Source organism: Nonomuraea sp. NPDC050404, assembly GCF_040655495.1.
GTDB lineage: Bacteria > Actinomycetota > Actinomycetes > Streptosporangiales > Streptosporangiaceae > Nonomuraea.
On the sequence record NZ_JBFAKB010000001.1, the window covers coordinates 341,579 to 399,249 of the forward strand.

The 57,671-nt window shown below is 72.5% G+C and carries 40 protein-coding genes (2 of these 40 running past the window's edge); 15 read left to right on the forward strand and 25 right to left on the reverse strand.

What is annotated here, in order from left to right:
• From AB0I81_RS01565 to AB0I81_RS01580, 4 genes are all read left to right on the forward strand, one after another.
• Window positions 1-679, forward strand: partial view of an ABC transporter ATP-binding protein gene (locus AB0I81_RS01565; protein WP_360648060.1) — the 3' portion only. It extends 1,064 nt beyond the left edge of the window; the window shows 679 of its 1,743 coding nt (coding positions 1,065-1,743); the start codon falls outside the window, past its left edge; its stop codon occupies window positions 677-679.
• A gap of 18 nt (window positions 680-697) precedes the next feature.
• On the forward strand, window positions 698-1,501 hold the full coding sequence (locus AB0I81_RS01570; RefSeq protein WP_360648063.1) for a class I SAM-dependent methyltransferase: 804 nt from the start codon (window positions 698-700) through the stop codon (window positions 1,499-1,501).
• A gap of 76 nt (window positions 1,502-1,577) precedes the next feature.
• Window positions 1,578-2,303, forward strand: coding sequence for a class I SAM-dependent methyltransferase (locus AB0I81_RS01575; RefSeq protein ID WP_360648066.1), 726 nt, complete (start codon window positions 1,578-1,580; stop codon window positions 2,301-2,303).
• Window positions 2,303-3,226: an NAD(P)/FAD-dependent oxidoreductase gene (locus AB0I81_RS01580; protein WP_360648069.1), complete on the forward strand. Its 924-nt coding sequence runs from the start codon at window positions 2,303-2,305 to the stop codon at window positions 3,224-3,226. The genes AB0I81_RS01575 and AB0I81_RS01580 overlap by 1 nt, the downstream gene beginning before the upstream one ends.
• 119 nt (window positions 3,227-3,345) lie before the next feature.
• On the opposite strand, the gene AB0I81_RS01585 is transcribed toward AB0I81_RS01580, so the two are convergent.
• The 7 genes from AB0I81_RS01585 to AB0I81_RS01615 form a co-directional block, all read right to left on the reverse strand.
• Window positions 3,346-5,913 carry a class I SAM-dependent methyltransferase gene (locus AB0I81_RS01585; RefSeq protein ID WP_360648072.1) on the reverse strand — a complete coding sequence of 856 codons (2,568 nt, stop codon included), beginning with the start codon at window positions 5,911-5,913 and terminating at the stop codon, window positions 3,346-3,348.
• On the reverse strand, window positions 5,900-7,417 hold the full coding sequence (locus tag AB0I81_RS01590; protein WP_360648075.1) for an ATP-binding cassette domain-containing protein: 1,518 nt from the start codon (window positions 7,415-7,417) through the stop codon (window positions 5,900-5,902). Before AB0I81_RS01590 ends, AB0I81_RS01585 begins: the two co-directional genes overlap by 14 nt.
• A gap of 122 nt (window positions 7,418-7,539) precedes the next feature.
• Window positions 7,540-8,580 (reverse strand): ABC transporter permease subunit, encoded by a 1,041-nt coding sequence (locus AB0I81_RS01595; RefSeq protein WP_360648078.1) that lies wholly within the window; start codon window positions 8,578-8,580, stop codon window positions 7,540-7,542.
• Window positions 8,577-9,593, reverse strand: coding sequence for an ABC transporter permease (locus AB0I81_RS01600; RefSeq protein ID WP_360648081.1), 1,017 nt, complete (start codon window positions 9,591-9,593; stop codon window positions 8,577-8,579). The genes AB0I81_RS01595 and AB0I81_RS01600 overlap by 4 nt, the downstream gene beginning before the upstream one ends.
• Window positions 9,594-9,603: 10 nt before the next feature.
• Window positions 9,604-11,136, reverse strand: coding sequence for an ABC transporter substrate-binding protein (locus AB0I81_RS01605; RefSeq protein WP_360648084.1), 1,533 nt, complete (start codon window positions 11,134-11,136; stop codon window positions 9,604-9,606).
• A gap of 2 nt (window positions 11,137-11,138) precedes the next feature.
• Window positions 11,139-17,750, reverse strand: coding sequence for an SDR family NAD(P)-dependent oxidoreductase (locus tag AB0I81_RS01610; RefSeq protein WP_360648087.1), 6,612 nt, complete (start codon window positions 17,748-17,750; stop codon window positions 11,139-11,141).
• On the reverse strand, window positions 17,747-21,712 hold the full coding sequence (locus tag AB0I81_RS01615) for an amino acid adenylation domain-containing protein (RefSeq protein WP_360648089.1): 3,966 nt from the start codon (window positions 21,710-21,712) through the stop codon (window positions 17,747-17,749). Before AB0I81_RS01615 ends, AB0I81_RS01610 begins: the two co-directional genes overlap by 4 nt.
• A gap of 112 nt (window positions 21,713-21,824) precedes the next feature.
• Here AB0I81_RS01615 and AB0I81_RS01620 point away from each other — a divergent pair, with 112 nt between their 5' ends.
• The 4 genes from AB0I81_RS01620 to AB0I81_RS01635 all read left to right on the forward strand — a co-directional run bounded on the left by AB0I81_RS01620 (window position 21,825) and on the right by AB0I81_RS01635 (window position 27,743).
• Window positions 21,825-22,952 (forward strand): class I SAM-dependent methyltransferase, encoded by a 1,128-nt coding sequence (locus AB0I81_RS01620; protein ID WP_360648091.1) that lies wholly within the window; start codon window positions 21,825-21,827, stop codon window positions 22,950-22,952.
• A 25-nt stretch (window positions 22,953-22,977) separates the two neighbouring features.
• Window positions 22,978-25,056: a phosphopantetheine-binding protein gene (locus AB0I81_RS01625; RefSeq protein ID WP_360648094.1), complete on the forward strand. Its 2,079-nt coding sequence runs from the start codon at window positions 22,978-22,980 to the stop codon at window positions 25,054-25,056.
• Window positions 25,053-26,126 carry a saccharopine dehydrogenase NADP-binding domain-containing protein gene (locus AB0I81_RS01630; RefSeq protein WP_360648097.1) on the forward strand — a complete coding sequence of 358 codons (1,074 nt, stop codon included), beginning with the start codon at window positions 25,053-25,055 and terminating at the stop codon, window positions 26,124-26,126. The genes AB0I81_RS01625 and AB0I81_RS01630 overlap by 4 nt, the downstream gene beginning before the upstream one ends.
• Window positions 26,127-26,294: 168 nt before the next feature.
• Entirely contained in the window at window positions 26,295-27,743 is a 1,449-nt protein-coding gene (locus AB0I81_RS01635; RefSeq protein WP_360648100.1) for a glycoside hydrolase family 43 protein, read from the forward strand.
• 210 nt (window positions 27,744-27,953) lie between these two features.
• Here AB0I81_RS01635 and AB0I81_RS01640 read toward each other — a convergent pair whose 3' ends face one another.
• Together AB0I81_RS01640 and AB0I81_RS01645 are read right to left on the reverse strand one after the other, a co-directional pair.
• Window positions 27,954-28,847, reverse strand: coding sequence for a hypothetical protein (locus AB0I81_RS01640; protein WP_360648103.1), 894 nt, complete (start codon window positions 28,845-28,847; stop codon window positions 27,954-27,956).
• Between the two features lie 125 nt (window positions 28,848-28,972).
• On the reverse strand, window positions 28,973-29,725 hold the full coding sequence (locus tag AB0I81_RS01645) for a TetR/AcrR family transcriptional regulator (protein ID WP_360648105.1): 753 nt from the start codon (window positions 29,723-29,725) through the stop codon (window positions 28,973-28,975).
• Window positions 29,726-29,847: 122 nt separating this feature from the next.
• Here AB0I81_RS01645 and AB0I81_RS01650 point away from each other — a divergent pair, with 122 nt between their 5' ends.
• From AB0I81_RS01650 to AB0I81_RS01660, 3 genes are all read left to right on the forward strand, one after another.
• Window positions 29,848-30,582 carry an SDR family oxidoreductase gene (locus tag AB0I81_RS01650; RefSeq protein ID WP_360648107.1) on the forward strand — a complete coding sequence of 245 codons (735 nt, stop codon included), beginning with the start codon at window positions 29,848-29,850 and terminating at the stop codon, window positions 30,580-30,582.
• A gap of 79 nt (window positions 30,583-30,661) precedes the next feature.
• Window positions 30,662-31,162: a DUF1097 domain-containing protein gene (locus AB0I81_RS01655; protein WP_360648110.1), complete on the forward strand. Its 501-nt coding sequence runs from the start codon at window positions 30,662-30,664 to the stop codon at window positions 31,160-31,162.
• A 77-nt stretch (window positions 31,163-31,239) separates the two neighbouring features.
• Window positions 31,240-32,172: an SDR family NAD(P)-dependent oxidoreductase gene (locus AB0I81_RS01660; protein WP_360648113.1), complete on the forward strand. Its 933-nt coding sequence runs from the start codon at window positions 31,240-31,242 to the stop codon at window positions 32,170-32,172.
• On the opposite strand, the gene AB0I81_RS01665 is transcribed toward AB0I81_RS01660, so the two are convergent.
• Window positions 32,153-33,337 (reverse strand): M20/M25/M40 family metallo-hydrolase, encoded by a 1,185-nt coding sequence (locus AB0I81_RS01665; RefSeq protein WP_360648116.1) that lies wholly within the window; start codon window positions 33,335-33,337, stop codon window positions 32,153-32,155. The two genes, AB0I81_RS01660 and AB0I81_RS01665, sit on opposite strands and share 20 nt — an antisense overlap.
• Before the next feature lie 36 nt (window positions 33,338-33,373).
• On the opposite strand from AB0I81_RS01665, the gene AB0I81_RS01670 reads away from it, so the two are divergent.
• A complete protein-coding gene (locus AB0I81_RS01670; protein WP_360648119.1) occupies window positions 33,374-33,523 on the forward strand; it encodes a hypothetical protein in 150 nt (49 codons plus the stop codon).
• Between the two features lie 25 nt (window positions 33,524-33,548).
• Here AB0I81_RS01670 and AB0I81_RS01675 read toward each other — a convergent pair whose 3' ends face one another.
• The 4 genes from AB0I81_RS01675 to AB0I81_RS01690 form a co-directional block, all read right to left on the reverse strand.
• The gene (locus tag AB0I81_RS01675) at window positions 33,549-33,791 is read right to left on the reverse strand and encodes a hypothetical protein (protein WP_360648122.1); all 243 of its coding nucleotides are present in this window, start codon (window positions 33,789-33,791) and stop codon (window positions 33,549-33,551) included.
• 120 nt (window positions 33,792-33,911) lie between these two features.
• Window positions 33,912-36,038 carry a hypothetical protein gene (locus AB0I81_RS01680; protein ID WP_360648125.1) on the reverse strand — a complete coding sequence of 709 codons (2,127 nt, stop codon included), beginning with the start codon at window positions 36,036-36,038 and terminating at the stop codon, window positions 33,912-33,914.
• A complete protein-coding gene (locus tag AB0I81_RS01685) occupies window positions 36,035-37,603 on the reverse strand; it encodes a peroxidase family protein (RefSeq protein WP_360648128.1) in 1,569 nt (522 codons plus the stop codon). Before AB0I81_RS01685 ends, AB0I81_RS01680 begins: the two co-directional genes overlap by 4 nt.
• 2 nt (window positions 37,604-37,605) lie before the next feature.
• On the reverse strand, window positions 37,606-38,886 hold the full coding sequence (locus AB0I81_RS01690) for a cytochrome P450 (protein WP_360648130.1): 1,281 nt from the start codon (window positions 38,884-38,886) through the stop codon (window positions 37,606-37,608).
• A 198-nt stretch (window positions 38,887-39,084) separates the two neighbouring features.
• On the opposite strand from AB0I81_RS01690, the gene AB0I81_RS01695 reads away from it, so the two are divergent.
• Both AB0I81_RS01695 and AB0I81_RS01700 read left to right on the forward strand, forming a co-directional pair.
• Entirely contained in the window at window positions 39,085-40,014 is a 930-nt protein-coding gene (locus AB0I81_RS01695; RefSeq protein WP_360648133.1) for an acyl-CoA desaturase, read from the forward strand.
• Window positions 40,015-40,046: 32 nt separating this feature from the next.
• Window positions 40,047-42,272, forward strand: coding sequence for an Orn/Lys/Arg decarboxylase N-terminal domain-containing protein (locus AB0I81_RS01700; RefSeq protein ID WP_360648137.1), 2,226 nt, complete (start codon window positions 40,047-40,049; stop codon window positions 42,270-42,272).
• 95 nt (window positions 42,273-42,367) lie between these two features.
• Here the strand turns inward: AB0I81_RS01700 and AB0I81_RS01705 are convergent, their stop codons facing one another.
• The 5 genes from AB0I81_RS01705 to AB0I81_RS01725 form a co-directional block, all read right to left on the reverse strand.
• Window positions 42,368-43,552: a hypothetical protein gene (locus tag AB0I81_RS01705; RefSeq protein WP_360648140.1), complete on the reverse strand. Its 1,185-nt coding sequence runs from the start codon at window positions 43,550-43,552 to the stop codon at window positions 42,368-42,370.
• Window positions 43,553-43,861: 309 nt separating this feature from the next.
• On the reverse strand, window positions 43,862-45,136 hold the full coding sequence (locus AB0I81_RS01710; protein ID WP_360648143.1) for an MFS transporter: 1,275 nt from the start codon (window positions 45,134-45,136) through the stop codon (window positions 43,862-43,864).
• 31 nt (window positions 45,137-45,167) lie between these two features.
• A complete protein-coding gene (locus tag AB0I81_RS01715) occupies window positions 45,168-46,283 on the reverse strand; it encodes a mandelate racemase/muconate lactonizing enzyme family protein (RefSeq protein ID WP_360648146.1) in 1,116 nt (371 codons plus the stop codon).
• A gap of 155 nt (window positions 46,284-46,438) precedes the next feature.
• Complete coding sequence (locus AB0I81_RS01720) at window positions 46,439-47,449, reverse strand: LacI family DNA-binding transcriptional regulator (RefSeq protein ID WP_360648149.1); 1,011 nt, start codon at window positions 47,447-47,449, stop codon at window positions 46,439-46,441.
• A gap of 224 nt (window positions 47,450-47,673) precedes the next feature.
• Complete coding sequence (locus AB0I81_RS01725) at window positions 47,674-48,417, reverse strand: SDR family oxidoreductase (protein WP_360648152.1); 744 nt, start codon at window positions 48,415-48,417, stop codon at window positions 47,674-47,676.
• Between the two features lie 92 nt (window positions 48,418-48,509).
• Between AB0I81_RS01725 and AB0I81_RS01730 the strand changes: the two genes are divergently transcribed.
• Window positions 48,510-49,118: a TetR/AcrR family transcriptional regulator gene (locus AB0I81_RS01730; RefSeq protein ID WP_360648155.1), complete on the forward strand. Its 609-nt coding sequence runs from the start codon at window positions 48,510-48,512 to the stop codon at window positions 49,116-49,118.
• Between the two features lie 36 nt (window positions 49,119-49,154).
• Here the strand turns inward: AB0I81_RS01730 and AB0I81_RS01735 are convergent, their stop codons facing one another.
• The 6 genes from AB0I81_RS01735 to AB0I81_RS01760 form a co-directional block, all read right to left on the reverse strand.
• Window positions 49,155-50,327: an MFS transporter gene (locus AB0I81_RS01735; protein ID WP_360648158.1), complete on the reverse strand. Its 1,173-nt coding sequence runs from the start codon at window positions 50,325-50,327 to the stop codon at window positions 49,155-49,157.
• Window positions 50,328-50,394: 67 nt separating this feature from the next.
• The gene (locus AB0I81_RS01740) at window positions 50,395-51,690 is read right to left on the reverse strand and encodes a TfuA domain-containing protein (RefSeq protein WP_360648161.1); all 1,296 of its coding nucleotides are present in this window, start codon (window positions 51,688-51,690) and stop codon (window positions 50,395-50,397) included.
• Entirely contained in the window at window positions 51,690-52,817 is a 1,128-nt protein-coding gene (locus tag AB0I81_RS01745; protein WP_360648164.1) for a YcaO-like family protein, read from the reverse strand. Before AB0I81_RS01745 ends, AB0I81_RS01740 begins: the two co-directional genes overlap by 1 nt.
• Complete coding sequence (locus AB0I81_RS01750) at window positions 52,814-53,875, reverse strand: SagB/ThcOx family dehydrogenase (protein ID WP_360648167.1); 1,062 nt, start codon at window positions 53,873-53,875, stop codon at window positions 52,814-52,816. The genes AB0I81_RS01745 and AB0I81_RS01750 overlap by 4 nt, the downstream gene beginning before the upstream one ends.
• Window positions 53,876-53,939: 64 nt before the next feature.
• Window positions 53,940-54,068, reverse strand: a complete 129-nt coding sequence (locus AB0I81_RS01755) for a hypothetical protein (protein ID WP_360648170.1) — start codon at window positions 54,066-54,068, stop codon at window positions 53,940-53,942.
• Window positions 54,069-54,167: 99 nt separating this feature from the next.
• On the reverse strand, window positions 54,168-57,671 hold the 3' portion of the coding sequence (locus AB0I81_RS01760; protein ID WP_360648173.1) for a helix-turn-helix domain-containing protein. Its footprint extends 597 nt past the window's final position; 3,504 of the gene's 4,101 nt are visible here — the last part of the coding sequence; its start codon lies beyond the right edge, outside the window — the gene reads right to left on this strand; its stop codon occupies window positions 54,168-54,170.

Here is a 57,671-nt window from a genome sequence, read left to right on the forward strand (position 1 = left end):
CGACGCGACGATCCCCTCTGGCAGCTTCACCGCCGTCGTGGGCCCGTCGGGCGCGGGCAAGAGCACCCTGCTCAAGCTCATCGGCCGCTTCTTCGACGCCGACGAGGGCTCCGTCCGCATCGGCGGCCAGGACGTACGCGACCTCGGAAGCGCCGGCGTGTCGCGGCTGACCGCGCAGGTCTTCCAGGACGTGTACCTGTTCGAGGGCACCATCGCCGGCAACCTGCGCATGGCCGCCCCCGACGCCACCGAGGCCGACCTCGAACGGGTGGCCCGCATCGCCCGCCTCGACGAGGTCGTCGAACGCCTGCCCGACGGCTGGCACACCCGCGTCGGCGAGGCCGGATCCACACTGTCCGGCGGCGAGAAGCAGCGCGTCTCGATCGCCCGCGCCCTGCTCAAGGACGCCCCCATCGTGCTGCTGGACGAGGCCACCGCCGCCCTCGACCCGGCCAACGAGGCGGCCGTCGCCGACGCCATCGCCGAACTCGCCCGCGACCGCACCGTCATCGTCGTCGCCCACCGCCTGTCCACGGTGACCGCCGCCGACCGCATCCTCGTCCTGGACCACGGCCGCATCACCGAACACGGCGACCACGACACCCTGCTCGCGGCCGGCGGCACGTACGCCCGTTTCTGGGACGAACGGGTCCGCGCCCGCGGCTGGCAGCTCCGCTGATCCCCCGAGGAGAATCCCATGACATCCACCGGCGTCGGAACCGTCTTCGACAGCGCCGCCACCGAGTACGCCGAGGTCTCACCGCAGCTGTGGGACCGCATCGGCGAGGCGACGGTCGCGACCGCGGGCGTACAGGCGGGCGAACGGGTCCTGGACGTGTGCTGCGGCGCGGGCGCCTCCGCCGTCCCGGCCGCGAAGGCGGCCGGGCCGCGGGGGCACGTGGACGCCATCGACCTGGCGGGAGAGCTCCTCGCCCACGGCCGGCGGCGCGCAGCCTCCCAAGGGCTGGCAAACGTGCGCTTCGTCCAAGCCGACGCCACCACCTGGGAGGACGAACCATACGACGTGGTGCAATGCGTGCACGGCGTCTTCTTCCTGCCGGACATGGACGCCGCCGTCTCCCGCCTGGCCGGGCTGCTCAGGCCCGGCGGACGGCTGGCCGTCACCACGTGGGCGCGGGGCGCGATGGAGGGCTTCGGCCGGCTGTTCGCCGAGGCGGCCGCGCGGGTGCGTGGGACACCGACGGCTCCGCCCTCCAGCAGGCGGTCGGCCTCCCGGATCGACACGGAAGAGGAGCTGGGCGCCTGGCTGACCGGACTCGGACTGCGGCGGGCCACCGTGGCCCGAGCCCCGCTGCACATTCCCCTGGACGCCGGGCTCGCCTGGCGGGTGGCGCTCGGCAGCGGTTTTCGCGGCATGCTCACCGGCCTGGACGAGCCCTCCGTCGAACGCGTGCGCACGACCTTCGCACATCTCCTCGGCGAACGCGGAATGACCGAGTTGGACGCCACCTCCCTCATCGCCGTGGGAATGCGTCCATGACCCTCTTGACGATCGTCCGGCGCCCTCCATAGTCTCGCAAAATGGTAATCATTATCAAATTCAATGAGAGATACGGATGACCGACGAATACGAGCGATCCGCGGAGTTCGTCGATGTCATGCTCGCGCCGCCCTGGGCGGCACTGGGCCCGCCACTGTCGGCGGCGCTGCGCGGAATCACCGGCCCCGTCGTGGACGTGGGCGCCGGCGGAGGACACGGCACGCGGGTGATCGCCGAAGCGCTGCCCGAGGCGGAGATCGTGGCGGTGGAGCCTTCGCCGGCGTTGCGATCCGTCCTGCTGAGCCGGGTGAGCGAGTCGGCCCGGCTGCGTGACCGGGTAACGGTCCTGCCGGAGCACCTCCTGGAGGCGACGCTGCCGGACCGGCTGGGCGCCGTGGTCGCGATGAACGTCCTGGGCCACTTCGACGCTGCCGGACGGCAGGCGATCTGGGCGATGCTCGCCGACCGGCTCCTCCCTGGCGGCCGGGCGGTGCTGAACCTGCAGCCACCCGCCGAGCCGGTGGCCGTGCCCGAGACCAGGTTCGCCGACGTGCGGATCGGACGGCGCAGGTACGAAGGCTGGGGCCGCGCGGAACCGGCCGGCCCCGATTCGATCATCTGGGACATGACCTACCGCACCTACGACGGTGACCGGCCCGCCGGCGAGGTGGCGGCGCACTACCGGTGGTGGGTGCTGGACGAGCGGCGGCTCAAGGAGGAGCTCGGCGAGCACGGTCTGGCGCTCTCGCCCACCGGTCCCGCGGAAGCAGGCATGTACGTCATCGAAAGAGGAGGCGCGTGATGTACGAGGTGATCGTGGTCGGCGGCGGGCCCGCGGGGCTCAGCGCGGCACTGGTGCTGGGACGGCAGCGGCGCCGCGTGCTGGTGGTGGACGCCGGCCGGCCGCGCAACGCGCCGGCCGCGGAGATGCACATGTTCCTCGGCCGGGACGGCGGCTCCCCCGCCACGTTGTTGTCGGACGGCCGCGCCGAGGTGAGCGCCTATCCGACGGCCGAGCTCAGGCAGGGGCGGGTGACCTCGGCGCAGGGCGAGTCCGGCGGCTTCACGCTGACCCTGGAGGACGGTTCACGCGTGGAGTCGTCCCGGCTGGTGCTGGCCAGCGGGCTGACCGACGAACCCGTGGCGATTCCCGGGCTGGCGGAGCGGTGGGGCAAGAGCGTGTTCCACTGCCCGTTCTGCCACGGCTACGAGACGAACGGGAAGGTGCTGGCCGTCATCGGGAACGGCTTCGAGGCGATGCTGGCCGCCTACGTCGCCGATCGTTACAGCGATGACGTGGTGCTGTGCACGAACGGCCCCGGCGCCCTGCCGGAACCGGTGGCCGCCGCCGTCAAGGCGCGCGGCGTCGAGGTGATCGAGACCCCACTGGCGGGCATCGAGGGCGAGCTGGACGCGCTGACCCTGCGTTTCACCGACGGGACGCTGCTGGCACGCGAGGCCGTCTTCCACCGCGCGCCCACCCGGCCCAACACCGATCTCGCCGTCCAGCTCGGCTGCACGTTGCTGCCCGACGGCTGCGTCGAGGTGGACGAGTACGGGAAGACCAGCGTGCCCGGCGTCTACGCGGCCGGGGACGCGGCCCACCTGAAGGCGGTGCCGGATCCGGTGACGCTGGTGGGGCCGAGCGCGGCCGACGGGGTGCGGGCGGCCGTCTGGCTGGAGCAGGAGCTGTTCCGCGCCGGGTTGCCGGTGGCACTGGGCTGACCCCGCTGGGCTGACCCCACTGGGCTGACCCCACTGGGCTGACTCACTGGGCTGACTCACTGGGCTGGCCCGCCCGGCCGGTACGGCGGGCCCGCGCCCGCCGTACCGGAGCTGGAGTGTCAGATCCGGGCCGCGACGAACAGGTGCTGGGCGGGCGAGGCCAGCGGGGAGCCGGCCCCGGGAAGCTCCAGGATCGGGCGCAGCCCGGCCGCCGCCAGCTCGGCCGGAAGCTGCCTGCCGGTGAAGAACACCCGGCCCTTTCCGCCGCGGCGGTCGCCGGCGCCGAGATCCGGCTGCCCTTCCCGCGGGGACAGCAGGAACTGCATGGTGGCCAGGACGAGGTAGTGCTCGCGGATCGCCTCGGTGACCACCACCAGCCCGCCGGGGGCCAGCAGTTCCCTGATCCAGCGCAGGGATCGTCCGGCGTCGCGGGCGCAGTGCAGCACGTTGGCGGCGATCACCACGTCGGCGCCGCCTCCTACGGCTCCCTGCGCCACGAGGTCGGCGTTGATGTCCAGCAGGGCATAGCGGAGCCGGTCGCCGAACCGCTCTTCGGCCGCCATCGTGAAAAATCTGGACACGTCGGTGAAGAGGTAATCCGTCTTCGCCTCGCCCAGCCCGCCCAGCCCGCCCAGCCCGTTCAGTGCGTCCAGCCCGTCCAGTGCGTCCAGCCCGTCCAGTGCGGCGGACGTGCTGCCGCCCGCGCCCCCACCGAGCTCCACCACGCGCAGCGGTGCGGCCCGGGTGGCCGCCGCCCGCGCCACGAGGTGTCCCATGGCGGCGTTCAGGTAAGTGTTGCTGACGTTGTGCTGGTCCTTGCTGAGCGAGGTGAGCAGGTCTCCGTCGGGGAACAGCAGCGCCTGAGCCATGATCTCGTCCCGGAGCAGCTCGGGCAGGCGGGCGAGGGCGGTGCGGAAGAAGGTCGCCATCTGTTCGGGATAGCCCAGTTCGGCGCAGGCACGATCCAGGCCCGCCGCGTCCTCCCCGGCCCCCGTGGTGCCGTCCGTGACCTCGAATCGGGCGGCGGGATCGCGCTGCACGAGCCCTTCGGCCGTCAGGACCTCCAGCCAGCGCCTGACGATCCATTCGTGCCGGGGGGCCACGCTGAGCGCCGTCATGATCTGCTCGGCCGTCCGGGGTCTGCCGGGAGCGGCGACGCCGGCGATCAGCCTGGTCAGGGCCCGCAGCGCGATCTCGTCAAAGCGCCGGACGGCGTGCGGGAGGTGTTCCAGCGCGGAGTCGGGCACCGGCCGCGGCCCTCGGTCCCCCGCGGCAGGAGTCATGCCGGGTGCCGGCCGCGGCGTTCGTTCTTTTGCGGCGGGCATCATGCGGGCCAGGGCGAGTCGTCCGGCCCGGTCGGCGTCGGCCGCTTCGCGGGTGAGGCCGACGGCGTCACGACCGGGGCCGACGGCGATCTGGGCGGTCAGTTCCCGTGGGATGGGCAGCCCCGCGCGCCTGAGCTCGCGGCGGGCCACCTCGGTCAGCCGTGCCCGGGCGAACGCGCCGAGCGGCTCATGCGGCCGGCCCACCTGCGCCAGCGCGTCGGGCGAGTCGGCGGCGGCCGCGGCCGGGATCGCGACCTGGAGCCGCATGGGGTCGTCCGGGTCGAGCAGCACCGCCCCGTCCGTACCTGCCAGCGCGGCCCGCAGGCTCGCCCCCGTCGGCGCCGGCGTTCCGGGGATGAAGAGGCCGTTGGGGATGCCGACCACCCGGACAGGTTCGCCCCGGCTCGCCAGCCCGGCCAGCGGGTCGGGCCCGAGGCCTTCCCACTGGAGGATCTCGGCGGGCGGGTTCTGCCGCGGCTCGACGTGCAGCACGGCGTCGAACCGGTAGCGGGTCAGCTCGGTGTCGGCCGTGAGGGTCTTGGCGAAGAGGCTGATGGTGACCGGCCGGTTCGCGCTCGCGGCCACCGCGGCGAGGGTGGCGGGGTCGAGCAGCAGTTCGGTGTCCGCAGCTGCGCGCTGCGCGGCCCGGTCCGCCGATCCGGGTTCGAGCAGGCGGCAGTGCTCGTCGAGCAGGCCCGAGTGGCGTACGTCGCCGACGACCACGCTCCCTCCCGGGGCCACGAGGTCGATGGCGTCGTGCAGCACCGCCGCCAGGTACTGCACGCTGGGGAAGCACTGGGTGACGGAGTTGAGCAGCACGCAGTCGGGCCGTTCGCCGAGCCGGGCCAGGGCGGCGCGCACCTGGTCGCCGTTGACCTCGTGCGCGGCCGCCCGTACGACGGTGACGCCGTCCAGGCCGAGCCCGTTCAGCCGGGTCACGACGTGCTGGGCGAGGTCGGTGCCCACGTAGCCCTTGAGGTGAGGGTGCAGGCGGTGCAGCAGCATGCCGGTTCCGCAGCCGAGTTCGAGCAGGTGGGAGGGCTGTTGCCGCAGTACGAGCTCGGCGGTGCGGTCGGCCCATTCGGCCATGTGCCCGGCGGGCAGCGGCCGGCCGGTGTCGGTGGCGTGCCAGCCGGACAGGTCGAGGTCGGGACGGTGTGCGCCCTGACCGGTGCGGTAGGTCCAGTCGTAGACCTCGCCCCAGTGTTCGAGGTGCTCGGCCACCAGGTCACCGAGCGCGGGCGGTTGTCCGGGCTCGGCCCGTACCGCCAGTGCCGTGGGATCGGCCGTGACGACCAGTTCGTCCGTGCCGTCCACGCGGGCGATCCATGGATGGGCGAGCAGAGCTTCATCGGGCTTCAAGGCTGGGCCTCCGGTGGTCGTGGTGGGAACGGGGATCGGGGTGCAGCCGGCCTCCTTCGACCCGCAGCACGCGGTCGGCGCGGGCGGCGACGGCCGGGTCGTGGGTCACGGCCAGGACGGCGAGGCCGCTCTCGTGACGCAGCGTGTCGATCAGGTCGAGGACCAGACCGGCGGTACGGGTGTCCAGGGCGGCGGTGATCTCGTCGGCCAGCAGCACGGCCGGGCCGCCGGCGAGCGCCCTGGCCAGCGCGACCCGCTGGCGTTGCCCGCCGGACAGCGCGGCCGGATACCGGTGTGCCACCTCCTCGGGCAGCCCGACGGTGGCCAGCAGCCGGAGGGCCTCCGCACGGGCGGCCCGACGGTGGAGCCCGCGCAGGGTGCGCAGCGTCCGGACGATCGCCGCCCCGGCAGGGCGGGCCGGGTTGAGCGCATCGAGGGGGTTCTGACCGACCAGCGCCACCGCCCGCAGCGCGGCCGGACTCCGCGCGGTCACGGGCCAGAGCAGCGGTTCGCCAACCCCGACGCCGCGCCCTTGCCCGGTGGCGCATCCTTGCCCGCCGGTCGCGGTGGCGCATCCTTTTTCGGCGGCCACGGTGGCGTGGCCTTGTTCGGCGGGATGCAGTCCGGCGAGCACGCGCAACAACGTGCTCTTGCCCGAGCCGGACGGCCCGAGCACGGCCACGGACTCGCCTGCCGACAACGTGAGATCGACGTCCGACAGCAGTGGCGGCCCACCGGGCGGCTGCGCGACGGTCAGGCCGTGCACTTCCAGCACCGGTCCGCCGCCCGCCCCCGGCTTTCCTGTCGCTGCCAGGCGATGGATCGGCGTCGCGGCGTCGTCTCCTTCGCCCGGGTCAAGCCGTACGACGTGGTCGGCCAGTTCGTTCACCACGCCCATGTCGTGCGAGACGATGAGCGTCACCGAGCGGCCGTCGCCGCGACGCCGCCGCAGGTGCCGCAGCACGAGTGCGAGCGCGTCCTGGTCCAGGGCGCTGGTGGGTTCGTCCAGCACGAGCAGTTCGGGGTCGGCCGCCAGGGCGCGGGCAAGCGCCACCCGCTGCGCCTGCCCGCCCGAGAGCTGGTGCGGGCGACGCCTGCCGATGGCGGCGGGGTCCAGGCCGGCCGCGGCGAGTGCGCGTTCCACCTCTTCGTCCGTACGCGCTGACCTGGGCAGCGCCTCGCGCACGGCCGATCGCGCGTCCAGCAGGGGATGCAGCGCCGAGGCCGGATCCTGCCCGAGGAAGCCGGCGGTGCGGCGGCGCCAGCGGCGCGGAGCCCGTACGGGAGCGCCGTGCCACTCGATCCGGCCGCCTGCCTGCGTCAACCCGGCGGGCAGCGCACCCAGCACGACCCGCAGGACGGTGGTCTTGCCCACCCCGGACGGCCCGACCAGGGCGAGCACCTCACCGGGCGCGATCCGCAGGCTCAGGCGGTCAACAATCACCGCCCCCGCCCTGTCGGAGACGGTGATCTCCCGAACGGTCAGCCCGCTCCGGCCGCTCATATCTGGCCGTCCCCGCGAACCATCGGCCCGCTCCGGCCGCTCATGTGAGCCTCCCGCGAACCATCGGCCCGTTCCAGCTGCTCATGTGAGGCCCCCGCGAACCGGCAGCCCGTGCCGGCCGCTCATGAGAGGCCGTCCCGGGTGGCGAGGGAGTGTGAGAGTGCGGCCACGCTGCCGGCCAGGAGTGCCAGGGCGGTTGCCGGGGCGATCGCCGCCGCGGCGTTGAGCCCCAGGCCCTGGAGGTTCTCGCGGAGCATGGCGGCCCAGTCCGGTGCGGGTGGGGCCGGTCCGAAGCCGAGGACGTTCAGCGCGGCGGCGAGTTGCACGGCCAGCACCAGCCGCTGGCCGAAGTCCGCGCCGACGAGTCCGGCGTGTGCGGGAAGGACCTCGCGCAGCAGGACGGCGCCGCCTGATTCGCCGCGCGACAGCGCCGCCTCGACGTAGCCCGCGTGCCTGGCGGTGGCCGTGGCGTCGGCGACCACCCGCAGCGTCAGCGGCGTGCCGCCGAGCACGGTGCCGGCCACCACCGCCAAAGGGGCCGGCAACGCCACCACCGCGAGCAGCGCGAGCAGCAACAAGGGCAGGGCCAGCAGCAGGTCCGCGGCCGTGGCGATGGTACGCCCGAGCCGTCCGCGGCTCCATCCCGCCCAGAGCCCGGCCGCCACCCCCAGGGCCGAGGCCGCCAGCGCGGCGGCCAGCGCGGTCAGGGTCAGATCCCGGCCGCCGGCCAGGACTCTGGCGAGCACGTCCCTGCCCAGGGCGTCCCCGCCGAGCGGCAGACCGGGTGTGGACTCTGCCCATGGGTGCGTGACGATCGCGAGCGGGTCGTGCCCGGCCAACACCTCACCGCCGAGCGCCACCACGAGCACGATCCCGGCCACGCAGCCGGAAACGAGCACGGCCCAGGACATACGGCCGGAAACGAGCGCTGACCGTGAGCTAGCACTGGAAACGAGTGCGGCCCGGGACGCACGGTCGGAGGCGGGCGCGGTGCGGGGCATGCGGCCGGTGGCGGGCGCGGTGCGGGGCATGCGGTCGGAGGCGGGCGCGGTGCGGGGCATGCGGTCGGAGGCGGGCGCGGGGCGGGAACGGTGCTCGGTCTTCGGGGTGCGGGCGGCCTGTTCGGCAGGGTCTTCGAGCGGGTCGCCGTTCGCGTGCTTCATGAGAGCCGTACCTCCGAGAACCGGTGGGAGGCGTCGGCGGCGAGGAGGCCGGCCACCACGACGCCCGCGGCGAGCAGGGCGACGCTCTGGACGACCGGCACGTCCCTCGTCGAGATGGCCGTGACCAGCAACTCTCCCAGTCCGGCCAGCCCGAACAGGGTCTCGGCCACGGCCGCGCCCGTGATCAGCCCGCCGAGTGTGACGGCGAGCAGGCGGGTGGCGGGCGCGGCGATCATCGGCAGCACGTACCGGAGCGCGATGACGGCGGGTGGCAGGCCGCGCAGTTCGGCGTCACGCACGTAGGGGCGGGCCAGCACGTCCGCGATCGCCCCGCGCAGCAGGGCGGCCCCGTACGCGGTGGTCGGGAGCGCGAGGGTGAGCACGGGAAGGACCAGCAGGCCGGGCCGGCTCCAGGCGGGCTGCCCGGCGGGCAACATCGAGACCGGCGGGAACAGTCCCCAGGCCGCCGACAGCCAGGCCACCAGCGCGGCGGCCACCACGGCCTGCGGGAGTGCCGCGCCCGCCACGATCGAGGCGTTGGCCGCGGGCCGCAACCACCGGGGGCCGCGTACGGCGGCCCAGGCCAGGGCGGCCGTGAGGGGGACGCTGACCACCAGCGCGGCCACGGCGAGAGTGAGCGTCACGCCGGCCCGCTCCGCGATCAGCTCGCCGATCGGCCGCCCGGTGATGAGCGAGACTCCGGGATCGCCGGTCAGCACCCCCGACAGCCAGTCCAGGTAGCGGACGTGCACGGGCCGGTCCAGCCCCTGCTCCGCCCGCAACCTGGCCAGTTCGCCGGGAGCGGCGGCACCGCCGGCGAGAACGTCCGCCGCGTCACCCGGCAGCGCCGCCGTGCACAGGAAGATCATCGCTGAGGCGGCGGCCATCAGCAGCACGCTCCTGACCAGCACGCGAGCAGGCCACACCACCGCCCACCCACGAGCCGACCCCGCCACCACCGGCCCACGAGCCAGCCCCGTCACCGCCGCCAGCGCGCGAGCCGACCACGCCACCCGGTTCACCTCAGCCGTCCAGGCTCACCTGGTCGATGAACGCCGAGGCGAAGCCGATGCCCTCCGGCACGCCGCTCAGCCCGGTCCTGGCCAGGTCGAGCCGGTCGCTGAGCGCCCAGATCGCGTACCCGCCCTCGTCCCTGAGCCTGGCCTGAAGCTCGCTCAGCAGCTCGCGCCGCTCGGCGTCGCCGGGCTCGGCCAGGGCCTTGTCCAGGTCGGCCGACCAGCCGCGGTCCTGCCACGCCGTCTCGTTGGTGGCGGACCCGGGCGTGAGCGCCACCCGTACCACGTCGAGGAACGGGATGCCGCCCAGGTAGCTGAGGTAGAAGGGTTCGCGGGCGTAGATCGTGGAGAAGTAGGTGTCGGCCGGCTCCACGGCCACCTTCACCCGCATCCCGATCCCGGCGAGCTGCTGGGCGATCAGCGTGGCGGCGCTGTCCATGCCCGGGTAGGCGGTGGTGGTGTGCAGCGTGAGGTCCACGCCGCCGGCCAGGCCGGCGTCCGCCATCAGTTTCCTGGCCTTGGCCAGGTCGCGGGTGCGCGGTGCCAGGTTCGCCGGGCTGGTCGGGTCCTTGGGGGTGATGAGGTCGTTGCCGACCTCGCCGTAGCCGAGGAAGACGGTGTCGAGGAGTTGCCGCCGGTCGAGGGCGAGCCGGACGGCCCGGCGTACGCGCAGGTCGTCGAAAGGTTCGCGGTCCATGCGCATGACCAGCGGGTACAGGGTGGCGCCGGGCCGGCGCAGCAGGCGTACCGCGTTGTTGCCCTCCTGCTGCTTGGCCAGCGTGGCGGGCACTCCCCCGGCCAGGTCGACCTGGCCGGACAGCAGCGCCTGGGCGCGCGCCTGCGGATCGGGCACGGCGCGCACCTCGATGGCCTTGGCCGGCGGCTTGGGGCCCCACCAGCCGTCGTTCCGCTCGTACACGACCGCCTGGGCCCCGCCCTTGCCGGTCGGGCGGAACGGGCCGGAGCCCGGCACCGGTTCGCCGAAGTCGTCGCTCCCCTCGGGCACCACGAACGTCGCGCCCTCCAGCGCCTTGCCGACCTCGGCATAGGGCTTCCTGGTCACCAGCTCGAAGGTGGTGTCGTCGATCACTCGGGAGGCGTCGAGGTCGAACATGGCCATGCGGCCGAAGTTCTCCGCCGCCTTCTTGCCCATCCGGCGCAGCGAGAACAGCGCGTCGGCCGCCTTGACCTGGCGGCCGTCGGCGAAGGTGGCGTCGCCGCGGATGGTGATGCGCCACTTGGTCAGGGTGTCGTCGGGCCGCCACTCGGTCGCCAGGCGCGGCCTGGTGACGCCGTCGGGGCCGGGAACGGTGAGTACGTCGTAGGTCAGGGCCATCCTGACCACGTCGCTCTCGCCGGGCAGCAGACCGTGCGGGTCGGTGACGGCGTTGGACGGCGAGCCGGGCGCGGCGTAGCGCACCGTCCCCGTGGCCGCCGGTGCGGACCCGGTCGTGGATGTGGGCGCGGTCGTGGAACAGCCAGTCAGGAGGGCGACCGCGGTGATGACCGCCGCCGACCGGCGGCGGAATGGGGTGTGCATGATCACCTTTCTCGAAGTCTGGTCAGCGCCCTGTCGAGCGCGGCGTTGAGCGAACGGGCCACGGCGGGCAGCGCGGGAGGGTGCAGCAGGCCGTAGTGGTGGGCGTCGGCCCCGGCGACCTCGACGGGCCCGGCCAGGTAGGACCCCCAGCCGAGATCGGGGCGGCCCGGCGGGGTGTCGTCGACGCCCATCCCGATGCCGGAATTGCGGGGTGAGGGCCGCTCGGCCCGGATCAGCAATGTGAGCGTGTCCGGGTCGGTCAGCCGCCCCGGGGTGTGGGCGGCCAGCGCCCGCAGGTGCCTGGCGAACACGGCCACCCGGCCCGTCAGATTCTCGCCGCGGCCCAGCAGCCGGTGCTCGCGCAGCCGGTCGGCGACGGCGGTCATGCGCTCCTGCTCGGGTACGTCGCCGATGCTCAGGTCGATGCCGAGGTAGGCCTCCAGCGCGTGCAGGTGCCGGACCGTCACCGCCCATTCGACCTCGCCGGCGTCGCGGCCCGGGACCTCGCGGATGAGCGCGGGATCGTTGGAGTCGAGCAGTGCCAGCAGCGCGGTGTGCCGGCCGCCGGCGTGCAGCAGCCTGGCCATCTCCTGGGCCACGGTTCCGCCCATCGACCAGCCGCCCAGCAGCCAGGGGCCCGTTCCAGGGCCGCCGGAGGCGTCGATCGCCCGTACGTACTGCCCGGCGATGCCTTCGACCGTCTCGGGTCCCGGCCCGAACGCGCCCGCCAGCTCGGGGTCGGCCAGCGCCACGACGTCCACGCGCGGGTCCAGCAGCCGGGACAACTCGGCGTAGCACAACACGTCGCCGCCCGACGGGTGAGCGAGGTACAGGGTGGGCCGGGCCGCTCCGCCGTGCTCGGCACGCAGCGGCAACACGATGTCCCGGGCCGGCACCGCCTCGCTCACCACCGCCCGCGCGGGTGGGGCTGCGTCCACGGACCGGGTCCAGGCGTCGGGTGAGCCGGCCAGCTCGCGCACCCGGGCCACGTGGTCGGCGAGCGCCGTCTCCAGTTCGTCGGCGGGCAGGACACCGTCCAGCGCGTCCCATTGCAGCCGCAGTTCGCCGTCGTGTTCGAGCACCTGGTGGTCGAGCCAGGTCTGCGGGGTCTGCGAGAGCGCGTACACCTGCTCGCCCGCCCACTCCAGCCGGCCGCCGCCGTCCACCACGTCCGAGACGCCGAGCGCGCTGGTGAACACCACGGGCACCGGCCGTACCTCTCCTGTCCCGGCCGCCTGTTCCGCGAGCACGTCCAGCGCGGAGAAGCCGCGGTGGTCGAGGTCGTCGAACATCCTGGCCTGGGTGGCGGCGGCCCGGACGGCGAAGACGGCGGCGGGTTCGGCGGGGACCTCGTGCAGGAGCAGCGAGGTGAAGTCGCCGACCACCCGGTTGACCTGCGGGTGGATGGCCGGACGGTCGAAGAGGGTCAGCGTCACGCAGAAGCCGGCCGACCCCGACCACCGGGCCAGGACGTCGGCGTAGACGGTCAGCAGCGCCGCCGCCGGTGTGACCCGGTGCCGGGCGGCGGCCCGCACGAAGGCCGCCCATTCCGTACGGTCCAGCCGGGCGGAGCGCCGTACGAAACGAGGAGGCGTCCCGTCCGGGTCGCGGATCGGCAGGCGCGGCGGGCCGGGAAGCGTGTCGAGGCGATCGCGCCAGTAGCGCGCGGCGCGGTCGTCGCGCCGGCCCTCCAGGGCTGCCGCGCAGGCCGCCGGATGCAGGTCCAGCGGCGGCAGCGGAGCGTCCGGGGCGGTGTAGAGGGCGTGCAGCTCCGACTCGATGATCCACCAGCTGGCGGCGTCGCAGATGAGCACGTCCACCCCGATGAACAGCCTGGTCACGCCGCCGGGCAGCCGGGCCGCCTGGATCTGCGCGAGCGGCCAGCGGTCGGGCGGGCCGGGCTTGGTGGACAACCTTTCCCGCAGTACGGCCAGCCGTTCCGCCCTGCGTTCCGGGGTCGTCGTGGTCAGGTCGTGTGCCCGGATCCGGTATCGGGGCAGGTCGTCCAGCACGCGCAGCCGTCCCTCGGCGGTGGCCACGGCGCGGAGCATGGGGTGGCGGGCCACGACCCGGTTCCACGCCTCCTCGAACCGGCCGAGGTCGAGGCCGTGGCAGTCGTACTCCAGGTAGAAGTGGCAGGGCAGGTCTCCCCATCGGTAGCCGCCGTCCCGCCCGATCCAGTAGGCGTGCTGCACGCGGGTCATCGCGAAGGTGCCGTCACCGTCGAGGACGTCCTCCGCCGGCGCGACCCGCGGGTACGGCCGGGTGCCCGCCGACTCGATGAGCTTGGCGAGCCCCGCCACGGTGGGAGCCGCCAGCAGGTCGCGCAGGCCCGGCTGGACGCCGAAGCGTTGCCCCAGCGCGGCCAGCATGCGCACGCCCAGCAGGGAGTGGCCGCCGAGCGCGAAGAAGTCGGCGTCCGGATCGGTGACCGGCACGCCGAACAGCTCCGACCACAGCTCGGTCACCGCCCGCTCGGCCGGGGACAGGCCCGTCGTGTCGCCGCCGGTGGTCATGATCTTCCTGGGCTTCCCGGCCGCGGCGATGCGCGGGTTGAGGTCGGTCGCGGCGACCGCCACGATCGGGGGCGACGTGCCAGGCTCGCGCGCGGTCAGCAGCCGGTCGAGGGCATCGGTCCCGGTGGGGGCGTCGAGCGCGCCGTCGAGGACGACGGCGCTCTCGCCTTCCCGCCAGCCGTCCCAGACCGCGCTGACCCATCGGGTGGGGCCGGGGCCGGCGAGGCCGAGCGCGTCCATCGCGGCGTTGGCGGCCGCGTAGGGGCCCATTCCGACGCCGCCGACCAGCGTGGTGACGGAGGACATGAGGAGTACCGTGCCGGGACGGCGCTCCGCCGACAGCGCGGCGATCGCGTTCCTGAGTGCGAGCGCTCCCCCGGCCTTGGCCCGTACGTGCTCGGCGACCTGCTCGGAGCCGAGCTTTCGCAGGGGGTCCAGCCGCGCCCCCGCGACCACGCCCGCCGCGTGGACGATCAGCTCGATCGGCCCGCCTGCGGACAACTCCTCGATCAGGGCCAAGGTCGCGGCGTGGTCCGTGGCGTCGCAAATCCGCACGTCCACGCCGGCCTCGGCGAGCGCGGTTCCCCGGCGGTCCGCCGTGCGCGAGGTGAGGACGACCCGGTGTCCCCGCGTGGCCAGATGCCGCGCGAACAGCTGCCCGACCGCTCCGAGCCCGCCCGTGATCAGCACGGTGCCGGGCGTCCCGGTGCTCACGCCGGTGCGGGCCGGCCGCCACGGGGCCAGGCGGCGCCGCCACCGGGTCGCGCCTCGCAGGGCGGTTACGGATCCTGCCCCTTCCCCGCTCGCGAGGGCGCCGAGCTCACGGAGCACCTCATTCGCCTCGGTGGCGGGGGCGGCCGGCGCGCCCAGGTCGAGCGCGGCCCACCGCAGGCCGGGCTGCTCCTGCCCGAGCACGCGCGGAAGCACCCGCACGGCCGCCCGCGCCGGGTCGGGCGGCGCGTCGCCGGCCACCTGCTCGCCGTTCCGGGTGATCAGGAGCAGGTACGGCGGCTCGGCCTGAGCTGCGGTCACGGCCGCCACCCCGCCGAATTCGAGCACGGCGGCGCAGGCGGCCCCGACGGCGCGCGGGGCACCCTCGCGAACCACGACCGCCGGTTCGGTCACCTGGCCGTCGCCGGGCTCCTGTCCGGTCACCTGGCCGTCGCCGGGCTCCTGTCCGGTCACCTGGACATCGCCGGGCTCCTGTCCGGTCACTTGGACATCGCCGGGCTCCGTCATCACCGCGATCACTCCGGCCGGGGAGGCCGTGGGATCGACCGTTTCCAGCCGGGTGCGCAGCTCGTCCGCCAGCGCGCCCGTCCCGATGACGGCCCAGGGGCCCGTCGCGGCCGGGGCCGATCCGGTGGGCAGCACCTGCTCCCAGACCGGGACCTGCAGCGGCTCGCCGGCATCGACGTCCGATGGCGTGCCGGACGGAGGAGGGTCGATCCACAGGCGGCGGCGCTGGAAGGCGTACCCGGGCGCGTGCACTCGCCGCCGCCCGGCGGCGGACAAAGCGGCCAGGTCAACGGGCCGGCCGCCCGCCCACAACGTGCCGGCCGCCTGCCGCACGCTGGCCGGCTCCGGCTCGTCGGGCAGCAGCGTGGCCAGCACCGACCGCAGGCCGGGCAGGGTGTTCCTGCGGGCCAGCGCGGACAGGGCCGTCCCCGGGCCGACCTCCACGAGCAGGGTGTCCTCCTCGGGGTCGAGTGCCGCCCGCAACGCCTGCGCGAACCGGACGGGCTCGCGCAGTTGCCGCGTCCAGTGACCGGCGTGCGCCAGCTCGGCGCCGATCGACATACCGGTGACCGTGCTGAACACCGGCACGGCGGGCGCCGCGCCGGTCAGCCCGGCCAGTGCCGCTGCCAGGCCGGGCAGCTCCGGCTCCATCAGCCGGGAGTGCATCGCGGCGTCCACCCGCAACCGGGTGCCCGTGATGCCACGTTCGCGCAGGTCGTCCATCAGCCGGGCGACGGCCTCCGTGGGACCGGAGACGACGCACGCGGACGGGGCGTTGACGGCGGCCAGGTCGAGTTCTGGGTGCCGGGACAGCAGCTCGCCCACCTCGTCCTCGCCGAGCGGCACGGCGAGCATCGCACCGCCGCCGGCGGCCCTGGCGGCGACGGCGCACCGGGCGGCGACCAGCTCGGCGGTCTCGGTGAGCGGCAGCGCGCCGCTCACCGCCGCCGCCGTGCACTCGCCCAGGCTGTGCCCGACGAGGGCGTCGGGTGTGATGCCCCATGATTCGAGCAACCGCGCCACCCCGTACGAGACCGCGAAGACGGCCGGCAGCCCGAAGGCGGCGTCGCGGACGCGGTCCTCGGCGATCGCCGGGTCCATGGCGTCGCGCACGTCCGCGCCCAGCAGCGGGAGCAGGAGCCGCGCGCACTCGTCAACGGCCTGGGCGAAGACCGGCTCGTCGCGGTAGAGCCCGCCGCCCATTCCGGGATACGCGCTGCCCGCGCCGGGGAAGGCGAACACCAGGCGCGACGTGGCCGCCTTGACCGGACTCGCCGCGGCCAGCCCGGCCCGGCCCACACCCGCCATCCGGTAGGGCAGCTCGGAACGTCCCGTCGCCAGGGTGTAGGCGAGGTCGGCCTCGTCGGACCCGGCTTCGGACGCCAGAGCACGGGCAGTCGCGAGGTCGGCTCCGGACGCAAGAGCACGGGCGGTGGCGCGGTCGGCTTCGTGCCCGGCTTCGGACGCCAGGGCACGGGCGGTGGCGAGGGCCGCCTCAGGGGTGGCGGCCGAGACGGCCAGCAGCTGGGGCCGCCGATCGGCCGGTACCGATGCGCGGTGCGGGGCCGGTCCGAGCACCACGTGGCAGTTGGTGCCGCCGATGCCGAACGAGCTGACCCCCGCCAGGGAGGGCGTGTCCCAGTCCCGGGTCCCGGTGATGACCTCGAACGGCGACCCTTCCAGGCCGAGCAGCGGGTTGAGCGGGTGGGCGTGCAACGAGGCGGGCAGCACCCGGTGCCGTACGGCCAGGACGGCCTTGATGAAGGAGGCGATGCCCGCGGCCGAGTTGGCGTGGCCGATGTTGCCCTTCACCGAGCCGAGCCCGCACCAGGCGGGCCCGCTCTCGCCGAACACCCGCCGCAACGCGGCCACCTCGATGGGGTCGCCCAGCGCGGTGGCGGTGCCGTGCGCCTCGATGAGCCCGATCTCACGCGGCGACGCACCGGCCACCGCGAGCGCCTCGGCCACCGCCCTGGCCTGGCCGCGCGGCGACGGCGCGGTGAACCCGGCCTTGTCGGCCCCGTCGTTGTTCACCGCCGAGCCGTGCAGCACGGCGATCACCGGGTCGCCGTCGGCCAGGGCGTCCTCCAGGCGGCGCAGCACCACGACGCCCACCCCCTGGGTGTAGACGATGCCGGTGCCGTCCGCGCCGAACGGCCTGACCGTCCCGTCGGCCGCGAACACGCCGCCGGCGACGTGCACGTACCCCTGACCCTGCGGCACGATCAGGGACACGCCGCCGGCGAGCGCGGTGTCGCATTCGCCGGACAGCAGCGACTGCGCGGCCAGGTGCACGGCGACCAGCGAGGTCGAGCAGCTCGTGGCCACCGCCACCGCGGGGCCCGTCAGGTTCAGCCGGTAGGCCGTCTGCAGCGGCAGGTAGTCGGCCTGGGTGGAGATCGCCGTTTGCAGGCTGCCGAGCGGGTCCCGTCCCGCGCCGGTCGGGTCCCACCGGCCGGCGAGGTTGCTCGCCAGGTAGGCGCTCTGCGTGGCGCCCGCGAAGACGCCGACCGCGCCGGCTCCGCGTCCGCCGCCGTGGCCGGCGTGCTCCAGCGCGTGCCAGGCGCATTCGAGGAACAGCCGGTGCTGGGGGTCGAGCAGGGCCGCCTCGGCGTCGCCGAACCCGAACGGCTCGGGGTCGAAGTCGGCCTGGCCCTCGATCAGCCCGCCGACCGGGACGAAGCCCGGGTGCGCGCGCAGCCTGTCCGGCACGCCGCGGGCGGCCAGCTCCTCGTCGCTGAACCTGGTCAGCCCCTCGCGGCCGTCCCTGAGCAGTTCCCAGTACGCCTCGGCGTCGGGCGCGCCGGGGAAGCGGCAGGCCAGCCCGACGACGGCGATACGGCTCTGTGCGGCGGTCATCCCGCGAGCTCCGCGGCACGCATCCGGGCCGCACGACGATCGGCGGCCTGGTCACGGGCGGGTTCGGTGACCTGGTCACGGGCGGGCCCGGCAGCCTGGTCACCGGCGGGCCCGGCAGCCTGGTCACGGGTAGGCCCGGCGGCCGCTGGCGGGTTCTCCCGTGCCGGGGGCTGTCTGCGGGCGGTGATGAAGGTGGCGAGTTCCCTGACCGTGGGCCGGGCGAAGATGTCCACCACCGTCAGGCTCTCGTCGAGCTCGGTCTTCAGGGCGCGGTGGGCCAGGACCAGGGTCAGGGACGACGCGCCCAGCCGGAAGAAGGGTGTGGTGACGTCGACCGGTGTCTTGAGCAGGTCGCTGAAGATCCTGGCCACGGCCCGCTCCACCTGCGGATCCGGTCCCGCTTCCGTCGGGGCGGCCACGGGGAGGGACGGCTCTTGGGCGGGCGGCTCCGCGGGGCTCGGCAACGTGGAAGTAGCGAGCTCGAGTTGCCCGTCGCCATCGACGAGCAGCCGGATGACCCCGTCGGGCGACACGGTGAGGCTGAGCCGCAGGCCGCGCGTGACGGTGGTGCGAAGCGTCTGAGCATCCGGCGCGGGCACACCCTGAGGTTCGCTGAGCGTCTGAGCACCCGAAGCGAGCACGCGCGGAGATTCTCCGCCGGACGACACAGGCTCGGCCGGAACTCGGCCCGTCTGGTACGGATTGCCGAGCGCCCTGTAGTCCACCTTGCCGTTGTCCGTGATCGGCAACGCGTCCACGACCATGAACCGGTTGGGCACCATGTATCCGGGCAGGCTCGCCCGCAACGCCTGGACCAGCTCGTCGTCCGTCGGCGGCGCCGCGGGATCGGCGGGCACCACGTGGCAGACCAGCCTGGGCCGGTCGTCCGGTCCCGGCACCGCGCGGGCCACCGCCTGCCGCACGGCGGGCAGCCGGTCGAGCGTGGCCTCGATCTCGCCGAGCTCGATCCGGTGGCCGCGGATCTTGACCTGCCGGTCCAGCCGGCCGAGGAACTCGATCGTCCCGTCGTACCGCCAGCGCCCGAGGTCGCCGGTGCGGTAGAGACGGCGGCGCAGGATCGGGTGCGTGATGAACCGCTCGGCCGTCTGCGCGGGGTCCCCGACGTAGCCGCGGGCCAGTCCGTCCCCGCCGATGTGCAGCTCGCCGGGCTGCCCCACGGGGCAGGGCAGGCCGTGTTCGTCGAGGATGTGGAAGGACTGGCCGCCCAGTGCCCTGCCGTACGGGATGCTCGGCCAGGACGGGTCGACCTCCCCGACGGGATGGCAGATCGACCAGATGGACGCCTCGGTCGCCCCGCCCAGGCTGACCACCTCGGCGTCCGGGGCCAGCGCCCGCAGCCGATCGGGCAGCGTCACCGGGATCCAGTCGGCCGACAGGAACACCAGCCGCAGCGTGGCCAGCGCCGCACGTACCGCCTCCGGCTCCAGTTCGGCGTACTCCACCAGCATTTCCAGCAGGGCGGGAGCGGTGTTCCACACGGTGACGCGGTGGCGGGCCATCAGCTCCAGCCAGTGGCCGGGGTCGCGCTGGCGGTGGGCCTCGGGCAGGACCACCGCGCCCCCGGAGCCGAGCACCGAGAAGACGTCGTAGACCGACAGGTCGAAGCTGAACGCCGACAGGGCCAGCACCCGGTCGTCCGGGCCGAGGGGGAAGCGGACGGCGAGGTCGTCGAGGGTGGTACGGGCCGCACGGTGCTCGATGGCCACGCCCTTGGGCCGGCCGGTCGAGCCCGAGGTGAAGATCGCGTAGGCGAGGTCGTCCGGGGCGGGCTCGCGCACGACGGGGTCGTCGTCCCGGCTCAACGGCCGGAGAACGCCCTCGGCGTCGAGCCGGTGCACGCTGACCTGGTCCGGCCAGGCGGAGTCGGCCCCCTGTGCCAGCAGCGCCAGCCGGATCGACGCCTGCTCGCTCAGCGCGGCCAGCCGGCCGGCGGGCCAGGACGGTTCGACGGGCACGTACCCGGCCCCGCTCGCCAGCACCCCGAGCAGGGCGGTCACCTGCGCGGCACCCTTGTCCGCCACGACCGCCACCAGGTCACCGGGCCCGATCCCGAGCGCGGCCAGCGCGCGGCCGGTGCGGCGGGCCCGCTCATTCAGCTCACCCGCCGTCACCTCACCCGCCCTCACTTCGCCCGCCGTCACTTCGCCCGCCGTCACTTCGCCCGCCGTCACTTCGCGGCCGGGGCCAGGCAGGGCGGGGCCGAGCAGGGCGGGCGCGGAAGGGGCGCGTTCGGCGGCGGCACGCAGCGGGTCGTCCAGGAGCGGGCCGGCCCCGCCGAACGCGCCGCCCGCCACGTCTTCGTCGGCCAGGAACGACGGGTCCCAGCCGAGCGCGGGCTCGGTCCACAGCTCGGGTTCTGTGGCCAGCCGCCGCAGCAGCCGGACGTGCGCGGCCAGCATGCCGTCCACGAATCCGGCCGGCAGCGCGCCGTCCACGGCGTCCCAGGCGATGCGGAGCCTGCCGCCCTCGTCCCAGACGATGTGGTCCAGCATCACCTGCGGCGTCTGCGAGACGCCGAAGACCTCGTTCCCGAGCCAGGCGGCAGGCGGCTCACCGGGCCCCGCCAGGCCGACGCCGCTGGTGAAGACCACGGTGTGGGTGGGCACGGGCAGTCCGGTGGCCGGATCGCTCACCCGGGGGCGTTCCCCCGACTCGGTCGCGGCACGCAGCGCCTCCATCCCCGAGACGGCCCGGTGGTCCAGGTCGGTCCAGAACTGGCGGTTGACGGCCGCGGCGAAGCCGGCGAAGCCGTACCAGCGGCCGGGGTCGGCGACGGGGATCTCCACCAGGACGGTGCTGGTGAAGTCGCCGACGACGCCGTCCAGGTCCGGGGTGTCGTCGCCGCGGGCGAGGTCGTCGCGGTCGAAGAGGGTGGTGTTGAGGCAGAAGGAGTCGCGGGCGCCCCAGCGCTGCAACACCAGGCCGAAGGCGGCCAGCAGCAGGCCGGTGGGGCTCAGCCCGTGCGCCGCGCCCTGCTTGCGCAGCTGCGTCCACTCCTCCTCCGGCAGTTCCGCGGCATGCCGGACGAAGCGGTGAGCGCTGAACTCGGCCGGGCCCCTGCTCCAGGGCAGCGCCGGGCCGTCGGGCAGGCCGGGCGCGCGGCGCGCCCAATAGGCCGCGTCCGTCTCGCGCCGCCGCAGCTCGGCCGGGTCGTCACGGCGTCGTACGAGGTCGGCGAAGCCCAGCGGCGGCGCGGGCAGCTCCAGCCCGGGATCGGCCACGTACCGTCCCCACTCCCTCATCAGCCGCATCCAGCTCATGAGATCCAGGGCCAGCACGTCCACGCCGACGAACAGCCGGGTACGGCCGCCGGGCAGCAACGCCGCACGCAGGTCGAACAGCGGCCACCGGTCGGCGGGAAGCACCTGGTGCGAGCACTGCTCCCGCAGCGCCGCCAGCACCTGCTCCACCCGTCCCGGACTCTCACCACGCAGGTCCGTACGGACGATCGCGTAGTCGGGCACCTGGTCGAGCACGGTCTGCCTGGCGTCGGCGCCCACGACCATGCGCAACATCGGATGCCGCAGGACGAGCCGGTTCCACGCCTCCTGCAGACGGTCGAGATCCGCTTCCTGCGAGTCCTGGGGCACGCGGTCGTACTCGAAGTAGTAGAAGGTCGCCACTCCCCCGAGCGGGAAGGCCGGGTCCCGGCCGACCAGGTAGGCCGTCTGGATGGGGGTCAGCGGGAAGGACTCCCCGCCCTCGGCGGGCTCGTCCGGCACGATGCCGGCGGCGACCGTGCGCGCGGTCGCGGGTCCGATGAAGGCCGTCAGCGGCAGCTCCAGCCCGGTGTCCTCCAGCAGTCGCCGGCGCAGGCGGACGGCGGTGAAGGACTCCAGTCCCAGAGTGGTGAGCGAGGCGTCGGGGTCCAGGTCCGAAGGCCGGAGTTCCAGTACGTCGGCCAGACAGGCGAGCACTTCTTCGACGGGGACGGAACCCAAGGGAGACCTCTTCCAACAGGATGACAATGGAAACGGTTTTCATTGCTACACAACCTCACGGCATTTGTCCAGATCTTGAAAATGATTACCATTTTTCGTACGATCTCGCCTCATGTCGCCCTTGACCGACCGTGCCGACGCCGCCGGCCGTACCGGCATCTCCGGCATCTCCGGCATCGACCTCGCGAGCGCGGCAGCGGCCGTTCACGACCTGGACCGCCTCGTCCTGCTCGGCATCGCATCCGAACTGCACCGGCGTACCCGGCTGCGCGAAGGTGCCGCGCACGAGCCCGGCGCGGTCGCCGACGACCTCGGCGCCGCGCCGCGCCACCGCTGGATCGCCGGGCACTGGCTCGCCGCCCTGCACGAAGCCCGCCTGACCGGCCGGGACGCCGACGGCCGCTATCACCGGCTGCACGGCCCCGGGCGCGCGGAACTCGCGGCCGCCCGCACCCGCATGCAGGCCGCGCGGGTCGCTCTCGGCTATCCCGCGGAGCTGGGCGAGCTCATGCTGCGCTCGCTGCGGCTGCTGCCCGAGCTTCTGCGCGACGAGATCGGCGTGCAGGCGCTGCTGTACCCGGACGGCGAGCCCGCCACCGCCGAGGCCGTCTACCGCGGCAACGTCATCAGCCGCTACCTCAACGCCGCCGCGGCGCAGGTGCTCGCGGACCTGGCCGGGCGTGCCACCCGGCCGCTGCGGATCCTGGAACTGGGCGCCGGCATCGGTGCCACCACCGCGGACCTGCTGCCGGTACTGACGGCCACGCCGGTCGAGTTCTACCTGTTCACCGACCTGTCGCCGTTCTTCCTCGACACCGCGCGCCGCCGGTTCGGCACCGGTTTCCTGCGTTACGCCCTGCTCGACATCGCCCGCGACCTGCCCCGCCAGCCGGGAGAGCTGGACCTGGTCGTCGCGGCCACGATGGCGCACAACGCCCCCCATGTCGGCCGCCTGCTCGAACAGGTCGCGGCGCTGCTGGCGCCCGGCGGGCGGGTGCTGCTCATCGAGACCGTCCGCGAACACCCCCAGTCGCTCACCTCGATGCCGTTCGCCCTGTCCACCCGGGACGGCCCGCCGCGGCGGCTCGACTGCCGGGCCGGCACCACCCGCACCTACCTGCGCCGCGAGGAATGGCTGAGCGCGCTCGAAGGCAGCGGGCTGCGTGTCGAGGTGGACCTGCCCCGCCCCGGCGACCCCCTGACCGCGCTGTCGCAGCGCCTGCTCGTCGCCACCCGCTGATCATCCGACGATGGGAGTTATCTGAATGAAGGAACTGGCAGAGATCTGGTCGGAGCTGCTCGGCCTGCCGCCCGGCGAGATCCCGCCCGATGTCGGGTTCCTGCGGCTGGGCGGCGACTCGGTGCTGGCGGTCCGCATGTCGGCGCTGGTACGCAAGCGGCTCGGCGTCACGCTCGCCCTGTCGGACGTGCGGGTCGAGAGCACGCTGAACGACCTGGCCGAGCTCGTACGGCGACATGCCTCCGGCGGCGCATCCGCGGCGCAGGCCCTGCCGCTCACCGTCACGCCGCGCCCCGATCCGCATGCCGAATTCCCCCTGCTGCCCCTCCAGCAGGGCTACTTCGTCGGTCAGCAGGACGGCTGGGAGTTGTCCTACGACTCGGCCCACTACTACCTGGACTACGCCCTGCACGACATCGACGGCGACGAGGCCGCCGATGCGCTCGCGGACGCGCTCGAACGGCTCGCCGCGCACCAGCCCACGCTCCGGGCCCGGGTCACCTCCGACGGCCGTCAGTACGTCCTGCCCGCCGACGCGCCCGGCGCGGTGCCCCAGGTGCGCACCTACGACCTGCGCGAGGCGGGCCCGGACGAGGTCGCCGCTGCCCTGCGCGACGTACGGGAGGAGATGAGCGCCGGCGGCCCGGACCCGACGAGCGGCCCAGGCATCGACGTCCGGCTCACGCTGCTGCCCGGCGGAGAGGGACGGCTGCACCTCGGCCTGAGCCTGCTGATCTTCGACGGCTGGTCCTCCAGCGTGCTCAGCCGTGACCTGCTCGTCTACGTCGCCGACTGGAACGCCGCCCTGCCGCCCCTGGACATCCACTTCGGCGACTACGTCACCTCACTCGCCGACCTGCCCGCCACCGCGGCCTGGCAGGCCGACCGCGACTGGTGGTGGTCCCGGCTCGGCACGCTGCCGGGGCCGCCGGCGCTGCCGCTGGCCGCCGACCCCCAGGAGGTGCGGCCGGTCACCATGGGCAACCGCGAGCACCGCTGGAGCGCCGGACGCTGGGCGGCGCTGCGCCGGCAGTGCGCCGACCGGGGCGTCACCCCGTCCACCGCCATGATGACGGCGTTCGGCGTGGTGCTGGCACGCTGGGCGGGGCACCGCCGGATGTTGCTGAACTCGCTCCAGCTCAACCGGCTGCCGATCCACCCCGAGGTGCAGCGCGTCGTGGGCGCCTTCGCCGCCACCATGCTGCTCCCCCTCGACCTCGACCCCCACGCCTCGTTCGCCGAGCTGGCCACCGCCGTGCAGGCGACGTCCGGTGAGCACGCCGCGCACAACCTGATCACCGGGGTCGAGGTCGGGCGCGAGCTGGCCCGCCGCCGGGGAAGCTGGCGCCCGGTCGGGCCGGTGGTCTTCCAGAGCGTGCTCGGCGTGGACGCGGCCATGGGCGGCGGGCCGCCGCAGGACGCGGGGCCGCTGGGCCGGGTGGTCGCCTCCGACTACTTCCACCAGCTGCGCACGCCGCAGGTCGCGATCGAGGTCCGCTGCTTCGAGCTGGGCGCCGAGATGGTGGCGGTCTTCTCGCTGGTGGAGGAGCTGTTCGAGCCCGACCGGGTGGCGGCGGCGTTCGCGGAGTTCGTGACGCTCGTCGACGCCCTCGCCGACGGTGGCGGCTGGGACCGCGCGCCCGGGTTGCCCTCGGCCGCGGATCCCGGCTCCGACGACGGGTTGCGGCTCGGCCTGCTGCCCGAGCCCGCGGTCCGCCACCGGGAAGGGCCGCCGTCCGACGCCCTTGAACAGGCCGTCGCCGACGTCTTCGAGGAGATCCTGGAGGTGCCGGTGCTCGACCGCGCCGCCGACTTCTTCGGCCTCGGCGGGGACTCCCTGCTCGCGGTGCGGGCGGTCGTGCGGCTGGCCAAGGAGGCCGGCGCGTCCTTGCCGGTACGCGAGTTCCTGGCGGACTCGACGGTGGCCGGGGTGGCATCCGCCGTACGTTCCCGAACCGGCTTGAACGAGACCGGAGCCACGCCCGCCATCCGCCCCGGAAGCGGCCCGAACGAGACCGACACCACACCCACCGTCCGCCCCCGAACCGGCCCGGACGAGACCGGGAACACGCACGGTGGCTCTCACCTGGGTGAGCGGCGATGATCGGGCTGCTGGGCGCCACCGGCGCGGTCGGCCGCACGGCCGCGCGGCGTATCGCCGCCCTCGGCCTCGGGCCGCTCCGGCTCGGCGGCAGGAACCTCACGGGCACCGCCGACCTGGCGGCCTCACTTCCCGCCCCCGCGCACGCGGTCAAGGTGGACCTGAACGACCCCGCCGGGCTGGCCGCCTTCTGCGACGGCTGCCGGATCGTGGTCAACTGCGCCGGACCCACCTACCAGGTGCTGGACACGGTCGCCCGCGCCGCCTTCGCCGCCGGCGCAGACTACGTCGACATCGGCGGCGAACTGGCCGCCAAGGAGGCCCTCACCAGCGGCGACGTCGCCCCCGGCCGGACCGCGGTGTTCTCCGCGGGAGTCATGCCCGGCCTTTCCGGCCTGCTGCCCCGGCTGCTGGCCAAGACAGGCCCGTTGCGCCGTCTGGACGTGTACGTGGGCGGAGCGGCCGTCTTCACCCCGCTGTCCGCCATCGACGCGCTGCTGACCAGGGGGCCGGACTTCGGGGTGCCCATGGCGGCCTGGCGGGACGGCCGGGTGGCCCCCAACACGCTCGCACCGCTGCACCGGGTGCGGTTGCCGGGCTTCCCTGTGCCGGTGCACGCGTGGCCGTACCTCACCACCGAAGCACAGACCCTGGCGCAGGACACGGGGGCCGGCGAAGTGCGTTCCTACAACGTCTTCGTCTCCAATCGCCTGCCCGAGGCCCTCGCCGCGGCCTGGGCGGAGGTGTCCGACGTGCGTCCCGAGGCGCTGACGCCGCACGCGGACACGGTGGTGAACGCCTCGCTGCGGGACAATGCCGACTTCGGCGCCTTCTACGTCATGTTGTTCACCGCGCGCCCCCGTCCCGGCTCTCCGCCAGGGCCCACGAGGGTGCTGCTCACGGCCGTGGACTCCTACGCGCTGAGCGGTGTGGTGATGGCGCTGGCCACCCACGCGGTGCTGTCGGGCTCCGTGCCGGCCGGCGTGCACCTGGCGGCCGAGGCGCTCGACGCGGAGTCCACCGCCGCCGCGCTGCGGGATGACCCGCTCGTCGGGACACTCACCATCGAATGACCGCTTGACAGGCTCGATGGTTACGTAAACACTCGGCGGCAACACACCTGCGCCTCCCTCCGGCCCTCATGCCTCGTTTGTTAGCGCTAACAGAAACGTTTCCTCCCGGCACCGACCAGCAGTGGACCCGCACCGCCTCCTGCCCCCCACCGCGCATTCGGAGCGACCATGACACACCTCTTACGGCGAACGGCGCTGATCGGCCTGGCCTGCGCCCTGCTGCTCGCCCTCGGCCTCGCCGCCTCGGAACGCCCGGCCAAGGCCGCCGGCCCGTACACCGCCTACCTGATGGCGCACTTCACCGGTGAGAGCGCCAACGGCGAGCAGATCTACTTCGCCACCAGCACCGACGGCCTGCACTGGACCGACCTCAACAGCTCGCTGCCGGTCCTCACCTCCAGCATCGGCGAGCTCGGCGTCCGCGACCCCGCCATCGTCCGCTCGCCGTCCGGCGACCGGTTCTGGCTGCTCGCCACTGACCTGCGCATCGCCGCCGGCAAGGGCTGGGATGTCGCCCAGCACGACGGCAGCACCTCACTCGTCGTGTGGGAGTCGCCCGACCTCGTCACCTGGTCGGCGCCGCGCCTGGTGAACGTCGCCGGGAGCATCCCGGAAGCCGGCTGCGCGTGGGCGCCCGAGGCGATCTACGACCCGGCGACCGGCGACTACGTCGTCTACTGGGCGACCATCTCGCCGCGCAACGGCCTCGACAAGGCGCGCGTCTACTACTCCCGCACCCGCGACTTCCGCACCTTCACCCCCGCGCAGATCTACATCGACCGGCCGGGCGCCCAGGGCATCATCGACACGCAGATCCTGGAGATCCCGGGCAGCGTCGGCGGCTACCGCTACATCCGCGCGTCCGGCGACGGCCAGCTCACGATCGAGGGCAGCGACCAGATCCTCACCGGCTGGACCCGGCTCGGCGACCTCTCCCACCTCGGCTACACCGGCGCGCAGGTCGAGGGCCCGATCCTGCACCAGTACAACGGCCGCGACGAATGGGGCCTGTGGGTCGACCAGTACGCCGCCGGCCGCGGCTACCTCCCGCTGACCACGACCAACCTCGCCGCTCCGGGCGGCTACCGCGTCCGCGCCGCCTCCGAGTACGCGCTCGGCGCCGGCCGCAAGCGGCACGGTTCGATCATCGGCATCACCCAGACGCAGCTCACCGCGCTACAGGCCAAGTGGGGCGGTCCCGCCTCGGCCGGCACCCGGCGCCTGCAGTCGCTCAACTTCCCCGACCGCTACGTGCGGCACACCAACTTCGACGTCCGCATCGACCCGAACGTGAGCCCGCTCGCCGACTCCCAGTGGCGCATCGTCCCCGGCCTGGCCGATCCGGCGGGGGTTTCGCTGGAGTCGTCGAACTTCCCCGGCTGGTACCTGCGGCATCACAACTTCGACTTCGCCCTGGCCAAGTACGACGGCACCGCCACCTTCCGCGGGGACGCGACCTTCCGCCGGGTGCCCGGCCTGGGCGACTCCTCGGCGGCGTCGTTCCAGTCGTACAACTTCCCTGACCGATACCTCCGCCACTCCGGCTACCTGCTCCGCCTCGACCCGATCACCACAACCACCGGACGCGCCGACGCCACGTTCCGCGTGATCAGCTGACGCCGGCGCGACCCCACCGGCGGCCGGACCACACAGGACCGGGCACGCCGCCGGGGCGGCCGGGCGGCCGCCGGCAGTTCCGGTTTGTGGTGCCGCCCGGCCATACCGCCGTGCTCTACTCCGACGGGCCTGTGTGGAGCAGGTCGACTTCCTCGTTGACCGGATGTTGTCCGGTCATGAGCAGGATGACGACGTTGCCGTGCTCGCGATTCACGTTCCCGCCTGATCGAAGCGGTGTGGGGCCGGCCGGTCGTAGCCGGGCCGCATGGGTGCGTCGTCCCAGTGTGGTTCGTGTGGCCGGTCCGCCGAGTGCTCAGCGGTGCCGGAGCGGCGGCGAAGCAGGGGGATCACGATGGCCAGCGCCACGCCCACCGCGCCGACGACGACCGCCGCGATGAGCGCGCCGGACAGATCCGCGCGCAACGAGTTCCCGAACGCGTCGTAGACCGCCGCGACCAGCGTGCCGGTCACCTTGTTGGCCGTGATGGCGCTGTTGGCGAGCAGTTGCTCCTTGCCGAAGTTCAGCGCGAGCATCGCGCCACCCATGCCGAGTGCGATCGCGAAACCGGCCGCGGCCAGCGTCACGAACCGCCGTCGTGCGATCAGTACGGCGAGCGCCAGTACGCCGAGCGCGGTCAGCGGCAGGACGCCGGCCAGCGTGTTCAGCAGGCTGACAGACTCCCGGGCCTGGGCGATCTGCGGCGAGTCGACCAGCGTGAGCCGGGTGTCCGCCTCGCTGGGTGCCCGCGGCGTACTGATGCCGTGGGCTTTCAGTCGTTTGCGGACGTAGTCGATCAGGTCGCCGGTGTCGACCACGATCTTGCTGCCGGTGCCGTCCACCACGAGGTCCCGCGCCGCCAGGTTGGCGTCCAGCCAGATCCGCCGCGCCTCGTCGGTGGCGAGGATGGTGGCCATCTGGGTATGGATGCGGTCCTTCCACCGGCGCGGAACCGCGTAGCCCTTCTCGCCGGCCGCGTCGAACGCGGTATTGGCCAGCAGGCGCTGCAACTCCCGGTCTTGCAGCAGCGGAGCCACCGTGCTTCCGTACGCGTCGCTCTGCAACTGACCATCGGCCCACCGCGCGGGTACGGCGACGATCGCCACGAGACTACTGACCAGAACTAACAAACCGGCGAAAAATCCCCTGACAAAACGCATCAAGACACCGTGCCAGCTCTCAGGGGTAGTTGTCCAACTACGCTCGGCTGCCGTCCGGGGCCGGCGCGGACCTATTCGTCGATGATGCGATCGAGCCAGTCGCCCAGCAGTTGACTCTCCGAAGCGCTGAGGACCTTCAGGTCCGCGAGGCCGGCCTTCAACGTGATGGCACCGGCCACGACGTCGCCCCCGGCACGCGTGGAGCCGGTCGGAGCCGGGTCGGTGACCGCGGTCGGAGCGGGGCCGGTCATCGCCTGGGAGCCGGTCGGAGCGGGGTCGGTGATCGCCTGAATGACCGCTTCGCGGACGATCCTGGCAGATTCCAGGTCGCGTTCCGCCTCCGGGGTGGCGATCAGGGCCAGCGTGGTGCCGCGGCCGGCGGCGTGGATCACCCGCGCCGCACGCTGCTCGGGAACGCGGAGCCGGCCGGCCAGGGCGACGCGGCGCACCAGCCCGGCGAGCACCTCCGCGGCCTGCTTCGCCCCGTCGGGCTCGGCGCCCGGCCGCGGGCTCCCGTAGATCAGCGAGTACAGGGCGGGCTCGGCGAGGCCGAACCCGATGTGCAGATCCCAGCCACGCCGCAGATCCTCCACGGGGTCGCCACTGGGGGCGATGGCCCGCTTCTCGGCGAGGTACGACGTGAGCCCCCGGCTGGCCACGGCGTCCAGAAGACCCTGCTTGTCGCCGAACAGCCGGTACAGGATTGGCGCCTGCACTCCGGCGGCCTTGCAGACCGCCCTGGTCGAGACGGCGTCCCTGCCCTCGCGCGCCAGCAGGTCCGCCGCAACGTCGAGGATCATCTCCCGCTTGTCCACGCTGGCCATGTAGCAATGCTAACAGTGGATCACCACGATCGATAACATTGCCGCTAACATTCCCTTGTTAGCGATGCAATTACAGTGCTAACTTGAAGTCGTTAGCGCATGAGCAACAGAGGAGAGTGATCATGAGCACCGCATCACGGATCGCCGTCGTCACCGGAGGTTCACGCGGGATCGGCCGCGCCGTCGCCTCCCGGCTCGCCGCGGCCGGTCAGGACGTCGCCGTCGTGTACGCGTCCAACGCCGAAGAGGCGGACGCCGCCGTCGGCGAGATCGAGGCGGCCGGCGCGCGCGGGATCGCACTGCGGGCCGACGTGGCCGACGAGGTGGCGATGGCCGCCGCGTTCGACGCCGCGGAGCAGCGCCTCGGTCCCATCGACGTCGTGGTGAACTCCGCGGGTGTGATGGCACTGCAGCCGATCCGCGAGCTGGACCTGGCCGAGCTGGACCGGCAGTTGCGCGTCAACGTACGGGGGACGTTCGTCGTGGCCAGGGAGGCCGCGCGCCGCATCCGCCCGGGTGGCGCCATCATCGCCTTCTCCACCAGCGTCACCCGCCTGCGTCCCCCCGCCTACGGCGTGTATGCCGCGACCAAGGGGGCGGTGGAGGCGCTCGTTCCGATCCTCGCCAAGGAACTCGGCGAACGTGACATCACGGTCAACGCGGTGGCGCCGGGCCCGACGGCCACGGAGTTGTTCTTCGACGGCAAGTCACAGCAGCTCATCGACCGGATCGCCGGCCAGAGCCCGATGAACCGGCTCGGCACCCCGCAGGACATCGCCGAGGTCGTCGCCTTCCTGGCCGGCCCCGGCCGCTGGATCAACGGCCAGATCGTGTTCGCCAACGGCGGCGCCGCCTGAATCAGCACATGGCCAGCTGTCCGACTCCGTGCACAACCACCTGTCCGACTCCGTGCTCGACCGTCTGGAAGGACCCCCCATGGAGCCTCGTCCCAGCACCACGCCGCACCCCGCCGCCACCGGCCACTTCGTGGCGTTCACCGCCATCGCGGCCGTGGTGGCGGCGGCCGCCGCCTACGCCAGCACCGCCATGGGCCTGCAGGCCTGGGTCATGTTCGCGGGCTGGGTGACGTGGTTCACCCGGCCCACCTCCGCCCGCCTCGGCGTCGAGGCCGTCATCTGCATGTGGCTCGGCATGGTCCTCGCCGTGGTCGGCCACACCATCGTCGAGCTGACCGCCCCCGTCGCGGGCGCCGCCGCGCTGCCGCTCGCCGTCCTCGTCCTGGCCTCGGTCGTGGTCGGCCTGCGTACGACGCCCGTGCTCAACAACATGCTCGCCTGGTTCGTGGGCTTGGTCACCTTCTTCGCCGCGGAACCGGAGCACGCGCTTCCCGGGCTGCTCACGCTCATCGCCGGCAGCGCGCTGGGCGCCTTCGCGGGCTTCGCCTGCCAGCGGCTGCAGCACCGGTTCGCCAGGTAGCACGCCGAGCGGGAAACCACCCGATCGGATCCCGCCCGTCCACCTCATCCGGTACGTTCCTCGAACGGAGAACCGCCATGTCCACCGTCCTCATCACCGGAGCCGCCACCGGCATCGGCAACCTCACCGCCCGGGCGCTCACCCGGGCCGGCCACACCGTGTGGGCCAGCATGCTGGAGCCGTACGGACGAAATGACGTGCACCGCCAGGAACTGCTCCACGTCGCCGCGCGGCACGGCGGGACCCTGCGCGTCGTCGAACTCGACGTCACCTCGCAGGAATCGGCCGACGCGGCCGTCGCCACCGTCCTGCGGGACGGCGGCGACCTCGACGTCGTGATCCAGAACGCGGGACACCTGTACGTCGGATACACCGAGGCGTTCACCGCCGACGACATCGCCCGCCTCCTCGACATCAACGTCATCGGCGCCCACCGGGTGAACCGGGCCGTCCTGCCCCACCTGCGCGGCCGCGGCGGCGGCACCCTCCTGTACGTCGGCAGCACCATCATCGTCACCACCCCGCCCTTCCTCGGCCCGTACGCGGCGTCCAAGGCGGCCTTCGACACCCTGGCGGTGGCCACGTCGTACGAGGCGAACCCGTTCGGCATCGAGACCTGCATCGTCATGCCCGGTGCGATCACCAAAGGCACCCAGCACTTCCCCAACGCCACCCGAGCCGGTGACCGGGCGGTCTCGGCCGCCTACGCCGAACTCGACCCGCTGGTCGCGCGCAATGAGGAGGCGACCTCCGCGCTCTTCGTCCCCGGCATCGACCCGAGCCCCGCCGGAGTAGCCGAGGAGATCACCCGGATCCTCGCCCTCCCGCACGGCGCCAAGCCTTTCCGCAGCGTCATCGACTACACCGAGTCCGGCGTCGGGGCGGTCAACGACGTCGCCCGCGACACGCGCAAGAACTTCGTCAACCGCATGGGGTTCGGCGAACTGCTGACCCCGCGGCCTGTCATGACCGAGGCGGGGGCCGTGCCGCTCAGGAGCAGAAATCCATGATGGTGTCCGTGAGGATGGCGGTGAGGCGGCCCAGCGAGGCCAGGTCGGCGTACTCGGTGGCCGCGTGGGCCCCCGCGCCGTCAACGCCGAAGAGCACGCAGGGGATGCCGGCGCGGTCCAGCAGGGCGCAGTCGGTCCAGAACGGCTCGCCGCGCACCACGGGCGGGTGCCCGAGCGCCCGTTCGGCGTGGCGCGCCAGGGTCGTGGCGATCGGGGATCGCGGGTCGGCCTCGAAGGACTCGCGATACAGGCCGCGGGTCAGCCGGTACCGGAAGTCGGCGACGGTGGCGGCGAGATGGTCGAGTACGGCGGTCAGCTCCCGTTCGACGCTGTCGGCGTCCTCGCCGGGGACGGTGCGCCGCTCAAGCGTGATGCGGCAGTACGCCGGATAGGTCGAGGCCTCCTCGCCGCCGCGGATGACCGAGGCGTGCACGGTGCCGGTGCCCAGGAGCGGATGGGCGGGACCCTGTGCGAGACGCCGGCCCAGGTCCTCCAGCGCCACCAGGAAGTGGCCGGCCTTGACGATGGCGTCGATGCCGAGCTCGGGACGTGAACCGTGGGCGGCACGGCCCAGGATCTCCACGTCGAACCAGGCGAAACCCTTGTGGGCGAGGGTGAGTTGGAGATGGCTCGGCTCGGTGACGATGGCCGCGTCGGCGGTGAACGACTTCAGCACCTCCTCGGTGCCGGAGCTGGCGTGCTCCTCGTCGGCGACGCAGGCGACGAGCACGTCGCCCCGCAGGGCTCCTGCCGCCGTGGCGCGGGCGGCGGCGACCATCATGGCCGCTACGCCGCCCTTCATGTCGAAGGTGCCGCGGCCGGACATCCTTCCGTCCCGGACCTGCGGGTCGAGGGGGTCGCCGTCGTACCCGGCCAGGCCGACGGTGTCGAGGTGGCCGTTGAGCATGAGCGACCGGCCGCCGCCGGTGCCGCGGGCGATCGCGACGAGCGAGGGACGCCCCGGCCGCTCCTCCAGGCGGTGCACCTCGAAACCGCGGGCGGCCAGCCATCCGCCGCAGAGGTCGGCGATGGCGCTCTCACCCGCACCGCCGGGTACGAGGTCCGGGTTGACGGAGTCGATGGCGGTCAGCCGGGCCAGGAGCGGAACGGGGTCGAGGTCCCGGAGGTCGGAGGCTGCTGGGACTGCGGGGGGTTCGGGCAGCATGGAAGCCTTCCACAACGTTGACGAGGGGCAGGGTTCGTGAGCATCGTGCCCCGGGCCGATCGCATCGGTCCAGCGAAGATCACGGTGAACCAGGAGAACGCACCGATGCTCGCCGTCAATCGGGCGGTCGGCTACCGCCTGGTCCGTGAACGCCTGCTCGTGGAGCATGCCCTGACCACCGGCTGAACGCGCGGCGCCCGGATGGTCCCGTTCATGGGCTCGCCCGCTCCGCGTAGGAGTCGAGGCGGCGCGCGGCCGTCTCCAGGTCGGCGGCGGCCACCACGCAGGCGGCGGCGTGGGCCTCCACCGCGGCGCGCAGCCACGGCGGCGCCGCGCCGTCCGCCGCCAGCCCCGCCTCGACGGCGCGCAGGCGCTCGGCGCAGGTGGTGAGGGTACGGGCGTCCAAACGCAGGGTCTCGGCGTGGGCGGCGATCGCGACGAGTTCGGCTGACATGGCTCCTCCGTCAGGCGGGCGGCTCCGGGACGGGCGACGCCAGGAGCGCGGCCCCGCGAAGCGCCCGGCGTGCGACGCATCCCGAAGCATCAGGTCCGGCGGGTGACGCATCCCGGAGCATCAGGTGGGTGGCACCGGAACGGCGACGTCCCGGAGGGTGCTGCGGGTGGCGACGGTGAGGCACAGGAGCGGGCGGGCGCCGTCAAGCCCCAGCTCACGCAGCCGGTCGGCCAGCGGATGGGCCGACCGGGCCTCGACCGTGAGCCGGAGCGGCGGCGCGAGGTGCAGCCGGGCCCGGCCGCGCGCCCGTACCGACGAGCGCAGCACGGCGTCGGCCTCGCGCGCGTAACCGACCAGGCCGGGGTCGCGCAGGGGCAGTCCGAACCCGAGCCGCCCGCCCAGCGTGAGGATCCCCGAGGCATCGACCCGGGCGGCCAGGGCGCCGAGCCGGAGTTCCAGGGGCGCCAGATACGTCTCCCCGCCCCACAACCGGCCGCCGAGATCGCTGATCTCCGTGGTGTCGGCCACGGACCCGATCAGGTAGCTGCCGGAGTGGCGGACATCCGCATCCCGCAGCAGGTCGCACCAGGCGGTACGGCGGGAGTGTCGCCGCCACGGGCCGGGCACGACCACGCCGACCTGCAGTTCCCGGTAGTCGCCCGCGCCGGTGTGCCGGTTCCAGGCGGCGTGCACGCCGACCAGCGCGCGACCGGCCACCCGCACGGCGGGGCCGGCCCAGCCGCCCTCCAGCAGTCCGGCCACCACCGCCGGGCGTACGGCGAAGTACGCCGTGAGCGCGACGCCCTCCCGGCACCGGATCGGCAACTCGGCCGTCCCGCCCGAGCTCTCGACCGTGTGGGTGGGCACGGTGAGGAAGGGAGAGCCCTGCGTGCCGGGCGGACGGTCGAGCAGCTGGTACGCCTGGGAGCGCACGACCGGCCCGCGCACCGGCGTCAGCCGCTCGTCGATGTGCTCGCGGGCCTCGGGCAGGTCGTCGGCGAGGTTGGCGAGGTAGCGCTCGATGCTGTGGCAGAGCGGGAACAGGTGGGTGGGGTCGGCGTAGTCGACCACGTACCAGTCCGGGTGCAGGTCGAAGCAGGTGCCGGTGCCCTGGCCGTCGAGGGTGGGGACGAGGTCGTGCTGGTTGGTGACGCTGGCCACCCAGGTACGCGGGTCGGCGGGCCGTTTGAAGTCGACGGGCGATCCGACGGCGACGACGTGGGTGACCGTGTGGCGGTCGCAGAAGCCGGTGTCCTGCGCCAGGTTCATGACCGCCGCCCCGCCCGCGCTGTGCCCGACGAGCACCAGTTCGGCGCCCTGGGCAAGACCGTAGTCCGCGACGGCCTTGCCCAGGGCGCGGCTGTAGGGGCTGCTGTGCAGGACGGCGCTGCTGAACGCGCCGAGCAGGTCCTGTGGCGAGTCGCCGCTGGGACGTCCCGACCGCATGCCGGGCGCCTGAAGGATGTGGCGGATCACACCGTCGGGCCCTTCGACGCTCTGGATGAGGATCCGCCCGGTGGTGCCGATCGTGCTGAGGTTGCCCAGGAAGCCGAGCAACGATCCGCGGGTGCTCAGCCGGGCCGATTCGGCCTCGGTCAGCTCGATCCGGCGGGCGGCGCCCTCCCCCGTGTCGAGTGCGGCGACGGCCCTGTTGCTCATGCCGATGAGCGGGTCGGCGGTGGCGAAGCCCTTCCCGGTCGCGATGAGCCAGGCGGTGGCGTCGTTGAGCGGGTTCTCGTCCAGCAGCGCGCGCAGCGCGAGCACCTCGCCGAAGACCGGGGCGAGCCGGTTGAGCGCCCGTACCGCGCCGCGGTCCTTGAGCAGGGCGCGCAGGGCGCGGACGGCTTCCAGGTCGCGGTCGGCGGCGGCCGCGTCGATGAGCCGGGCCAGCATGGGGTCGTCGGTCAGCTCGGGATGTTCGACGGCGACGGCGGCCACGCGCAGGCGCAGCGAGGTGGCCAGCACCCGTACGACCAGGCTCTCGGCCCCCAGCGCGGCACCGGCCTTGGCGGCCACGGTGGCCAGAGCGCCGCCGGTGAACGCGCACCCGAGACCCTGATCATGCGTCACGGCCCGGAGCAGCGCGCAGTAGGCGCGCCCGGCAGTCCATGGGACGCGCAGCAGTGCGGCGTCGGTGAGCGCGGCCGTGGCATGAGCCGCCGCGTCCTGGATGGTGACCGCGATGTCCACCAGCTCCCGGGCCGCCGCACGCAGCGGCGCGGCGGCCGGATCGCCCGGCTCGTTCATGGCCACGTCCGCCGGGACATGCTGACGAAGCGGGGCTCCGGGTCCTCGGGGGTGTTGCGGCGCAGCACGTCCGACAGCCTGTGGGTGGCCTCGATGACCCGCATGCCGTACGGGGAGAACGTGGCCTCGCCGAAGACCCGCGGCGCCAGGAGCGGGTTGGTGAGCACCTGCGAGAAGGCGTCGATCGCGATGATCTTGGTCAGCAGCGGCGGCAGGATGGCCTCGGGCGATCCGGGTTCCTCGGCGAACAGCCCGACGTACAGGTCGAGGTCGTCCACGTCGCGGTAGAGCTCGCGCAGCGCGCCGCTGACCCGCCCATCGCCGTTGACGTGCTCGAACCTCCGCACCGCGGGAAAGCGGCAGTGCCTGCGGTAACTGTTGTACGGGGCCAGCCCGACCTCCCGCGAATCGGCGATGCTGGCCACGTCCACCGCCCGCAGGGCGGGATCGGTGTTGAACAGCCCGATCCGGCCGGCCCGCTGGTGGGAGGCGTCCTCGAAGAGCCGCCCGAGCCCGGGGCCGGGGATCAGCGAGCCGCCGACCAGGGTCTGCGCCATCGGCAGGTCGTGCCCGCCCACGGACAGGTGCGACGGGATCAGGCTGTGCCAGCGGTAGACGAGGTTGAACTCCACCGACGCCCAGTTCTCCCGGTGCCACGACGCGCGGGCCAGCGCCGACGGCAGCCGGGGGTCGAGGGTGAAGCGGAAGTGGTAGGGGGTGATGTGGTTGATGTACTCCTCGACGACCAGCTTGATCAGCAGCACGATGAGCACGTTGCGGGCCGTCTGGAACAGCCGCTCGTCGTCCCAGCGCGGATGCCGCTCGGCCAGCAGCCGGGCGACCCGGTTGTGCTCGCGCAGGAACAGCACCGTGAGCATGGTGAAGCCGATCTGGGTGTTGCCCCGGTCGCTGCCGATCGCGAACAGCGTGTCGCGCTGCGCGTCGGTGAGCTCCTCGAAGCGCAGGACGCTCAGCGGGGCGAACTCCGGCTTGATCTTGCCGTGCTCGCACAGCTGGGGCGGAAACTCACCGCCGTTGACGATCCGGCTCTTGAGCCTGCCGCCGTCGAACGTGCGCAGCGCGGCCGTCACCCCCGCGTTGAGCCCGTACAGCTGGTTGAGGTCGACGTGGTGGTTGGAGGAGTTCCTGCGCGGGTCGCGCGGGTTGCCGCTGTCGCCGCGCAGGAATCCGTCGGTGAACCATTGGGCGAAGTACGCGAACAGCACCGTGGAGCGCGGGCAGGGGATCATGGACTCGCCGCGGGCGAACAGGTCGGCGGCGCTCTCGGGAGTGGGCAGCCCCTCCCCCGCCCGCACGGGAGGCAGGTGCCTGCCGCTGTAGGTGCGGTCGGTCAGCGAGGCCCACGAGGTGTAGCCGGCCATCGTGCTCAACGGCTCGGGCCGCGGCGGCATCTCGCGGACTGCCTGGTCGATCAGCGTGGCGTTGATCCGGCGCCGCACCGGCTGAATCTTCTGTACGAGCTCCCAGAACGGCTGTCCGCCGGTCAGGGCCAGGAACCTGAGCCGGTTGCTCAAGCCGTCCGTAGCGATCCCGCGAGCCGTCATCGTCAGCCCTCCCGCTTCTGGCCGGCGCCCAGCCCCAGGACGAACGTGTCGGGGAAGATCCCGAGCGACCGTTCGACCCGGCTCTCCAATCGCAGGCCGGGACGCAGCAGCAGGCGGCGCACGGTCTCCCCGATCACGGCCCCGGCCACGTGCACGCCGAGACAGGAGTGGTGGCCATGCCCGAAGAACAGCCGGTGATGGGCGGGACGGTCGAGGCGGAACACCTCCGGCTCCGGCACCACGTCGGCGTCGAACATGGCCGAGGCCGGCGCCGCGAGCACGAACGTGCCCGCGGGGATCACCGTGGCGCGCGGCGTGCCCGCGGCCAGCACGTGGTCGTGCTCGCAGATCCGGGGAAGCAGCTTGAAGAACGGGCTGAACCGCAGCGCCTCCCACACAAACGGGTCGAACCGCGCGGGATCGCCGGCCACGGCCACCGCCTCGGCGAGCACCGCCGGGCGCACCAGCAACTGCTCCACGGCCTCGGCCATGGCCCCCGGCGCGCTCTCCACGAAGCCCAGCGGCAGCCCGGCCATGTTGGTCACGATGCGGTCGTCGGTCACGCCGGCGCCGGCGGGCAGGCCCGCGCCGACGAGGCGGGCGAAGACGTCGTCGGGCAGGTCGTGCCCGGCCCGCAGCGCGGCCCGCCGCTCGGCGAGCCGGTCGCGCAGGTAGCCGACCATCTCGGCGCCCGCCTGCACGGAGGCGGCCTGGATCTGCGGGTCGCCGAGGAAGTTGGCGAAGCCGTCGGTGACGATGGCCCGCGTCCACCGCGACAGGGTCAGCGGCTCCGGGCCCGGCACGCCGAAATACTCCGCGCACACGCCGAGGGCGACGGGGCGGAAGAGCTCGTTGACCGCTTCGACGCGCCCGGCGGGCAGTGCGGCGTCCAGCAGGTCGTCGGCGAGGCGGCCGGTCAGCTCCCGCACGCGGGTGGCGTCCCGCGGGTCGAGCATGAGCCGCATCAGGCCCTTCTCCCGCCAGTTCATCGGGGTGGCGTCGCGGCCCAGCATGAACGGGGCGCCCAGGGCGGCGTCCAGGCGGGGGCCGAAGGCGCGTACCGAGAAGACCTCCTCGTGCGAGAGCACCTCGGTCACGTCGGCGAAGCGGGTCACGACCGTGAAGGCGGGCGTGGTGAAGATGGGACGCCGCTCGCGCAACTCGGCGAACAGGCTCCGCCAGTCCGTCCGCATCCACTCCCGGACCAGGCCGAACGCGGACATCGCGTCCTTGGCCAGCGCCGCGTCGTACTCCTCCAGAAGACCGCCGGAACCAGCGCCCATCGCGTAGACCTCCCGCCCGCACAACGATGATCACGTTGTGCCTTCACAATCTAGGGAGACTCCGCACCGTTTCTTTATGACTACTGGGCGCATTGTTCTACTGCCTGAGAGTAACTGATCCGTCACCGTCAGGTGATTGCCGCAGTCCAGGCCCGTGAACGTTCAATGGAATCAGTTCGTCCATTCATGGGAGGTAACGTGACGTCACCCACGCCGCGGCCGGCCACGGCGGAGACGGTGACGGTCACCGCCGGCCGCCGCGCGGCCTACCTCGTCGTCCTGGTCGTCGCGCCCGTGGCGCTGCTGGCCCTGGCGATCCCGGCCGCCTGGGGCTGGGGCGTCGGCCCGCGCGACCTGGTGATCGCGGTCGTGATGTACCTGGTGAGCATCTTCGGCATCGCCATCGGCTACCACCGGCTCTTCACCCACCGCGCCTTCAAGGCCGGCCGGCCGCTGCGGATCGCGCTCATGCTGGCCGGCGGCCTGGCCGTCGAGGGCCCGGTCACGCTGTGGGCCGCCGAGCACCGCCGCCACCACAAGTACGCCGACCGCGAGGGCGACCCGCACTCGCCGTGGTGCTACGGCGACAGCGGCCTGGCGCTGCTGCGCGGCATGCTGCACGCGCACGTCGGCTGGTTCTGCAGCGCCCGGCACCGCTCCAGCCGCCCGCACTGGGTGCCGGACCTGCTGGCCGACCCGGACGTGCGGCGCTTCGACGCCGGCTACCTGGGCGTCGTGCTCCTGTCGTTCGCACTCCCGGCCGCCGCCGGCGGGCTGTGGTCGATGTCGTGGGCGGGCGCGTGGAGCGCCCTCCTGTGGGGCGGGCTGGTGCGTTACGCCGTGGTGCACCACGTCACCTGGTCGGTCAACTCGATCGCGCACACCTTCGGCGACCGCCCGTTCCGCACCAGGGACCGCTCGTCGAACGTGTGGTGGGTGGCGCTGCTGACGCTCGGCGAGGGCTGGCACAACTGGCACCACGTGGATCCCGCCTGCGCCCGCCACGGCGTGCTCAAGGGCCAGCTCGACCCCAGCGCGCGGCTGATCCGCTGGTTCGAGCGGGCGGGCTGGGCGCGGGACGTGCGCTGGCCGGACCCCGGCCGCCTGACCAGCCGCCGCCGACCGTGAATCCCGGCTCTGGAGCGCGCCTGGAACGAACGGTGCTCGCCGCGATCGCCGAGCGTCCCGACGCCGACACGGCGCTGGCCGAGCAGGTCCGCCGGATCGGCGCGGCGATGGGCGAGCTCGGCGTGCAGTTGCGCTGGACGTACCGGAGCCGGGACGCGCTGGCGGTGATCGGCTCGGACGCCTCGCTGGCCGGGATGCTGGCCGACTGGGACGCGCCGGGCGCCGACCAGGTCCTGGACGCGGTCCTGCGGCGCTTCCGCGCCCTGCCGGTCTTCCTGATGACCGCCGAGCAGGAGCTTCCCCTGTGGGTGTACGAGGTCATCCAGGGTTACGTCTTCCCGCTGGAGGACACCCCCGACTTCATCGCCGGGCGCATCGTGCACGCCACCGAGGAGTACGCCGACCGGATCCTGCCGCCGTTCTTCCGCGCGCTGCGCGACCTGCAGGACCACCACCAGTACTCCTGGCACACCCCGGCGCACGCCGGCGGGGTGGCGTTCCTGAAGTCGCCCGTCGGGCGGGCGTTCTTCGACTTCTTCGGTGAGCGCCTGCTGCGGACCGACCTGTCCATCTCCGTCCCCGAGCTCGGCTCGCCGCTGGACCACACCGGCCCGGTCGGCGAGGCGGAACGCAACGCCGCCCGCGTCTTCGGCGCCGAGCGCACCTTCTTCGTAATGAACGGCAACGCCACCGCCAACCGCGTCGTCGGCCACCACGCCGTCGCCCGGGACGAGACCGCCCTGATCGACCGCAACGGCCACAAGTCGCTCCAGCACGCGATGACGATCAGCGGCGCGCGACCGATCTACCTGGTGCCGGAGCGAAACGGCCTGGGCCTGGCCGGTCCCATCCCGCCGGCCGCCCTCGACCCCGGCACGCTGCGCGCCCGCCTGTCCGGCCATCCCCTCGCCGAGACCGACCCGGTCTACGCCGTGATCACCAACTCCACCTACGACGGGATCTGCTACGACGCCGTACGGGTCGCGGAACTGCTGGGCCGGACCGTGCCGCGCGTGCACTTCGACGAGGCGTGGTTCGCCTACGCCCGGTTCAACCCCCTGTACGCCCGCCGCTACGGCATGGCCGTGGACGAGCGCACGCTGCCGGGGCCGCACCGCCCCACCGTGTTCGCCACCCAGTCCACACACAAGCTCCTGGCCGCCCTGTCGCAGTCGGCGATGCTGCACGTCAGGTCGTCGGATCGGGCGCCGGTGGACTACGAGCGGCTCAACGAGACGTACCTGATGCACTGCTCCACCTCGCCGCTCTACCCGATGATCGCCTCGCTGGACGTGGCGGCGGGGATGATGGACGGCCCGTCGGGGCCGCACCTGACGGGCGAGGCCGTCACCGAGGCGGTCCGGTTCCGGCAGGCCATGGTACGGCTGGCCGGCCGCATCAGGCAGGACGGCCGCAGGCCGGACTGGTACTTCGGCGTCTGGCAGCCCCCGCACATCACGGACCCGGGCACCGGCCGGGCCGTCCCCTTCGCCGACGCCGACCCCCTCACGCTGAGCACCGACCCGGCGTGCTGGACGCTGGAGCCCGGCGCCGCCTGGCACGGCTTCCACGGGCTGAGCGGCGGCTACTGCCTGCTCGACCCGGTCAAGGTGACGATCGTCTGCCCGGGGGCCGACGCCACGCTGGGCACCCTCGACTGGGGCATTCCGGCCCGCATCGTGGCCGCCTACCTGCGGCGGCGCGGCATCGTGGTGGAGAAGACCGGCGACCACACGCTGCTGGTGCTCTTCTCCATGGGCATCACCAAGGGCAAGTGGGGCACCCTGATCGACGCGCTCACCGACTTCAAACGCGCCTACGACGACGGCGTGTCCCTGGCCGAGGTGCTGCCCGGTTTTGGCCCGCCGGCCGTCACGCTGCGCCGTTTCTGCACGGACGTGCACGACCGGCTGCACACCCTCGGGCTCGGCGCGCTGCTCAAGCAGATCTTCGCGACCCTGCCGGAACCCGTGCGCACCCCGGCCGACAGTTACCAGGCCCTGATCCGTTCGCGTACAGAACGGGTCCCGCTCGCCGACCTGCCCGGCCGCGTCTGCGCCGCCACCGTCGTCGTCACACCGCCCGGCATCCCGATGCTGATGCCCGGCGAGGCGACCGGGCCGGCCGACGGCCCGATGATGGCCTACCTGCATGCCCTGGAGGAGTTCGACCGCTGCTTCCCCGACCTGGCCACCGACATCCACGGCGCGCACCGCGACAGCGCGGGCGGCTATCACGTGGAGGTCGAGATCGACTGACCTGATATTCCTGCGCCGCGAGACCCGCGACGAGACGAGCGGCTACGCGCCGGCAGCCGTGGCGGGGGCGGGCTGCCGGCGCGGGCCCGGGAGGATCAGCACCAGGTGAGCGTCGAATTGTTTCGGGTCACGTTGCTGATCGTGTTGTTGCTGCCGGTGCAGGGACTCCACCTGATGTTGGTGTTGCTGACCGTCAGGTTCTGGAACCTGATGCCCGACGACGGCGGGAACTCCGTACGGGCCGCGATGCGGACCTCGCCGCCACCGCTGATCGTGCCCGACGCCCCGGCGATGACGACGTTGTAGCAGTTCTCCACCAGGACCGAGTTGTTGCCGGTGTTGGCGATGTCCACCCGGTCGATGGTGGCGCCGCCGCTTTCCGAGACGCAGAAGATGCCCCGGCCGCCGCCGCGTGCCTTGACGGTGCCGACGCGGATGTTGTTCGGGTAGGAGCTGCCGACCCGGCCGTTGCGGTTGGCCATGCGGAAGGCCGCGTACCCGGTGCCCGCCCCGGCGTTGTCGGCGTCGACGGTGCCGATCGTGGCGTTGATGGTCTGGTTGAGCAGCAGCCCGGACTCGCCGACGCTGCGCGCCGTCACGGTGCCGACGGTCAGGCCGTCGACGCCGTAGGTCTCCATCGCGTGCGAGCTGGCCCCCTGGACGTAGACGCTGTCGACCCGTACGTTGCGGGTCCACTGGCTGGTGTCGCCGCGGTTGTCGATGCGCACGCCGAGACCCCTGCTGAGCCGCATGTCGATCTGGCCGAGCCAGACGTTGGTGACGTTGCGCATGAAGATGCCGTAGATCGGGGCGCCGGTGACGTTGAGGTACGGGACCTCGATGTTCGAGGCGCCACGGGAGTAGATCGGCGCGTAGTCGCCGGAGCCGGAGCCGGTGACGTTGATCGTGCCGCAGACCGACAGGGAGGTGTAGCTCGGCAACGAGATCCGGGTGCCGGCGCTCATCGAGCCGTTGCCGCGCACGACGACCCGCTGGATCGAGGTGCGCCCGGCCGTGAGGCTGCCGATGCCGGCCTGGACCGCCGCCCGGAAGTCGGTGCCGCTGTAGACGGTGCCGCCCGAGCTGTTGCGGGCGGTCCAGGTGCTGCCGCTGACCGTCACCTGCGACTGGAAGGTACCGTCACCGCAGGCGGCAGCTGAGGCGGAGGCCGGGAGCGGGCCGGCCACTATCCCGGCCCCGGCACCGCCTATGAGGACCGCGAGCGTGACGGCGATCCTGGAGAGCCTGCGCGGGCGTAACGCGGTGGTGGTTGCTGTCATGAAATTTCCTCCTGCGGGCTTGAACGTTTCAGCGCGGCGTACCCGTTGTGCGGCGAATCGATTCAGTGCCGGAGGGCGGTGCCACGTCGCGGGCGCGGCGCCGCCCGGCCTGGACGTCGGCGTCTCAGGCTGGGACATCAGTACAGTTCGGCGCAGTCGTGGCAGGTGCTCGGGCCGAGGTGTTCCGTTGACGGGGGGTGGGGAGGTGACCGCGCGTTCAACGAGCGTGCGCGTCACGTATAAAAACGTTTCACGCCGCTTTGTCACCGCGACATTAAGGATCGATGGCGACCCTGTCAAGCGGTCCTGTCAGGCGTCCGCGCCGGGAAGTGCGGCCGGGCGCATCCTCGTGTACTGCAGCAGCGCGAGGCCGCCGACGATGGCCACCAGGCCCAGGACGGACAGGCCCACCGCGTACGTGCCGGTGGCCGCGAGCAGTGCCCCGACGAGGGCGCCCGCGACGATGCCGCCCCCGCCCGCGCCGAAGCCGTTGATGATGCCGGTGGCGGGCCCCACCACGTGGGCGGGCAGGTCGGTCACCACGATCGCCCAGATGTTGGGGGTGTAGGCGGCGGTGAAGTAGCCCAGGCCGAGGCAGATCAGGGCGAACTGCAGCACGTGGGAGCCGGTGAGAGCGACACCCGCCAGCAGGACTCCCCCGACCACGAGGCCGGAGATCGCGATGGCGGCGCGGCGACCCGTACGGTCGGCGAGGATCATCATGGGGATCGTGAGCACCAGCGAGACCAGGTACGGCGCGGCCGCGAGCAGGCCGCCCGCGCTGGGGGCGAAGCCGAATTCCGGCACGATGAGCGGGATGAACAGGGTGATGCCCCAGAACAACATCCCGTTGGCGAAGTAGCTGAAGACCAGCAGCACGAAGCGCCAGCCGCCGAAGGCGGCGAAGGTGAGCCGCTTGCGGTCGCTCCGGCCGCGGCCCTCTGCGGCGGTGGTGGTGGTGCCGGGTGCGGTCGGCAGGAAACGGGCGTACAGCGGCAGGACGATGACCAGGCCGACGGCGCCGAGCACCCAGAACATGGGACGCCAGCCGAACGACGCCTCGATCGGGGTGAGCAGGAAGAAGCCGAGCGCCAGCGCGAGGTACTGGCCGTAGTACTGGATGAGCGCGCTGGCCCGGCTCATCTCCCGGTCGTCGAACCACGCCTTGGCCATCCTGAACTGCTGCGGCCAGTAGATGCCCTCGAAGATGCCGACGCCGACGCGCAACGCGATCAGGACGCCGACGGAGTCGGTGAAGCCGATGAGGAATGTGCACAACGAGTAGCCCGCCACGGTGACGAGCAGGATCCACTTGGCGTCGATCCTGGCGGTGAGGAAGCCGCCGAGGAAGTTGGAGATCAGGTATCCGACGAGGAAGGCCGTCAGGGCGAGGCTGGAGGTGGCGGCGAAGTCGTCCCCGGAGAAGCCGAGGTCGGCGCCGATGTTCTTGATGCCGACCGACAGGTTGGAGCGGTCGAGGTAGGCGACGAACAGGCCGACGAGCAGCAGGCCGCTGATGCGCAGCCACTTGTGCGGCAGGGACGGGGCCGGCGTGGCCTGGGCGGGCGCGGTTTCCGATGGCACTTCAGTGTTTCCTTAATTCCTGGTGCGGTGGTCAGGCGCGGTACGCCTCGATGACCGTGCGGTCGATCTCGATGCCGAGGCCGGGGCCCTGGGGCACGGTCATCACCGGGCCGATGGCCAGGTCCGACAGCGTGCCCCTGAAGGAGTTGGGCGCCTGGTCCAGCTCGATCACCGGCGCGGCGCGGCCGAGCGACGGGGTCACCACGGGCAGCGCGGTGGCCAGGTGCAACCCGGCCGCCACGGTGATCGCCGACCCCCACACGTGCGGCAGCGTCGGGATGCCGTGCACGCTCGCCAGCCCCGCGACCAGCAGCGTCTCGCGCAGCCCGCCGCAGGCGGTGGCGTCGGGCTGCAGCAGGTCCACGGCCCGCGTCTCGACCATCTCGGCGAAGCCCCAGCGGGTGAACATCGACTCGCCGCCCGCGATGGGCACCGCCACCGAGGCTCGCAGCTCCCGGTAGCCGGCCAGGTCCTCGGGAATGACCGGCTCCTCGAAGAACCACAGGGAGGCGGCTTCGGTCTCGCGGGCGAACAGGCGGGCCTCCGCGGTGGTGTAACCGCGGTTGGCGTCGGCGGCCAGCAGGACGCCGGGGCCGAGCGCGGCGCGTACGCGGTGCACGCGCTCGATGTCGGCGCGCAGGTCGGCGCCGACCTTCATCTTGACGTGGCGGTAGCCCTGGTCGAGGAGGCTGCGGGCCTCCGCCTCCAGGTCGTCCTGCCAGTCGCCGCCGTAGTAGAAGGCCGAGGCGTAGGCGTGGAAGGCGTCCGGCGCGCGTCCGCCCAGGAGGCGGTGCACGGGCTGGCCGAGTGCCTTGCCGATGACGTCCCAGAGGGCGATCTCGACGCCGGAGATCGCGGCGATCGGGACGCCGGCGCGTCCCCACTCGCGGCTGCGGTTGTACATCGACTCCCACAGGGCGACGTGCTCGAACGGGTCGGCTCCCGCCAGGAGCGGGGCGAACACCGAGTCGATGAGCGCGCGGGCCCCCTGGGCCGGGCCGAAGCACTCGCCCCAGCCGACGATGCCCTCGTCGGTGACGATCTCGACCAGGCAGCTCGCCCGGGACTCCCACTGCCACTGGGACATCCCGAACGTCGTCTTCAGCTTCTCGGTCACGACGTGCGGCTTGACCGCCACGATCTTCATCGGTGATGCCCCTTCCACGGCGCGATCTTCATCGGCGGTGTCCCCTCGGCGGCGCGGCCTTCATCGGCGGTGTCCTCTTGGCAGCGCGGCCTTCATCAGCGGTGTCCCTCGGCGGCGCGAACTACATCGGCGGTGTCTCCTCCGCGACGCGATCTTCATCGGTCGTGCTCCCTCGGCGGTGCGACGGAGGCGCGCCTGATCAGCGTGCTGGGCACGACCCGCGGGCCCGGTTCGACGCTCTCGCCCGCGGCCATGTCGAGCAGGAGGCGGCCGGCCAGGGCGCCCATCTCCTCCACCGGCTGGTCGATCACCGTGATGGGCGGGCGGTGCAGGGTCATCCAGCCGGCGTCGGTGAACCCGATGACCGAGACGTCCTGCGGGCAGCGGCGCCCTGCCGACTGCAGCGCGCTGACGATCCCCTCGGTGACCAGCGCGTTGAAGCCGATCATCCCGGTCACGCCGGGCCGGGCGGCGAGCAGTTCGCCGGCCGCGGCCTCGCCGCCCGCGCGCGTGCCGTCGGTGTGGCGGACGTGGGCGCGGTGCCCCGGCCCGAGCGCGGCGCGGAAGCCCTCCTCGCGGGCGCGGGTGGTGGACGCCTTGGCCGGGCCGAGCACGATGGCGACCTCGGTGTGGCCGTACACGAGCAGCTCAGCGGTGGCCAGGCCGACGGCTTCCCGCTCGTTGGTGACGACGGCGGGAACACCCATCCCGTCGAGCACCCGGCTGGCGCTGACGACGTGCCCGTACGCCCGCAGGTCGGTCTCGCCCAGCGCGCTGCCCGCAGACGGGACGGCCACGAGCCCGGTCGGCCGGTACGAGCGCAGCAGGTCGAGCTGGCGCCGCTCGATCCGGGGGTCGTCGTCGGTGTTCATCAGCATGAGCGAGTAGCCACTGCCGGACAGGCTGCGTTCGATGGCGCGGTGCAGCCGGGCGTAGAACGGGTTGCCGATGTCGGCCACGAGCACGCCGATCATCGGCGTACGGGACGCACGCAGGCTCCGCCCGACCGCGTTGGGCCGGTAACCCTGCGCCTCGATCGCGGCCAGCACGCTCGCGCGGGTCGCCGCGCTGACCTGGCCGGTGCCGTTGAGCACCCGGGACACGGTCTGAGCGCTGACTCCGGCCGCCCGCGCGACCGTGTAGATCGTCGCCCCCTCTTCCGTCACGCTGCGACTACCCTCCGCGCTGTTATCGATAACCGTCACTGTCCGTGGAGGTTACCTCCTCCCAGGGACAAGCCACAAGCCAAAGGCGGGATGAGCCGGTACGAGCGCACGTTCGCTCGCACCGGCTCACCCCGCCATCCGAGCGCCGGGTCGTTCCGCGCGTTCGCTCGCACCGGCTCACTCCGCCGCCCGGGGCCCGCGGAATGCCCCGGTGTTCCCACCGCTCAGATCTGGTTCAGGCCGCCGTCGACGTACAGGCTCGAACCGGTGATGAAGCTGCTCTGCCCGGAGGCGAGGAAGATCACGGCGGCGGCGACCTCCTCCGGGCGCCCGAGCCGGCCCATCGGCACCCGCGTGGCCAGGAGCCGCTTGAACTGCTCCGGGTCAGGAGTGAGGCCCTCCAAGGCGGGGGTTTCGATCGGGCCGGGCGTGACGGTGTTGACCCGGATGCGGCGTCCTTTGAGTTCGTTGGCCCAGGTACGGGCGAACGATCGGGTGGCGGCCTTGGTCGCCGCGTACACGCCGAATGCCGCGTCGCCGACGTCCACGTTGGTGGAGCCGTTCAGTATCACCGAGGCGCCGTCGTTGAGCAGCGGCAGCGCCTTCTGCACGGTGAACAGCGTGCCACGGACGTTGATGCCGAAAAGCGTGTCGAAATGCTCCTCGGTGATCTCCTCAAGCGGCACGAACGAGGCGATGGAGGCATTGGCGAACAACACGTCCAGGCCCTGTCCCCGGCCGCGGACGGCCTCGTAGAGCCGGTCCAGGTCGGCCAGGTTCGAGATGTCGCCGGCCACCGCGGTGGCCGATGAAGCACCGATCGTCTCCACGGCCGCGTCGAGTTCGGTCTTGCGCCGGCCGGTGATGAACACGTGCGCGCCCTCGGCCGCCAGTCGTACGGCGGTGGCCAGGCCGATCCCGGCGCTGCCGCCGGTGACGAGTGCGGTCTTGCCTTCGAGCAGTCCCATGTGACCAACCTCCTCAGAGTTCTGCAGCGATCGCTACATAAGTCAACGGTAGCACTTCTGCAGCGATCGCTCCAGAAAGGTAGGCTGTGCGGGTGGGGACGAAACAGAACGGCCCGATCGGCCGGCCGCGGGGATTCGACGCCGACGAAGCTCTCGAACGCGCCGTGCTGGCCTTCTGGGAGCACGGCTACGAGGGGGCCAGCACGGCCATCCTGACGGACGCGATGGGCATCTCCACCACGAGCATGTACGCGGCCTTCGGCAACAAGAAGGAGTTGTTCCGCAAGGCCCTGGAGCGCTACACCGCGGGCCCCGGCGGATACCTGGCGCAGGCCCTGGAGGAGCCGACCGCCCTCGGCGTCGCCACCGCGATCCTGGCCGGCACCATTCGCAGCACCACCCGCCCGGCCCATCCGCAGGGGTGCATGGGCGTCCAGGGCGCCTTGGCGGCCAGTGACGCCGGGCGTGAGGTCCGCGAGCTTCTCATCGCCTGGCGCAACGACTCCCACTCCAGCGTCAGGGAGCGGTTCCAGCGGGCCCTCGATGAAGGCGACCTGCCCGCGGAGAGCGACCCGGCGCTGCTGGCCCGCTACGTCACCACCTTGTCGTTCGGCATCGCCGTACAGGCCGCGAGCGGGGTCTGCCGCGACGAGCTCCAGGCGATGGCCGACGCCGCCCTGCGCAACTGGCCGCCCGCCTGACACTACTCCGCGGGATGGGCGATCCGGCGAGAACGATCATCCGACGGGCTGGAACTCGAACCTCCGCCCCACGACGAGCACCATCAATGCCAGCAGGCCCGTCGCCGCGGCGAGGCTCAGCCATCCGAACATGCCGCCCGAGGAGACGACCAGGCCGAGCACCGCCGGCGCGACGGCGGACGCCAAGCCGTGCATCGTGCCGAAGGCCGCGCTGTACTGACCCTGCAGTTCGCCCGGGACCACTCTGAACTGCAGGTCCATGGCTCCGGCGGAGAGCACGATCTCGCCGAGCGAGTAGATGACGACGAAACCCAGCACGAGGACGACCGCGGTGGCGAGAGGGGCCTGGGCCATCCAGGCGAAGACGATGTAGGACGCCCCGATGGCCGCCCCTCCCAGGAGGAACGACAGGACGGCGCCGCGCCCGGAGTTCACCCGGGCGTTCGCCTGAATCTGCAACACCACGCCCAGCACGGTGTTGATCACCATGGCGATGCCCGCCAGCCAGGTCAGCCGCGGATGGGTGATCGCCAGCCAGAGCGGCACGGCGAAGGGCAGGACGTGGTTGTGCACCGAGATGAGCGCGGAGATGACCGCGAACATCATGAACCGGAGGTCGCGATAGACGTGGAACAGCCCGGCCGGCCGCCGGGAACCGTTCGCGGGGCTGCCGGGCACCTCAAGCTTCCTGGTCAGTAGCGCGCACCACAGGAAGGTGACCAGGTTGACCGCGATGGCGAACAGGTACGCCTGCGGCGCCCGCACCGCGAGCACCCCCGCGCCGGCCAGCCCGCCCAGGGCCAGGCCGGCGGTCAGGAAGGTACGCAGCGTCGCACGGGCCATCACGGCGTCGGCGCCGGCCGCGCGGCGGATGAGCGCCACGTTCGACGACATGCAGAGCCCCTGCCCGACGCCGGCGAGCAGCCCCGCGAGAACGAAGACGACGACCTCGCCCGCGGCGAGCATCGCGGCCATGCCGGCCAGGGACACGACGAGACCGGCCTGGAACACCTGGCGGGGGCCCCTGGTGTCGGCCAGGCGGCCGCCGGCCAGATCGGCCGCCATCGCCAGCATCATCGCCGAGAAGAGCACCGCGGACACCAGGCCCAGCGAATGGCCGAGCACGGACGTGAAGTACAACGCGCTGATCGTGGCATAAAGCCCATTTCCGACCGCGTTCACCCCGGTGATGAGTGCCAGCAGCGTCATGGTGCGGGAGCCGCGTACGGTATGCCATGCGCGTGCGTATGCCGAGATCAGGGATACCTCCGGGTCGTCAGGAAATGTCCAGCGGGAGCACCACTTTTTCCGGATTGTATTTCGCCAGCAAGTAGTAGGGCCGCAGTGCGGCGATCAGGACGTCGGCGCCGGAAATTCCTCGCATTCTAGCGGCTGTTTCCAGCTCGTCCGGGCGGACACCGTAGAGGTTGCCCGCCAATTGTGCCAAGCGATCGTCAGGGATGGCTTCGACGGAGAAACCTGGGAGCCGGGATTCCGCGTTCAGGTTCATCGTGGTGGCCAGTTCGTGCACTTCGAGCGCCCGCGCTTCGAGCCCCAGGGACCGTAGCCGCCGACCGGCCTCGGCGTCCGGGGTGACGTCGGGCAGCAGGCGGAACGCCCTGGTCACCGCCTTCCTGAGGAGCGTGAGGGGCGGGTCGGCGGAGCGCTCGGCCGAGGTGAGCCATGGGTGCAGGCGGGGTGGAAGCGCGGGGTCGTCCGGCGCGAGAAAGCCTTCGTGGTGGGCGTGGTTGAGGATCGGATCGGGGAATGCGGTGGCGGCGTCCGGCCCACAGCGGGATGCGCATTCATCCTTTATCGCATCCCGTACGAGCCGCGTATGGAGTTCTTCGTAGCCGTCGCCGAAAAGCTGATATATCCGGAGTGCGTGCCCGTTGATTTCCTGACCCAGTCGCCAGGCGTGCAGATAGATCGTGTTCGGAACATCGCGGGACTCCCGAGGGATATCCCTTTTCTGGCACATTTCATCGATCAGGCTGATGGCATCGTCCTTCTTCGCGTCCACCCATGCGCATTCCAGGCCATACGGTGTTTCGCGGAGGCGGTTGAAGGTGCGGTCCGTGTAATGGAGGGCTCGCATGTCCCGGATCAGCCGTTCGGCCTCTCGTGGCGGGATTCTTTCCAGCTCGACCAGGCGCTCCAGGGTGTACCGCAGGGACACGAGCGGGAACGTGAGGCTCTTGAATCCGTGCTCGCGGCCGGTGTGCACGACCGCGACCTCGTCGTCCGCGGTCAGCCGGCCGGAGGCGAAATCGGCGAAGACGCGCCCGACGCCGCGCATTCCGAACGCGGCCAGTTCCGCGGCCCGGAGCGCGCCCATGCTGGCCGCGCCGAGCACGGCGGCCCCGCACTGCAGCGCGAAGAGGATCTCCTTGTGCTGGACCGACCTGACCTGGTGGAACAGCCCGTCGATGATTCCGATGACGTCGCCGGGCCGTGGTGCGAGCGCCGGCAGGTCTCCCGCTCTGACGGGTGGCAGGATCCGGATGTCCTCCTCGCCGGAATACTTCCGGGCATCGGGGAGGCTCGGGCCGACGAAGAGGAAACGGCGCACTAGTGTTCCCCGCGTGCCGTGCCGGGGACGACGACGTGGACCACCGGAATGCCCAGGTCGGGGCGCGTGTGGTCGACATAGAGGGGCTCTGAACGCGTCCGGGTGAGCAGGCGGGTCGCGACGGATTCGACGTCCTCACTGATACGGGTGCCGCCGTCGTCCCGGCGCCGGTAGGGCGTTTTCGCGGCTGCCGCCCATCGGGTGGCTCTCGCCTCGATGCCGGCGTGGGAGATTCTCGCCGACGTGTAGATCGAGGCGGACAGATCGTCCCTGGCGCCGGCTATCGCGGTGAGGCGGGATTGGGCCGCCTCGGTGAGCGCCCGGCTCAGTGCGACGTCACTGTCCACGTGGCAGCCGGAGCCGCGGAAGACGACCGGGAAGTCGTGGCTCAGGATCAGCACCTTGAAGCACGGCAGGCGATAGGCGTTGCCGATGTCCTCGATGCGGAGGTTGACGCCGGCGTCATGAAAGCGCGCCACCAGCTCTCCCGGATAACCGCCGACGGACTCGGGAAGGATCGGCACGCGTTCGCCGGCCGACGCCAGCACGTCGCGCTCCATCACTTCCAGCAGCCCGTGCAGCAGAGCCTCGTCGAGGGTGTTGCCGCCGGCCAGCCCGTTCGTGGACGGGCGGAAGAGGGGAACCGTCCAGCGCTCTCCCACGGTGCCGTCGAGACGGACGGCCTCGTACGGCAACCATCGAGGGCCGTCATCAAGGACGGATTTCGCGGGAACCCAGTCAAGGCGCGTTCTCTCGGTCAACAGGCTGCCGTACGCGAGAGGAAGCCGCCCGGGATCGTAGGAGAGCTCCGATCCGAGACCTTCCGCGCTGTCCCTGCGCACGTTCGCCCCGGCGCTCTCCGCGTGCCAGAGTTCGATGGACTCCATCACCGCCGACGCCTTGGCCAAGGCGTCGGTGAGGCCCTTTCCCTGCGACACGGAAAGGCTCCTGGACATGGGTCTGCAGGCCTGCCACACCGGTATGCCGATATGGTCGAGCCCGGTGATGTCGGCTATTCGGGTGATGCCGATGCGCGGCAGATGCGGAGCGACCCGGCTCAGCGTTTCCTCGGGCGGGACGGTCCGATGCGTGCCGGCTCGCACCGCCTTCCGCTGCCCGTGGCTCATGTGCCCAGCACCGCGCATCCCATGACGAGTTCCGCGGCGTCGTCCAGTTCGAGGAGCCGGGAAAGGGTTTCGTCGCGCAGCGCCGCGGTGAACGTGCAGGAAAGCCCCATCGCCGCCGTGAGGAGATAGACCGTCTGGCTCAGGTGCCCCACGTCGTAGTGCAGGATGCGGTAGGAGCGGGAAATCTTGTATTTCCATTTGTTCCGGGCGAACACGCTGGTGAAGAAGATGTACGCGGACGCGTCGCGGGTCCACGTCTGGTCCGCGCACACCCGTACCAGCAGGTCGTCGGCGAGAGGTGGGGTCAGCCGGTCGAGCAGCCGGTTCCTGGCGTCGTAGTGGTAGAGCCCCGCCGGGACGCCGGCCACCCTGCGGGCGTAGACGTAGAGCTCGGTCGGATGCCTGCCGCCGCCGGACGGGCTCGTCTTGAGCGTCGTCTGGCTGAGCTCGCTGCTCCTGATCGGCGACGCCGTGATCGACAGGAGGGCCGCCAGCTTGTCACGCGGGATGTCGTCCCCGGAGTAGGAACGCACGCTGCGCCGGGTGTGCAGCAGCGTCAGCAGGTCGCGCTCGACGAGCGTGCCGGCAGGTGGGACGCCTCCTGCCAGCGGGATGCTGTCCAGCGCGTTCGCGTGCTTCTTGAACGCCGGCGGCGGAGGCTCGGCCTCCAGCTTGCACTGGAGCTGCTCGTCCTGCTCGGCCTCGGACAGGAACAGGTTCGAGTCGAGGAACTGGGTCGAGTAGTGGAAGGCCCTGGCGATGGGCGACCAAGGGGCCCACGCCGCGCTCATTCGCCTTTCCTGGGTGTCGCGGGCGGAGCCCAGTTCGACGAGGATCTCCGCGCCGATGAGTGCCCGGATGATGCGCTCGGCGCGCTCACGGTCCTTGGGGTCGTTGTGCCCGGCGAGTGCCTGCGCTATTTCCGTTGGGTGCCTGAAGGCCGCCAGAAACGTTTCCGTGCCACTGGCCAGAGCGACTTGCCGATGACTCAGATAATCGTCCCAGACGAGATATCCGTCGTCCACGTAAAGGATGCCGCAGATTGAAGTGCGATACATCGTCAGTCCTCTGTCGAGGCGTTGGAGCGGCGGGGGCCGACTGCCGCCCCAACAGGCTTTCAGGCTACTGAATTTCGAAGCTCTTCCAGTTGGGACTGTAGGAGTCGAGACCCTTCTCCGTCTGGGCGTAGCCGTCGGTCCTGGCCTCGAAAGCGAGGTCCTCGTCGGTGGGGAAAACGATCTGGCTGGGCATTCTGAATCCTTCCCACGATCATCTTGCTTGCCTTTCGCAATTTATCAAGAGGCCGGAAGGACCGTCAATTCAATTAATGGCGAACCGAGATAAGCGCATTTATTCGGAAATATCGCAGGTCTGCTGATAGGACAATTCCGGGATGTGCCGCCGCCACTCGGCGGGCGACAGGCCGCCGTCCCGTCCGCAGATCGCGGCGGTGGCGGTGCCGGGGTCGACGGTGATCTCGCGCAGGGATCCGTCGGCCGATGAGATGAGCAGAGCCGTGCCGTTGAAGGCGACGGCGGGTGCGGATCCGGTGTGGAAGCTGATCGACGAGCCGATCCGCTGGTATCCCCGCGAGTCCCACAGCTGGATACCGAACTCGCCCGCGCTGGAGACGGAGGCGAGCAGCCCGCCCTGCGCGTCGGGGACGAGGGCGTCGATCGGCCCCAGGTGCACGGTCTGCGGCGCGGCCAGCAGCGTGCGCAACCTCGTGTCCCAGAACGCCACCCGCCCGTCCCTGTCGCCGACCGCGGCCTTGCCCCCGACGAAGCGGATCTTCCCCTCGGCGCGGGGGTCGGAGGAGTGCTCGCGCATATCTCCGGTGGCTGTGTCCACCAGGGATCGGCCCCGGCTGGATCCGTCCACCAGCAAACGGCGGCCGTCCGGCTCGAAGATCAGCGTCGCGGCGCCGGCACCGGACACCGTGCGGATCCATCTCCTTGCGGGCACGTCCCACAGCTCCAGGTCGTCCAGCTGCAGGCCGTCGGGCAACTGCCCGTCATCCGGCTTCGCGCCGAGAGGTACGACCGCGATCGTCCTGCCGTCGGGTGAGAAGGTCACGGGCAGGGCTCCGACGGCTCCCCGGCTCCGGACGCGCAGTGCGCCGAGGGCGCGGCCGCTCGTGCTGTCCCACAGGGACACCACCGGGGAGGCGGGATGGCTGAGCGCCAGCGTGCGCCCGTCGGGGCTGAACACCGGCGAGTACGCCGTGTCCTCCCGGAGGTCCTCGATGTTCTCCCGGACGTCTCCGATGTTCTCCCGGACGTCTCCGATGTTCTCCCGGACGTCTCCGATGTTCTCCCGGACGTCTCCGATGTTCTCCCGGACGTCTCCGATGTCCGCCGGGAGGTCTCCGATGTCCGCCGGGAGGTCCTCGACATTCTCCCGGAGGTGCTTGACGTCCTTCCGGAGGTGCTCGGCGGGGACGGTCACGGGTTCGCGCGTGGCGACGTCCCAGATGCGCACCTCCGGCCTGCCCTTCTGGTGATCCGCCGTCGCCAGGAAGCGGCCGTCGGGGCTGAACACGCGCTTGTCGCTGCCCGGGGCGAGCACGACGGGGTGCGTGAACGGGGAGATGTCCAGGACGTTCACCGTGCCGTACTGGCCGGTCACCCGCAGGGAGCGGGCGTCCGGCGAGATGCGGGGCCGGGTGCTCCTGACGCCGGGCAGGGCCGAGGAGCTCAGTAGCACGCTGCCGTCGTCCACCCGCCACAGGAACGCCCATCCCCCGTCCAGCATCCCGGCCAGGAACCGGCCGTCGGGGGTGAACGTCACGTCTCCCACAGGCGGGAGCAGCGGTTGCCGGGTTGCCTCGTCGCCCGAGGAGATCTCCCACAGCCGGACACCGTCGGGGGTCAGGACGGCCAGCTTCTTCCCGTCCGGGCCGAATGCGCCGCCCGTGGCGGTCGCCGGCAGCCAGGGCGCCCGCACCCGCTCGCGCTTCTCAAGGTCCCAGAGCTCCGCCCCACGCCCTGGGCGCTCCACCCCACGCCCCGCCCGCCCCGCACGCTCCACCCCACGCCCCGCACGCTCCACCCCGCGCCCCGCTCGTTCCGCACGGTCCGCCCCGTGCCCCGCACGTTCCGCTCCCCGACCAGGGCTTGTCCTGCCGCCCGAGGACGGCGGGGTGCTGGCCGAGGCAGTGGCCCGCGCCGGGATGACCAGGGCCAGCCGTCCGTCCGGGCTGATGGCGCTGACCGGCTTGTCGAGCAGGCGGGTCCGGTCCGTGACGCTCCAGGCCCCGTTCATCCCGTCGCGGACCCCGAGGAGAAAGCGCCCGTCCGGGCTGAATTCCGACGGGTCCAGGTTGGAGAAGGCGACGCCGAGGTCCGTCAGACCTCCTGCGCCGAGGCTCCACAACTGCGCGTTGGCGCCGTCGTTCACCGCCAGCGTACGGCCGTCAGGACTCCACACCACTTCCGTGACCTGCCGCCCCGTCCATCTGGCGCTCGCCACCTCCTTCCTCCTGACCAGGTCGAACACGCGCAGGGAACTCGGCCCGGCCCCCGCCCCCGGCACGTGGACGGCCAGCCTGGTGCCGTCCACGCTGAGCCCGTCCAGCAGGTCGGCCGCGCCGTACGGGGCGGTGACCACGTCCACCAGGGGCAGCGCCATCGAGTCGATCAGTTCGCTCCTGGCCTCGGAGACCGGGGCGATCCGCCAGGCCGCGGCGCTCAGCCGGCGGGCCAGCTTCGGGTCGCTCGTCCGCAGGACGGCCGCGCGCCTGGCGACCAGCCGGGCCGTCGCCTCCCTCAGCCGCTCGTCGGCCAGGCCGGCCTGCCGGATGGCGGCTCCGGCCGCGACCATGGAGGCGACCAGCAGGACCGCCAGAGCGGCGCAGACGGCGACGCGCGTGCGTAAGGTGCGCCGGGCCAGTGCCGCGCCGGCCCGCAGGAAGGCGCGTTCCAGAGGTGTGAGGTCGTCGCCCGGTTCGGCGAACAACTTCTCGGCGACGGCCAGGCGGGTGCCCCGGTAGAGGAGCCCGGCGTCCCTGCCCTGCGCCTGCCACGCCTCGGCCGTGTCGGTCAGCCGCCGGTGGGCGCGCAGGCGATCGCGCCCTTCGTCCACCCAGCCGCGCAGGCGCGGCCACGACTCGATCAGGGCCTCGTGCGCCAGCTCCACCGTGTCCTGGTGCAGCGTGAGGAGCCTGGCTCCGGCCAGCTTCTCGATGACCAGCGCGGTGTCCGCCTCCTCGCCGAAGTCCAGCTCCGCGCGCTCGCCGGGCTCCAGCCCCGCTCGGGCACCGGGCTCCAGCCCCGCTCGGGCACCGGGCTCCAGCCCCGCTCGGGCGGTGGGGTCCAGCCCCGCTCGGGCGGTGGGGTCCAGCTCCGCGCGGGCGGCGGGGCGGCGGGTGTCCTGGGCCTGCTCACCCGGGCTGATCAGCCTGAGCAGGATGCGCCGGGCGACGCGCGCCTGCGTGGGCGACAGGCCGGCGTACAACTCCTCGGCGGTCCGGCTGATCGCCCCGTGGACTCGGCCGGCGCTCTCGTACGCGTCCAGGGTCAGCATCTTCCCGGTACGGCGGCGCCACACCTCCCGCAGCGCGTGCGACATCAGCGGCAGCGCCCCCGGCTCATCGGCGACATCGGCGATGATCGCGGCCGTCAGCGCCCGCTCCACGGTCAGGCCCCCGGCCATGGCCGGCCGGACGATCGCCTCCCTGAGCTCATCCTGGCTCATCGGCCCCACCAGCAGGTTCGCCTCACGGAGGGCCTCGGTGAGCCCGCGGTGCTCCGCGCAGCGCCCGTAGAAGTCGGCGCGCACCGCTACGACCACTCTCATCCGGCTCCGCGGCTGCCGCGCGTCCAGCAGCAGTTCGATGAACCGTGCGCGCTCGTG

Excerpts from the sequence above, each read along its gene's own strand:
- AB0I81_RS01570 (WP_360648063.1), top strand. The coding sequence starts at position 698 with ATGACATCCACCGGCGTCGGAACCGTCTTCGACAGCGCCGCCACCGAG.
- AB0I81_RS01575 (WP_360648066.1), top strand. The coding sequence starts at position 1,578 with ATGACCGACGAATACGAGCGATCCGCGGAGTTCGTCGATGTCATGCTC.
- AB0I81_RS01580 (WP_360648069.1), top strand. The coding sequence starts at position 2,303 with ATGTACGAGGTGATCGTGGTCGGCGGCGGGCCCGCGGGGCTCAGCGCG.
- AB0I81_RS01590 (WP_360648075.1), bottom strand. The coding sequence starts at position 7,417 with ATGAGCGGCCGGAGCGGGCTGACCGTTCGGGAGATCACCGTCTCCGAC.
- AB0I81_RS01595 (WP_360648078.1), bottom strand. The coding sequence starts at position 8,580 with ATGAAGCACGCGAACGGCGACCCGCTCGAAGACCCTGCCGAACAGGCC.
- AB0I81_RS01605 (WP_360648084.1), bottom strand. The coding sequence starts at position 11,136 with ATGCACACCCCATTCCGCCGCCGGTCGGCGGCGGTCATCACCGCGGTC.
- AB0I81_RS01610 (WP_360648087.1), bottom strand. The coding sequence starts at position 17,750 with ATGACCGCCGCACAGAGCCGTATCGCCGTCGTCGGGCTGGCCTGCCGC.
- AB0I81_RS01620 (WP_360648091.1), top strand. The coding sequence starts at position 21,825 with ATGTCGCCCTTGACCGACCGTGCCGACGCCGCCGGCCGTACCGGCATC.
- AB0I81_RS01625 (WP_360648094.1), top strand. The coding sequence starts at position 22,978 with ATGAAGGAACTGGCAGAGATCTGGTCGGAGCTGCTCGGCCTGCCGCCC.
- AB0I81_RS01630 (WP_360648097.1), top strand. The coding sequence starts at position 25,053 with ATGATCGGGCTGCTGGGCGCCACCGGCGCGGTCGGCCGCACGGCCGCG.
- AB0I81_RS01635 (WP_360648100.1), top strand. The coding sequence starts at position 26,295 with ATGACACACCTCTTACGGCGAACGGCGCTGATCGGCCTGGCCTGCGCC.
- AB0I81_RS01645 (WP_360648105.1), bottom strand. The coding sequence starts at position 29,725 with ATGGCCAGCGTGGACAAGCGGGAGATGATCCTCGACGTTGCGGCGGAC.
- AB0I81_RS01650 (WP_360648107.1), top strand. The coding sequence starts at position 29,848 with ATGAGCACCGCATCACGGATCGCCGTCGTCACCGGAGGTTCACGCGGG.
- AB0I81_RS01655 (WP_360648110.1), top strand. The coding sequence starts at position 30,662 with ATGGAGCCTCGTCCCAGCACCACGCCGCACCCCGCCGCCACCGGCCAC.
- AB0I81_RS01660 (WP_360648113.1), top strand. The coding sequence starts at position 31,240 with ATGTCCACCGTCCTCATCACCGGAGCCGCCACCGGCATCGGCAACCTC.
- AB0I81_RS01665 (WP_360648116.1), bottom strand. The coding sequence starts at position 33,337 with ATGCTGCCCGAACCCCCCGCAGTCCCAGCAGCCTCCGACCTCCGGGAC.
- AB0I81_RS01675 (WP_360648122.1), bottom strand. The coding sequence starts at position 33,791 with ATGTCAGCCGAACTCGTCGCGATCGCCGCCCACGCCGAGACCCTGCGT.
- AB0I81_RS01680 (WP_360648125.1), bottom strand. The coding sequence starts at position 36,038 with ATGAACGAGCCGGGCGATCCGGCCGCCGCGCCGCTGCGTGCGGCGGCC.
- AB0I81_RS01685 (WP_360648128.1), bottom strand. The coding sequence starts at position 37,603 with ATGACGGCTCGCGGGATCGCTACGGACGGCTTGAGCAACCGGCTCAGG.
- AB0I81_RS01690 (WP_360648130.1), bottom strand. The coding sequence starts at position 38,886 with ATGGGCGCTGGTTCCGGCGGTCTTCTGGAGGAGTACGACGCGGCGCTG.
- AB0I81_RS01705 (WP_360648140.1), bottom strand. The coding sequence starts at position 43,552 with ATGACAGCAACCACCACCGCGTTACGCCCGCGCAGGCTCTCCAGGATC.
- AB0I81_RS01715 (WP_360648146.1), bottom strand. The coding sequence starts at position 46,283 with ATGAAGATCGTGGCGGTCAAGCCGCACGTCGTGACCGAGAAGCTGAAG.
- AB0I81_RS01725 (WP_360648152.1), bottom strand. The coding sequence starts at position 48,417 with ATGGGACTGCTCGAAGGCAAGACCGCACTCGTCACCGGCGGCAGCGCC.
- AB0I81_RS01735 (WP_360648158.1), bottom strand. The coding sequence starts at position 50,327 with ATGACGCTGCTGGCACTCATCACCGGGGTGAACGCGGTCGGAAATGGG.
- AB0I81_RS01745 (WP_360648164.1), bottom strand. The coding sequence starts at position 52,817 with ATGAGCCACGGGCAGCGGAAGGCGGTGCGAGCCGGCACGCATCGGACC.
- AB0I81_RS01750 (WP_360648167.1), bottom strand. The coding sequence starts at position 53,875 with ATGTATCGCACTTCAATCTGCGGCATCCTTTACGTGGACGACGGATAT.
- AB0I81_RS01755 (WP_360648170.1), bottom strand. The coding sequence starts at position 54,068 with ATGCCCAGCCAGATCGTTTTCCCCACCGACGAGGACCTCGCTTTCGAG.